Origin of the sequence: Pseudomonas morbosilactucae (genome assembly GCF_023241665.1) — a bacterium.
In the GTDB taxonomy this organism is placed as follows: Bacteria; Pseudomonadota; Gammaproteobacteria; order Pseudomonadales; family Pseudomonadaceae; genus Aquipseudomonas; species Aquipseudomonas morbosilactucae.
Genome location: NZ_JALQCX010000019.1, coordinates 57,672 through 115,001 on the forward strand (window position 1 = coordinate 57,672; position 57,330 = coordinate 115,001).

Below are 57,330 nucleotides of genomic sequence, written 5' to 3' on the forward strand. Positions count from 1 at the left end.
CCGAGGAAATGGCCAGCCAGATACGTGATGCCCTGAGCCATTTTGGCAGTGGCGTGCTGTCTGACCGCGAGCTGGAAATCGCCCGCCTGATCCTGCGGGGCTTTTCATCCAAGGCCATGGCCGAGCGCCTGAAAATCTCGCCGGAAACCATCAAGGTTCACCGCCGGCACCTGTACGCCAAACTGGACATTTCCTCTCAGCCAGAGCTGTTTTCGTTGTTTATCCAGTCCCTGGGGCACGACTTGGACAACCCCTGAGGCGCCGGCGGCAGGCCCTCAAGCGTTCAAGGAGCTGGAGCGGTAATCCCGCGGTGACTGCTCGAAATGCTTCTTGAAGGTGCGGCTGAAATGGGCCGAATCGGTAAACCCCCATTTGAAGGCGATGTCGGTGATCGATTCGTGGCGCAAGCCCGGGTTACTCAAGTCGGCGGCGCTGCGTTTGAGCCGCGAACGCTGGATAAACCGGCAGACGCTGTCGCCCTGCTCTTCAAACAGCCGGTACAACTGACGCACCGAAATATTCAACTGCTGGGCCAGGGCCACCGGGGTCAACCCGGGTTCATTCAGGGACTGGCTGATCAATTGCTGGGCCTGGCTGCGCAGGCAACCGCCATGCAGGCTGTCGTAACCGTCGAGGGTGCTGCTGAGGGTCTGGCGCAAGGTCGGCGCCAGCAGCGCAATCAAGGCTTCCTGCAGGGCCTGGCCTTCCTGCTGCGCCGCGCACCCCTGGAGGTCGCCGCTGCAGATCTGCTCCACCAGCAAGCGCATCAACCGACCGCTGGCGCAGTGCTGGGACAGTTTGCCGAACTTGCGTTGCTGGGCCGGCAGGTGGCGATACACCTCATCGCGGGACAAGTGGAATGACGCATGTTCGATCAGGCCGTGGGGCACGATCTCGCAGGCACCGGCCGAATCCAGCAGAGCCATGTCGCCGGGGGCCAGTTCGATGCTCTCCCCACCCTGCTTGAGTTGCGCGTGGCCGCTGCGCTGGACGATCAGGAAGCAGTGGCGATCGTCTTCCTGATCGACGCTGGTGCTCTGCCGTGAGATCAGCCCGGCATTGGTGCGGATCCGCGCCACTTCCAGGCCGGCGTAATCGAGTAACCCAACCTCGCCGATAAATAACGCCGAATTCAGCGCCGGGCGCGCGTCGAAGCGGCCGCAGACACCCTGCAACGCCCCTATCCAGGAACCAAAACTATGGGAAGCAAGCACTGTGCACCTCCAGAAGCCGGTTGAGACCGCCTTTGTTGTTATGGCGATATCATTAACATGTTATCTATTTGCCAGGCAAGAAACCCTGCCCGCGTGGATAGTCTGTTATGGCCTAAGCACGAGCTGTGCCAGCAGTCCCGGGAATGATTGGCCCAACGCTCCAGGCACCGCGTGGCCCTTCTGGCCGCCGCAGGTTTCTGGCATCCTGCGCCTCCTTTTTTCTGACCGGGTTCCCAGGTTCTGCCGATTGCCGTGCGCCTGAGGCCCCGATTTCCTTCATTTCGCTATCTGTCGAGCAGCGCCTCGACACAGGCTTGCCGGGCTTTTTTCCATGACCGCCGCTGATAAATCCACGCCGCGCTACACCTCCGACCTGATCTACGGCCTCGACGACCGACCCCATTTCAGCGCGGCGATTTTTGCCGCGCTGCAGCACGTGCTGGCGAGTTTCGTCGGGATCATTTCCCCGACCCTGATCTTCGGCGGGGTCCTGGGGCTGCAGGACCAGGTGCCTTACTTGATCAGCATGGCGTTGTTCGTCTCGGGCCTGGGCACCTTTGTCCAGGCTCGGCGCCTGGGGCCCATCGGCTCTGGCCTGCTGTGCGTGCAAGGCACCAGCTTCTCGTTTATCAGCGTGCTGCTCAGCGCCGGGTTTATGGTCAAGGCCCGGGGCGGCGGCACCGATGAGATCCTCTCGACGATTTTCGGCATCTGCTTTTTCGCCGCCTTTATCGAGATGTTCCTCAGCCAGTTCATCGGCAAGCTGCGCAAGCTGATCACCCCGGTGGTCACGGGCACCATCATCACCCTGATGGGCCTATCGCTGATCAAGGTGGCGGTCACTGACATGGCCGGCGGCTACGGCGCCAGCGACCTGGGCGCGGCCAGCAACCTGGGGCTGGCGGCCCTGGTGCTGCTGACCATCGTGATGCTCAACCGCTTCAACCACCCGATGCTGCGGCTGGGCTCGATCGTCATCGGCCTGACCCTGGGCTTTTTCGTCGCCTGGCTGCTGGGCCGGGTGGACATGGGCGCCCTGCCCGACGTGCCGCTGATGAGCGTGCCCGTGCCGTTCAAGTACGGTTTTTCCTTTGACTGGGTGGCCTTTATCCCGGTGGCGGTGATTTTCCTGATCTCGCCCCTGGAAGCCGCCGGCGACCTGACCGCCAACTCGATGATTTCCCAACAGCCGGTCAAGGGCCCGCTGTACATCAAGCGCATCAAGTCCGGCCTGCTGGCCGACGGTTTCAACTCCATGGTGGCGGCGGTGTTCAACAGCCTGCCCATGGTCACCTTCGCCCAGAACAACGGGGTGATTCAGCTCACCGGCGTGGCCAGCCGCTACGTGGCCTACTTCATCGCCGGCCTGCTGGTGCTGCTGGGGCTGTTCCCGATGATTGGCGCCGTGCTGCAACTGATGCCCAAGCCGGTATTGGGCGGCGCCACCCTGATCATGTTCGGCACCGTGGCGGTGGCCGGCATCAAGATCCTCGCCGAGGCCGGGCTGCATCGGCGCAACGTGCTGATCGTGGCGATTTCTCTGGGCATGGGCCTGGGCGTCGCGGCGGTGCCGGAAGTGCTGCGGGACCTGCCCAAGGCGCTGCACAACATCTTCGAATCGCCGATCACCGTGGGCGCGTTCTGCGCGATCTTCCTGAACATCTTCCTGCCGGAAGAGTTCATCGAGCTGGAGGAAGACGAGTTCGACCCGGAGGCGGCCACCCTCAAGGTCATGCAAGACCCGGACATGGGCGGTAAAACGAACTCGTGAGGTTCTCGGGCGTCTATGCTGCGTGGCCGCTGCCGACGCCCTCCCTTCACGACTTGACAGGTGTGCCTGATGCGCAAGATTTTCGGTTTGACCCTGTGCCTGCTCCTGGCCAGCCTCAGCGCCTGTGCCCTGTTCCCCCAGCGCGACCCGCTGAACATCAATGTGGTGGGCATCGAGCCGTTGCCCAGCGAAGACCTGGAAATGCGCTTTGCCGTGACCCTGCGCTTGCAGAACCCCAATGACAGCGCCATCGACTACAACGGCGCGGCCCTGGACCTGGAAGTCAACGGCCGGCCCCTGGCGTCGGGGGTCAGTGACCAGCACGGGCGCATCGGCCGTTTCTCCGAAGGCGTGCTGGTGGTGCCGGTGAGTGTTTCGGCGTTTTCCGTGTTGCGCCAGACCCTCGGCCTGGGCCAGACCCAGGGCTTCGACAACCTGCCCTATGTGTTGCGGGGCAAGCTGGCCGGCGGCCTGTTCGGCACCTTGCGCTTCGTCGAGCGCGGCCACCTAAGCCTGCCCAACGCCGCCAACGGCGACTGGTAAACGCTGTCAGGGCCCGGCCCAAGACGCCTACAGCAGCGGAGCCTGGCGGGCGCTGTACAGCCGATGCAGGGTGATGTTGCGCACCTCCTGCTTGCTGATGTGGATGTGGGCCTGGAGCAGTTGCTGCGCCACCTCGGTCTGCCCCTGGAGGATGGCCTGGAGAATCTGCCCATGCTCGGCGTAGGTCGCAGCAATCCGCGGCGCCTGGGTAAAGTCCAGGCGGCGGATGATGCGGATCTTTTCCGTCACATCCAGGTGCACCCGGGCCATTTCGCTGTTGCCGGTGGCCGCCACCAGGGCACAGTGAAACGCCTCGTCCAAAGCCGACACCTGCGGGCCGTCCTCCAGGCGCTCCGCCGCCTCCACCAGCCACACCGCCTTGAGCCCCTGCAACACCGGGTTGTCCGCCGGGACCTGGGCACACAACCGCGCCACCGCCGCCTGTTCAAGGACGATACGCAGGTCGTACAGCTCTTCGAAATACTGGAAGTCGAAGGGCCGCACTTGCCAGCCACTGCGGAAATACACCTGCACATAAGCCTCGCGCTCCAGGCGGTACAACGCCTGGCGCACCGGGGTGCGGCTGGCCGCCATGCGCTCGGCGATCTCGCTTTCGCTGAAGCGGTCGCCGGGCAGCAGGCGGAACTCGAAGATGTCCTCCTTGAGCTGGCGGTAAATGCGCTCGGCCAGGTTGTCCGGGCGCTCCTGGGCGACGGGAGTGGCCCGCTGCCCCGTCGAGCCTGCCGGGTCGAGGCCGCTCATCCGTTGTGTTTCAGGCTGGCGATGTAGGCACGCCAGCCACCGAAGGCGCTGATGTCCTTGGCGTCGTTCAGGGCCCAGGGCTCGCAGATAAAGCCCTTGACGCTGCGCCCGTCGGCCAGGGTCAGGTTGCCGATCCCCAGGGGCGCAGGGATCTCGGCGACGAACTCGCCAAAACGCCCCACCGGCAGGTCCCAGAGTTCAACGATGATCGAGCGCCCGCCTTCGCCCTGGGCCAGCCCGGGTTTGGGCGGCACGGTGCCGGGCAGCGCATACAGGCGGTAGTTGTCGCTGGTCAGGGTCTGTTCCACCAGCACCGCGTCGCGGCTGGTGAGCTGGAAGTTCAGCGGCATGCCGCTCAGGTGAGCGCCCACCACGGCCAGGCGCACGCTGCCCGGGGCCTGGCTCGGGCTCGCCGGCCTCGGCAGGCTGCGTTCGGTGGCGCCCAGGGGCAGGTTCAGGCTGGCTTGCCAGCGCTTGCCGAAATCCGCCAGGGCCAGGTCATGCCAGGCCGGGGCGATCAGGGTGATGCCCGCTGGCAAGCCGTCATTGCGCAAGCCGGCGGGCAATGCCAGGGCCGACAGGTCGGCCAGGTTGGTGAAGTTGGTGTAGTAACCGAATTGCGAGTTGTAGCGCACCGGCTCCTCGGCCATCTGCGCCAGGGTGCGCAGGGTGGGCGAAGTGGGCACGACCAGGGCATCGAAACCGGCCAGGGTGCGATTGATCCGCCGGCTCAGTTCGGCCCGCAGGTACTCGGCCTTGTAGACGTCGCAGGCGTTGTAGCCGTGGCCGTTTTCGACGATGCCGCGCACCACTGGGTTGATCGCCTCGGGCTGGCTGCGCAGCAGGTCTTCCAGGGCCACCGTGCGCTCCGCCACCCAAGGGCCGAAGTACAACTGGTCGGCCAGTTGCTTGAAATCGCTGAAGTCGATGGGGCAGACCTGCGCGCCCAGGCTAGCCAAATGCGCCACCGCCTGCTCGAACACTGCCTGGTTCTGGCTGTCGCCAAAAAACTCCGGATCCACCGGCACCGCCAACCTGGGCGCCTTGCCCATGGCCACCGGGGCCTGTTGCGGGTTGCGCCGTGAATAGGCGTCGTCGGGGTCATAACCCTCGGCGATCCCGGCCACCTGCTCAGCATCTTCCACGGTCAGGGCGAACACCGAAATGCAGTCCAGGCTGCGGCACGCCGGCACCAGGCCCGTGTTGGACAGGCGGCCTTTGGTCGGCTTGAGGCCGACGATGTTGTTGAACCCGGCCGGCACCCGCCCCGAGCCGGCGGTGTCGGTGCCCAGGGCGAAGGCCACCAGCCCCCGGGCCACCACCGAGGCCGAGCCGGAGCTGGAGCCGCCGCTGACGTAGTCCGGGTTGAAGCTGTTGGGCACCGCGCCGTACGGCGACCGCGTGCCCACCAGGCCGGTGGCGAACTGATCGAGGTTGGTCTTGCCCACCAGAATCGCCCCCGCCGCTCGCAGACGCGCCACCACCGTGGCATCCGCCGAAGCCGGGTAACTGAACGCCGGACAGGCGGCCGTCGTAGCCCAGCCGGCCGCGTCGATATTGTCCTTGATGGCGAACGGCACGCCGTACAGCGGCAAACGGCTGAGGTTGCCCTGGGCCGCTTGCAGGCACTCGTCCAACTGGGCCAGTTGCTCAGCCAGTTGCTCGGGGCTGGCCAGGCTGATCCAGGCCGGGTCATCGGCGGCCAATTGGGCCAGCAGGCTGACCAAGGCATCCGGGCGCAGATCGCCCTGGCGATAGGCCGCCTGCCACTCACCGACAGTCCAGCCAAAAGAGGGACGCTGCTCGCTTTGCATGTGGGACTCCATCTTGTATCCAAGTTTGAATCCCACCCAAGCAAAGCCCGGGCCAAGGCACCGAACCCACGGAATCACAGGCTTCGGCAACCACCCGAGGCCGGCCCAAGACCGCCAAAAGCCTCGGCTCTGCCCCGGTTTGAGGCGCCGCCGCCCTGCCCGCCGCTTTGTGGTTCGCCGCTTAGAACACCGACCAGCCGATGCGTTGGCTCAGCAGCTCCAGGGCCGCCATGCCCACCAGGGAGTTGCCTGCGGCATTGAGTTCCGGCGACCACACACAGACGGTGAACTGCCCCGGCACCACGGCGAGGATGCCGCCACCGACCCCGCTCTTGCCCGGCAAGCCGACCCGATAGGCGAAGTTGCCGGCTTCGTCGTACAGGCCGCTGGTGGCCATGATCGAGTTCACTTGCTGGGTCTGGCGCGCGCTGAGCACTTGTTCGCCGCTGTGCTTGCAGAAACCGTCATTGGCCAGAAAACAGAAGGCCCGGGCCAGGTCCACGCAGTTCATGCGCAAGGCGCAGTGGCTGAAGTAGCTGCGCAGCACCGCCTCGACGTCGTTGTGGAAGTTGCCGAAAGACTGCATCAGGTAGGCCATGGCCGCGTTGCGGGCGCGGTGTTGATACTCCGACTCGGCCACCCGACCATCCACCATGATCTGCATGTTGCCCGACAGGCGCCGCACAAAATCGCGCATCGACAAAGCCGGCGCGGCAAAACGCGACTGGTTGATGTCGCAGATCACCAGGGCTCCGGCGTTGATAAAGGGATTGCGTGGCCGACCGCGCTCGAACTCCAGCTGCACCAGCGAGTTGAACGGCTGGCCGGAAGGCTCGTGGCCCAGGCGTTCCCAGATCGCCTCACCGGAGTGGTTGATGGCCTGCACCAGGCTGAAGACCTTGGAAATACTCTGCACCGAAAACGGCGTTTCAGCGTCGCCGGCGCTGAACACCTGGCCATCGTTGCCATACACGGCGATGCCCAACTGATTGGCGGGCACGTCCCCCAGGGCCGGGATGTAATTGGCCACCTTGCCCTGGCCGATCAGCGGGCGGACTTCATCAAGAATCTGGTTCAGCAGGGCTTGCATGTTCTGGCTCATGGTCGGGGTCCCCGAACGGCTGCGGGGCCATGGCTGCTAGACGCACGCCAGCGCCTGCGGAACACAGTGCCAAGGCCTGCGCCCGCGTATTTTTACTCGCGGCGCAGGCGAGCTGGGGTCGGCAGCCCGGACCGGCGCCCTCAATGACGCTCGCGCAAGGCCAGGCGAACCACCAGCGCGGAGGCCAAGGTAATGCCGATCAGCACGTACAACAGGCTGCTGAAGGCCTCGCCGTAAAGCTTCAGCAACACCCCGCGCCCCAGCGCCGGCAGCAGCTCGGTGCTGGCCGCCAGATTGCCATTGGCCAGTTGCTGGGCCGCCAGGGACAGGTGCTCGGAGCCCGGCAGCGCTGCCCCCAGGGAGTGTTGCAACAGGCCCGCGAGCATCGCCACCACCAGTGCCAGGGCAATCCCTTCACCCGCCACGCGGGTGGTGCTGAAAATGCCACTGGCCATGCCCGCACGCTCCTTGGGCACCACGCTGACCGACAGCGCATCCATCAAGCCCCAAGGTACCCCGGCGCCCAGACCGATCAGCAGCAAGGGCCCGACCGTGGTCGCCGGCGGTTGCCCCGGCGCCACACGGCTGAGCAGGTAAAGGCCCACGGCGGCCACCAGCAGGCCCAGGCTCGACAAGGCACCGGCGCTGAACCAGCGGGTCAGCCAGGCCGCCAACAACGGCACCACCAGCATCGGTGCCGACAACGCGACCATCATCAGCCCGGCCTCCACCTCGCTGTAGCCCTCCACGCCGATAAAGCGGATCGGCAACAGGATCAGCAGCACCACAAAGCAATAGCAGGTGGCGATCGGCAACAGTTGCACGCCGACAAAACGCGGGTAGCGAAACAGCGACAGGTCGAGCATCGGCCGCTTGACCCGAGCCTCGATCAGGATGAACAGCAGCAGGGACAGCAGCGCCGCCAACAGCAGCCCCAGCACCCAGGGGCTGCTCCAGCCACTGTGCGGGGCCTGGATGACGGCCCAGGTAAACAGCGCCAGGGCCAAGGTGAAACTCACGGTGCCGGGCCAGTCGACGCCGGCGGCGTCCGGGTCTCGGGATTCCTCCATGCGCGGCACGCCAAACAACAGGGCCAAGCCGCCGATCAGCGTGGCGGAGAGAAAAATCGAGCGCCAGCCAAAGTGCTCGATCAACACCCCGGCGAGGATCGGCCCGAACGCCAGGCCCAGGCCAAAGGTGGTGCCCAACAGGCTGAAGGCGCGGGTCCGGGCGCGGCCTTCAAAGGTCTGCGCCAGGGCCGCCGAACCACCGGCCAAGGCTCCGGCGCCGGCCAGCCCCTGCACCGCCCGCAAGGCATCCAGCCACAACACCGACGGCGCAAAGGCCAGGGCCAGAGAGGTCAAGGCGAACAGGCCGACACCGAGGCTGAACACACGCTTGCGTCCGTACTCGTCGGCCAGGGTGCCGGCGGCCATCAGGGCGCTGCCGAAACTCAACATAAAGGCATTGGTGATCCAGCTCAGGGCCAGGGGGCTGCCCCCCAGCTCGCGGCCGATGGCCGGGGTGGCCACGGCGACCCCGACAAAGGTCAACGGCAGGATCAGGGCGGCCAGGCACACCGCCGCCAACACCCCGTAGGCGGACGCGTTGTGGGTGGTCGGGGCGGCGCTGGCCGGCAGGTCGATTGGCGAATTCATCGGAACCTCGAAAGCGAGTGAGTCAGCAGACAGGGCTGAGAATTGGATGGTAAATTCGCCGCAATCGCGAAAAAACAGGCCGAGAGTCCGCGCTTTACGGACATTTACGCTGCAATCAGGGAAGCACCATGGACAACCTCAACGGCATGCTGGCGTTTGTGCGGGTGGTGGAAAGTGGCAGCTTCGTCGGTGCCGGCAAACGCCTGGGCCTGTCCGCCTCGGCGGTGGGTAAAAGCCTGGCGCGCCTGGAGGAAAAACTCGGGGTGCGCCTGCTTAACCGCAGCACCCGGCGCATCAGCCTGACCGATGAGGGCACACTGTTTTTCGAACGCTGCCAGCGCATCGTCGCGGAGGTGCAAGAGGCCGAGGCGGAACTGGCGCGCATCAGCGACACGCCCCGGGGCAAGCTGCGGGTCAGCCTGCCGGCCATCGGTTACCGCATGCTGCTGCCGATCCTCCCGGAGTTCAGCGAGCGCTACCCGGAGATCGAGCTGGACCTAGACTTCAACGACCGCCTGATCGACGTGATTGCCGAAGGCGTGGACGCGGTAATCCGCAGCGGCGAACTGGCAGACTCCCAACTCAAGTCGCGAACCCTCGGGCCCTTTGCCTTTGTGCTGATCGGCGCGCCCCACTACTTCGCCCGCCACGGCATTCCGCAGACGCCCCGGGACCTGGAGCAGCACGCCTGTCTGCGCTACAAATTCCCCGGCAGCACCCAACTCCAGGAGTGGACCCTGGCCCTGCCCGCCGACGCCCCGCCGTTGCTGCTGCGCAGCGCCTTGACCAGCAACAATCTGGAGTCGCTGATCTTCGCCGCCGGCCAGGGCCTGGGCATCGCCTTCGTCCCGGACTTCGTGGTGCGCAGCGCCCTGGCCGAGGGCAGCCTGGTGTCGGTGCTGGACGACTACCAGATCGACAGCGGCAAGTTTTCCATCCTCTGGCCCAGCAGCCGGCACCTGCTGCCCAAGCTGCGGGTGTTCGTCGACTTCCTCGGCGAACGCCTGGTGCTGGGACGCCGGCCGCCGTCGGCTTGATCCCGGCCCGGCGCCGATCGCTCTGGGGCGCGGCGCCATACATCAACAATTCAAGATGTCAGCTTCCGAACATGGGTATTTAAGCTGATGTTTAGCCCCCGTAAGCTCGACCCGTCCCTGCCCTTGCAGGGCAGGCAACGTCGGTACGCCTAGAACAAAAGCAACAGGCCACCCCAATAACAATTTGATCTGCCGACTCCAGGAATCCCTATGTCACCTACCCTTCGACGTGCCCCTGACGGGCGCGGAATGACCGTCGACGCCCACGCGCCACGGAGGCTCAGCCATGACTGACTCCGTCACCCCGCACAGCACCGACGAACACCTCCTGCAACGCCAGGGCTACCGCCAGGAACTGCACCGCGGCCTGTCACTCTGGTCCTCGTTCTCCGTGGGTTTCGCCACCGTGTCCCCGGTGGTGGGGATCTATTCGGTCATGGCCCTGGGTGCCATGAGCGTCGGCCCTTCCTGGGTCTGGATCGTGCCCCTGTGCCTGGCCCTGCAATTGCTGGTGGCCCTGGTGTACGCCGAACTCGCCTCCCAGTACCCGTTGGCCGGCGGCTGCTACCAATGGGTCAAGCGCCTGGCGGGTGATCGCTGGGCCTGGTTCACCGGGTTCATGTACCTGGCCTCAGCCCTGGCATCCCTGACCACCGTGGCCTACCTCGGCGGTTTCTGGCTCTGGCTCTTCGTCACCGGCCAGCCACCGAGCCCCAATGCCCAAGTGCTCAGCGGCGGCGTGCTGCTGTTGCTCGGGCTGGGGGTGAACCTGCTGGGCATCAACCCGCTGAAGTACTTCGTCAACGCCGGCATCATCGCCGAAGCCATCGCTTCGATCGGCATCGGCCTGTTGTTGCTGGTGTTTTTCCGCAACCATTCCTGGTCCCTGCTGTTCGAAGGCCTGAGCACCCAGGCCAGCGGCGACGGCAGCTACCTCAGCGGGTTTGTCACGGCGATGGCGGTCGGCGGCTGGGCCTTCCTGGGCTTTGATGCCTGCTCCCAGGTCTCGGAAGAAACCGCCGATGCGCGCACCTCGACGCCCCGGGCCATCCTGCGCTCGATGATCCTGGTGGGCCTGACGGTGATGCTCACCGCCTTTGCCGTCACCCTGTCCTTCAGCGATACCGCGGGCATGGTTTCGGGCCAGGTCATCGACCCGGTGACCCCGGCGGTGGTCGAGGCCTTCGGTGCCTGGGCCGAGCGGCCGTTTGTCGGCGTGGTGCTGGTGGCCTTTATTGCCTGCGTGGTGTCGGTGCAGACCTACATCGGCCGGGCGGTGTTCGGCATGGCCCGGGACTCGATCCTGCCGGCCTCGGCCCTGCTGCGCCGGGTGGACAAACGCAAAGTGCCATTTGCCGCCATGGTCCTGAGCACGCTGCTGGCCAGCTTCGGCCTGGCCCTGGGCCTGAATGCCACCGCCGTGGGCACCCTGATCGCCTTCGGCAGCGGCGGCTTCTTCCTGGTGTTCCTGATCGTCACCGCCTGCGCCCTGATCAACCGCCTGCGTGGGCGCTGGCAGCCTGAGCCCGGGGTGTTCAACCTGGGTCGCTGGGGCTTGCCGATCAATTTCATGGCGTTCTTCTGGCTGGTGTTCGAAAGCATCAACGTCGCCTGGCCGCGGGAATCCCTGGCCCCACCCGGCGCCCCCTGGTTCCAGGTGTGGGCGGTGATCCTGGTGTTTTCCAGCCTGGCCGTGCTGGGGCTGCTGTACCTGTTCCTGGCCAAGCCCGAGCAACGGGGCCGACAGGCGCCGTGATCCACCCGGCGCTGTGGTCCACAGCGCCCTCCTCTGTGTAGCGGCGGCCACCCCGGCCGCCCCTCCCCCTTGTCGTGTTGAAGCCACTGCTTTTGGAGCTGTCGATGTCCCCCTCCGTGCATTACTGGAACTACCCCACCGAGATTTTTTGCGGCACCGGCGCCCTGGAAGGCCTGGCCCACCGCTGCGCCCTGCTGGGCATGGGCAAGCCCCTGCTGGTCACCGACCCGGGCATGCTCGGCCTGGAACCCTTCGCCCTGCTGACCGCGCACCTGAAACAAGCCGGTGTGCAGTTCGCGGTGTTCAGCGAATTGAGTGCCAACCCGAGCCTTGAAGATGTGCAGCGAGGCGCCAGCGTGTTCAGCGCCGGCGGCCACGATTCGCTGATCGCCCTGGGTGGCGGCAGCGCCATGGACGCGGCCAAGGGCATCAGCCTGCTGGCCCGGGACCCTGAAGGCCTGCAACGCTTCGAGTGGGCGCAGATCATCGAGCACTACCCCAGCCTCAGCGACTTCCCGGCCCTCGGCCTGCCCAAGTTGATCGCCCTGCCGACCACCGCCGGCACCGGCTCGGAACTGGGCCGCGAAGCGGTACTGACCGACACCCGACTGCAGGTCAAACGGGTTATCAGCCACCCGGAACTGCTGCCCGCGTGCGTCATCCTCGAACCCCTGCTGACCCGCAGCCTGCCCGCCGCCCTGACCGCCGCCACCGGCATGGACGCTCTGACCCACCACATCGAGGCGTTCTGCTCGCCCCTGTACCACCCGATGTCCAGCGGCATCGCCGTGGAAGGCATTCGCCTGGTGGCCCAGCACCTGCGCCAGGCCTGCCGCGACGGCAAGGACCTGGCCGCCCGCGAAGGCATGCTGGTGGCCTCGGCCATGGCCGCAGTGGCCTTCCAGAAAGGCCTGGGCGGGGTGCATGCCCTGGCCCACCCCCTGGGTGCGCGCTATCACAAGCACCACGGCTTGCTCAACGCGATCCTCCTGCCCTACGTGTTGCAGGCCAACCAGCCGCTGATCAGCGCCGACATCGCCCGCCTGGCGCGCTACCTGGAGCTGCCCCGGGCCGACTTCGAGGGTTTCCTCGACTGGGTCCTCGAGCTGCGCCGCGACCTGGGCATTCCCCACTCCCTGAGCGAGATCGGCCTCGATAGCCAGGACGCAGATTGGGTCGGCGCCCAGGCCCTGGCCGATATCTCGTCCTCCGACACCAATGCCCGGCCGTTGACGGCCGAGGACTACAGCCAGATTTTCCGTCACGCCGTCAGCGGCGTACTGCCAGGAGCCCGCCCATGATCCCTGCCCTGTACATCGACGGTCGCCCGACCCTGGGCGAAGACCCGCAGCCGATGCACGTCTACGACCCTTGCCGGGGAGAAGTGATTGCCCAGGTAGCCGCCGCCAGCCCGGCGCAGGTCGATCAGGCGGTGGCGGCCGCGCGCCGTGCCCTGCCCCAGTGGCGCGCCCTGAGCGGTGCCCAGCGTGCGGCGTTCCTCGACGGTTTTGCCCGCCAACTGCAACTGCGGCGCGACAGCCTGATTGCCCTGCAAATGCGCAATAACGGCAAGCCTCGGCACGAGGCTGAGGTCGACCTCGACGACGCCATCGCCACCTTCGACTATTACGCGGGGCTGGCCCGGCAACTGGATGCTCGCCAGGAACAGAACGTGCCCCTGCGGGCCGAGGGTTTCAGCGCACAATTGCGCTTCGAGGCCCTGGGCGTGGTCGGGCTGATCGTGCCGTGGAACTTCCCCCTGGTCACCAGCGCGTGGAAGCTGGCCCCGGCCCTCGCCGCCGGCTGCACCCTGGTGCTCAAACCCTCGGAAGTCACGCCGCTGATCGAGCAGGTCTACGGCGAGATCGCCAGCACTCTGGGGCTGCCGCCGGGTGTGCTGAACATCGTGGCCGGGAGCAGCCAGACCGGCGCAGCGTTGAGCGCCCACCCGGGCCTGGACAAGCTGTCGTTCACCGGCAGTAACGCCATCGGCCAGCGGGTGATGAACAGCTCCGCCGCGTACTGCCGGCCGCTGACCCTGGAGCTGGGCGGCAAGTCGCCGATCATCGTGTTTGCCGATGCCGACCTGGAGCAGGCGGTGCAATGGATCATCGGTGGCATCTGCTGGAATGCCGGGCAGATGTGCTCCGCCACCTCGCGCCTGCTGGTGGAGGACAGCATCGCCGAGCCCTTGCTGGCGCGGCTGGCCGCAGCCCTGGCCGATCTGCGCGTCGGCAACCCGGCGCAGCAGGAGGTGGACATGGGCCCGCTGACCAGCGCGGCGCAGTGGCACAAGGTCCAGGAGTACTTCGCCGTGGCCCGCGAAGAAGGCCTGCACTGCCTCAGCGGCGGCCAGGCCTTGCCCGGGCCGGGGTGGTTTGTCAGCCCGACCCTGTACGCCGACGTGCCCTCCAGCAGCCGGTTGTGGAACGAGGAAATCTTCGGCCCGGTGCTCTGCGCTCAGCGCTTCAACAGCCGCGAGCAAGCCCTGGCACAGGCCAACGCCAGTGCCTTCGGCCTGGTGGCGACAGTCATCAGCCAAGACCTGCAGCGGGCGCAAGAAGTCGCCGCAGCCCTGGACGTCGGCCACGTCTGGATCAACTCCTTGCAGGCGGTGTTCGTCGAAACCTCATGGGGCGGCACCAAGGCCAGCGGCATCGGCCGTGAGCTGGGGCCCTGGGGGCTGGCGGCCTATCAATCGGTGAAGCACGTGACCCGTTGCCTGGGCTGAGAACTGCGGGCTGAGGGCCGGGCTCAGCCCCGGTGCTCGGTCAGCAGATCGTCGATAAAGGCCCGCAGCGCTTCGCTGTGGGGATGGCCGACGTGGGTGATCATGCTGTGCTGCACCTCGTAGCACAGGGTCTCGGGGTGCAGGGCACGCATCTGTCCGCTGTGCAGCCAGGGCTGGGCGTAATGGCTGGGCAGGTAACCCAGGTGGGTGCCGGCCAGCACCCCATGAACCACGGCTTCCATGTGGTAGGCAGTGGCGGAGGCCCGGGCCGGCGTCACCGGCAACACTTGGTTGGCCGGGAGAAACCCGTGCTGGATCCAGTCGCTGGCCTTGATCTGCTCCAGGTCCGGCTGCGTCACGTTGAACAATGGATGCTCGGCGCCGCAAAACAGCTGGATCGCTTCGCTGTACAGGGGCTGGTAGGCCAGGGTCGGCAAGCTGCGGCTGAAATAGGAGATCGCCAGGTCCAGTTGGCCGTCAATGACTTCGCGCTCAAGCTCGGTGGGTGAGTTGACGAACACATGCAGGTGCAGGTCGTGGTCGCGCCGGTAGAAACGGGCGATGGCCGCGTCGATCCGCGCCGCCGGCAACGTGGCAATGTTGTCGGCCAGGCCCAGGTACAGGTCGCCCACCAAACGCCCGGAGAGGGCCTGGGCCTCGTCACGAAACAGCTCCACGGCACCGAACAGCGAATGGGCCGCCTGGAGAATGCGCTGGCCCTTTTCCGTCAGGCGAAAGCCGCCCTTGCCACGCTCACACAGGCGGTAGCCCAGGCGTTTCTCAAGGCTGGAAATGTGCGTGCTGATGTTCGACTGGCCCATGTTCAGTTCGGCCTGGGCAGCGGTGAAGCCGCCACACTTCACCACCACGGCGAAAATCCGCAGCAGGCGCAGGTCCATGTCGGTGACGTTTCTAAGCACAGGCGTTTCTCAACAGTGGCCAGGGGTGAACCGAGGGCGCTATTCAACGGCAGCGCCCGAGGCGCGTCAAATCTATCGACGGCTTGATTCAAGCCCGGCCCTGCGCAGAAGATGGCCGGGTATTTTTTGTCAGGACGACGCCGGAACATGCCCCCGAAAATCCCCACCCTGCTGACCCCACGCCTGATCCTGCAACCCCTGGAGCTGGCCGACGCTCCGGCGATCCAGCCGCTGTTTGCGCAATGGGAGGTGGTGCGCTACCTCAACGCCCAGGTGCCCTGGCCGTACCCGGACGATGGCGCCCTGAGCTACCTGCGCGACATCGCCTTGCCGGCCATGGCCCGGGGTGAGGAATGGCACTGGACCCTGCGCCTGAACAGCGCACCGCAGCAGGTGATCGGCAGCGTCAGCCTGATGGACCAGACCGACAACCATCGCGGCTTCTGGCTGGCGCCGGCCTGGCAGGGCCAGGGTTACATGGGGGAAGCCAGCGCAGCGGTGACCGAGTACTGGTTCGAGGTGTTGCAGCGGCCACTGCTGCGGGTGCCCAAGGCGGCGCCGAACCTGGCGTCGCGGCGCCTGTCGGAACGCAGCGGGATGCGTTTGATCCGTTCCGAAGCGGGTCAATTCGTCAGCGGCCCCTTCCCCGTGGACATCTGGGAAATCACCCGCGAAGAATGGTTGCGCCTCAGGTAAAACGCACACCGGGCTTGGCCCGCTGATCGACGCTGAGTTCAAACACATCAGGGCGCGCATAGTGCCCGACCACGTCGTAGTCATAACGGGCGCGCACCAGGTCGTCGGTGTCGATGCTCGCGCTGATCAAGCCGGCGCGCCCCACCAGCGGCCCGGCCAGTACATCCCCCATGGGCCCGACAATCACGCTGCCACCGGCGATCAACGGCCGCTCTGCCGGCCAGTTGGCGATCTCCAGGCCCAGGGCCTGGGGCGAGTCCTGCACCTGGCAGGCGCTGACCACAAAGCAGCGGCCTTCGTGGGCGATATGACGCATGCTCACTTGCCACATCTCGCGTTCATCCACCGTGGGCGCGCACCAGACTTCCACGCCCTTGGCGTACATCGCCGTGCGCAGCAGAGGCATCATGTTTTCCCAGCAGATCACCGCACCCAGACGGCCGACCGGAGTGTCCAGCACCGGCAAGGTGGAGCCGTCGCCCTGGCCCCAGATCAGGCGTTCAGTACCGGTGGGCATCAACTTGCGGTGCTTGCCCAGCAGACCCTGCTGCGGGTCGAAATACAGCGCGGTGCAATACAGGGTGCTGCCGCTGCGCTCGATCACCCCCAGCACCAGGTTGGCCCCAGTGCGCGCCGACAAGCCGGCCAGGGCTTGGGTTTCAACACCGGGCACCTCAATGGCATTGGCAAAGTAGCGGGCAAAGGCTTCACGGCCTTCCGCCAGCCGATAGCCCAACTGGGTGCCGAACCCCTCGCCTTTGGGGTAACCGCCCAGCAAGGCTTCGGGCATGACCACCAACTGCGCGCCGCTGTCGATGATGGCCGACTCGTAGGACAGGATCTGCTCCAGGGTTTCGGCCTTGCCTCCCGGCAAGGATCCGATCTGCAGGGCGGCAACAATGGACTTGGGCATCTGAGTACTCCTTGAAAGCTGAGGTGTTGCCCATTGTCCGGCCCTCATGGATCATCAATAAACCCCAGCTCAGTGCTTAATGATATGAACCAGATGAATATCGCCAGCGTCGACCTCAACCTGCTCAAAGCCTTCGAAGCCCTGCATGACGAGTCCAGCGCCAGCCGCGCCGCCCTGCGCCTGGGCGTCACCCAATCGGCCATGAGCGCAGCCCTGCGGCGCTTGCGCGAGCTCTATGGTGACCCGCTGTTCGTGCGCACCGGGCGCGGCCTGGCGCCGACCTTGAAGGCCAACCAACTCAAGCCGGTGATCAGTGACGCGCTGAACAAATGCCGGCAAAGCCTGGCCATGGTCGACCCCAACGCCGGCGACTATCAGGGCCGCTCGGTGGCCGTGGGCTTGTCGGATGATTTCGAGATTGCCTATGGCCGGCGCTTGATCGAGGCGGTGGCGCGGCGTGCGCCGAAGTTGCGGCTGATTTTCCGCCAGACCCACAGCCAGATCGTCGCCGAGGCGCTGTTGCAGCGCAGCATTGACCTGGCGATCACCGCCGGCGGTTTTGCCGAGCGCATGCTCAGCCGCCAGGTGCTGGGGGAAGGTGCTTACCTGTGCCTGGTGGACCCGGCCAGCCTGCAACCGGGCCAACAGCAGATCGACCTCGACGAGTTCATCCGTCGCGAGCATGTGCTGGTGTCGTCACAGGGGTTTATCGGGATCACCGACGAGGGATTGGCGGCCAAGGGCTTGAGTCGCCAGGTGTGCGCCTCGACCACGCACTTTGCCGCCTTGCCCTACTTGCTCAAGGGCAGCCAGGCGGTGGCGACCATTCCGGCCCACGCCGCCGAGGGCATTGCACGCCTGACCGGGCTGGCGCTGCTGCCCTGCCCCCTGGAGCTGCCGCGCTACCCCATCGAACTGGGCTGGCGCACCAGCGCGCAGATCGACCCGGTGGTGCTGAAGGTGCGTGAGGCGATTATCGAAAGCTTTGCGCTTACTTGTTCGCCGCCATCAGGCGATTGACTTCACTGCGCACCATGTTGGCGTATTCCGGCGGCGACATGCCGTCCAGTTCAGAGCGGACCCATTCGGCCCACTTGCCCTTGCGCTTGCCGCGCTCGCCAAACAGGCGCGCGGCCTCGCCTTTGGCCTTGCCCAGGTTGCTCTGCCAGAGGTCGAACAGCCGGGACTTTTCATCTTCGATGGCGGCCCGCTCGGTCAGGGGCTTGTTGGCCAGATTGAAGCTCATGGGAATTTCCTGCTGCGTAAAATAGGCGACATCTTACACTGTAGGCGCTGGGGTTTTCCCCTCGGCCTGACGAGCAAGAAGAAATTAGCTGCAACTTTTTGCCTCGGCCCCCACTCCATTGTTCATCGCACAACTGACCTGCAAGGAGTCACTCAATGGCCCGTAAAACTGCCGCCCAGGCGGCCGAAGAACAAATCAAGGACCAAGCATTCAGCGAGCTTCAGGCGCTGATCGAAGAGTCGGAGAAACTGCTCAAGGGCAGTGCCTCGCTGGTGGGCGAGGAAGGCGAGAACCTGCGCCAGCAAGTCGGCATCAAGCTCAAGCAGGCCCTGGAGTCGGTGACCCATGTGCGTGAGCGCAGCAAGCCGGTGGTAGACGCCACCGAGCAGTACATCGGTGGCCATCCGTGGCAGACCGTGGCCATTTCTGCCGGCTTCGGCCTGGTGGTCGGCCTGTTGCTGGGGCGCCGTTCCTAAGCCCTGTTGGACGCGACTGAATCAGGCGAGCCGCCCGGCGCGCCTGATTTCTTTGATAGATCGTGTTTTTTCCCTGCAAGCTCCCCCCGCAAACCACCTACAGCCCCGCCCACTCCCGCAACTGGCGCAGTTCGGCGGCGTCGATGGCAATGCCGTCACGTTCCGACTTCAACCGCTGGATATGCCGACGATCCCCCGGCAAACGCTTGAGCCCCACACTGTGCATCTGCCGCACCAGTTCCTTGCTGCGCTCGGCGAAGCTCTGCCCGGCGGCCTTGCTCGGGTCGATGACGATCAGCAATTGCCCGGTCCATGGCGTCTTGGCCCCCGGGTGATTGGACCAGTCGAACTCAAAGGAAAAATTACCCCCCGTCAATGCCGCCGCGAGCAGCTCGACCATCATCGACAGCGCCGAGCCCTTGTGCCCGCCAAAGGGCAGCAAGGCCCCGCCTTCGAGGATCGCCTTGGGGTCCTGGGTCGGCTGGCCCAGGCTGTCGACGCCGATGCCCAATGGCAGGCGCTCACCCTTGCGCGCGGCAATCTGCACATCACCATGGGCAATGGCGCTGGTGGCCAGGTCGAAGACAATCGGCTCGCCATCGGCCCGGGGTGCAGCAAAGGCGATCGGGTTGGTGCCGAACAGGGGCCGGTCGGCGCCGTGGGGCACCACGCAGGTCATGCTGTTGACCACGCTCAAGGCCACCAGGCCTTCGTGGGCAAAGGGTTCGACGTCGGGCCAGAGCGCAGCGAAGTGATGGGAGTTGCGAATTGCCAACACCGCAATCCCGGCCGCCCGAGCCTTGTCCACCAACAAGGCTCGGGCCGCTGCCAGGGCCGGCTGGGCAAAGCCGTTGCCGGCGTCCACCCGCACGAAGCCCGATGCCACGTCCTCCACCAAGGGCTGCGCCTGACCGTTGACCCAGCCGCTGGCCAGGGTCGAGAGGTAACCGGGAATACGGAACACACCGTGGCTGTGGGCACCATCGCGTTCGGCGCTGGCGCAGTTCTCGGCCAGGCAACGGGCCACCGTGGCGCTGGTGCCGTGACGTAGGAAAATGCTTTCCAACAGGCTCACCAGTTCCGTCAGGGACAGGTGCTCACAAGATGTTTCAACCAGAGGCGATGCAGACATCTGAAGCTCCAGAGTAATTATTGGAGGGGGCAACAGCGTACGAAGGTCCGACCGCCGATTTAACAACGCTTTGCCCGCGACCTGTCAACCGTCGCGTTTGTCTGCACAGAGGGTGCCAAACCGGGGCCGGCTGGCGAAGGGGTTGTGGCCGCATGGGCGACCACAAGGTAGCGCAAAGGCACCGGCAGAGCGCCGGTGCCGAGGGGTATCAGTCTTTCTGGTCGCGCAGCACATTGCCCGAGGCGCCGTCGATGCGGAACTCATAGACAATGCCGTCGGCCTTGCGGCCTTCACCTTCCCAGTAGCCGTCGTTGTCCGCTTCGACCTTGTAGACTTCTACATAACCGGCTTTGCTCTTGGCCGTCTCGATGGCTTTTTCGATAGTGATCCAGCCCGCGCCCGGACGGTCAGCGAGGGCGGCCCCAGCACCCAACAGGGTGCAGGAGGCGAGTACGGCGGTGAGGGTTTTTTTGATCATTTTTTCACTCCATTTGTGGATACTGGTGTACACAAGTCCTGTTTTTAGGGCCGCAACAGAAAAAATAAGTTCCACTTTGATGGGCAATAGCCATGACGGCTGTTCTACAAGGCTCCGCGCCAAGGGTAGAATGCGCGAAATCAGGAGCGTCAATGAGCGAAAACACCCTCTCAGAAGCCGAATACGATGCCATCACCGAAGCTGCGGCCGAGTGGTGCATGCGTCTGCACGCGCCGGATTGCACCGCCGCCGAGCGCTTGGCCTTTCAGCACTGGCATGATGCCAACCCCTTGCACGCCTTCGAATACGAGGCGATGCGCGAAATCTGGGAGGTCGCCGACCACCTGCCCCAAGCGGCTGCGCCGGTGCAAATCCCCCGCGCCATGACCCCGCCAGCGTGGCGCCGCTACGCCAGCGCCGCCGCCCTGGCCGCCGTCGCCCTGCCCCTGTTGGCATACGGCGGCTGGCACCTGGGCTGGGTGCCCTCCTCCTACCAACACTACGAAACCGGCAACGGCGTGCGCCAGTTGACCCTGGCCGATGGCAGCCAGGTGGAGTTGAACCTCAACAGCGAACTGACCTACAGCAACTACAAGGATCAGCGCCGGGTCACCCTGAACAAGGGCGAAGCCTTCTTCAAAGTCAGCCACGACCGCAGCCACCCCTTTGTGGTCAAGGCAGCCGATGGCCAGATCACCGTGACCGGCACCCAGTTCAATGTGTGGATGTATGAAGACCAGGTTCGCGTGACCCTGCTGGAAGGTTCGGTGCTGGTGAACAGCAACCGTGCACAGCCCAGTGAAGGCTGGCGCCTGGACCCAGGCATGCAGGCCCGCTACAAGGCCGGCGACGAGACGCCCCAGGTCAGCGATGTCTACAGCAATGACAGCTCCCTGGCCTGGCGCAACGGCAAGCTGATCCTCGACAACCTGCCCCTGAGCGAGGCTCTGCCGCTGATCAACCGTTACCTGCAAGCGCCGGTCATGTTGGCGGACAACGCCACCGGCAGCATCAAGGTAGGCGGGATCTACAACACCCAGGATGTCAGCAGCCTGATTGCCTCGCTGCCCAAGGTGTTGCCGGTGTACCTGACCCGCAACAAGGACGGCAACCCGGTGATCAACTCCATCCCGCAGAAACCGGCCAAAGGCTGACGCCCCCTCGGTAGACGCCGGCTTGCCGGCGATGCGCTTCAGGCCAATACCCTTCCCGATAAAGCACCCTCACCGACAAGCCGGCACCCCAGGGTGCCGGCTTGGTTGCGCTTACGGCTGCTTGACCAGCACCGACGACGCGGCGTCGATCACCTTCACCTGATACTGCGGATCGGCCTTGATCTGCGCTTCGGTAAAGGGCAACAGGCTCCAGCGCTTCTGCGAAAAGGCTTCGGTCTGGTCGCGGGAGTACGCGGACTGCGGATCGCTGGACAGGGAGAACGCCAGCAACCCTTGGGCACGTGGCCCGTGCTCGTCGAAGCTGACCACTTGCAGATAGCTGGTGCCACTGACCACCTCACGCTTGCCATCGGCCGCCGGCACGCTCTGGATGGCGTTGTACACCCCCAGGCTTTCCGGGCCGCCATGAATCGGCGTTTGCTGGCCACCGCTGCTGACCACCTGGATATCGCCCCACACCGGTTCAGCGCCGAGCCCGGCCTTGGCCACGCCGGCCACCGACGCCAGCATCGCCTGGTGCAACGCCTCGCGTACTTCGGCGCGGTCCAGCGCCAAACCGCGTGGGGTGTGCTGAGGGTCCTTGGGATCAAAGGCCACGCGCCAGACCGCCGGGTTCTGTTGCAGTTGGGCCATGACATTCTGGAAGTGCACGAAGCCGATCCCGGCGTTCAAGTTGGCGCTACGGTCCCAGGTCTTGAGGCTGGCGCACAACGGTGCCAGTTGCGCTCCGTCGGCGCCCAGGTCACCGGCACAGAATTGCAGCAGGTCAGGCATCACCTGGCCGGCCATGTACACCTGGTCATCCATCACCATGTGCTGCAAATCCGCCACGCCCAGCGCGGCGTCGTTGCGGTTCAGGCGCTCCAGGGCAAATCGCGCCCGGGCCTTGAGCGGCACGTCCTGCTGGCTGATGACCGGCGAGAAACCCTCCAGAGGCGCCGCCGGGTTGACCATCCAGGCCGAGTCGTTGGAGTTCTGCAGGTAATCGGTGCGCGACAGTTGCGGCAGCTTGTCTGCCGCGACAATGCCTTTCTGCGCCGCCGAAGGGTCGATGTCCCAGGCACAAGCGCTGCGCGAGCCGTCCAGCAAGATCAGCTGGGTACCGGCCCGTGGATCGCTGCACAAAGCCAGCTTGGCGGCACTGACGTTGGGCACCACCGACTGGTTCATGTACAGGGTCCGGCCCTGGTCGTCCGCCGCCAGGGTGTTGACCCAGGGAATGCCCTGGATGCGATGCACCGAAGCCTGCAAAGCGTCGAGGCTGGTGGCCTGGTTCATCGAGTACCACTGTTGCAGCACGCGATCGTTGTCCAGGTTGGCATCACGCAGGCTGTAGGCGAACTGCTGGTTCCAGTCGAGCTTGCCGGGCCATTGCACGATCGGGCCGAACACCGAGCTGTACTGGGTGCGGGTCTGGGTCTGCAATTGGCCGTCGGCGCCTTTGACTTGCACGCTCAGGGTCTGTTTTTCCAGCGGTCGCGACTGGCCGTCGAGCAAGTAGCGCGTCGGGTCCTTGGGGTCCAGTTGCAGGCGATACAGGGTGAAGTGCTTGGAGGTGTCGACGGTGTGGGTCCAGGCCAGGTGCTGGTTGAAACCGATATTGATCAGCGGCAGGCCGGGCAAGGCGGCGCCCATCACGTCCAGGCGCCCAGGGATGGTCAGGTGCATCTGGTAGAAGCGCATGCCGCCGACCCAAGGGAAGTGCGGGTTGGCCAGCAACAGACCACGGCCATTAAAGGAACGGTCGCGGCCGATGGCCACGGCATTGCTGCCCCGGTCCAGGGCAAAGCGCTGTTGGCGTGCCTCGGCCAGTTGCAGGGCCTGGGAATTGACCGACGCTTGCGCGCCGAGGGTCGGTGGCGTCGCGCCCACCAGGGCCTCGACGAATTGGCCGGAGCCGCCTTCCACCAGCAATCGCCGGGTGACCTTGACCAGGTCCTCGGCGCTGATCGGCCGCACCCAGGCCGCGTCGCACTGGGCCGGCAGGCCACTGGCCTGGCGCTCCGCCAGTTGGCGGTTGTAACCGGCAACGTAGCCCGTGATCAGCGCTTGCACTTCGGGGCTTTGCGCCTGCCAGAAGCCTGCGACCGCCTGGGGCGTGTTGAGCCAAGTGAAAAACAGGTCGCTGTCCAGGTTCGAGCGCCGTTCCAGGGTCTGTTCGGTCGCCCCCAGGTACTTGGAGCGCTCGCCGTTGACGGTCAGCACCTCGTTGGCCATCAGGCACAGGTTGTCCTGGGCGTAGGCGTAACCGATGCCGTAGCCCAGGCCGCGCTCATCCGTGGCCCGGATATGGGGCACACCAAAGGTGGTGCGACGGATCTCGGCCCGGGGCTGCTCGGCCGACTCGCGGGCCTGGGCACCCAGGCTCAGGCCCAGCCACAGCGCTGCGCAGCAAAAATACGGTAATGGTCTGGAAATAATCACGCCGACTCCTGATGAAAAAAATCGAACCAGGACTGGCGAAGACCAAGGGGGGCGCTACCGCCAGTCTGGAGAAGCGGTCGCACCTGGCTTCATCCAGGGCGTGCCTGCACAAAGAGACGAACTGAACGAAAAAAAATTAGCGCCCATGGGCCCTGAAAAACTTGGCCCTGACCTGCCAATGACATCAAACCGACAAAATTTCTACATCGGCGGCTTCATGATTTGGCGTGCTCGTTCGTCTAATAACTAGAGCACCCATCATCATTTTCCTGATCAGGCTCTGAAAAGGAGTTTTTGCATGTACAACCAGCAACTGCCATCGGATGGCCAAGGCGTGCAATCCACGCCCTCCTTGAACAACGGTTCCAGCGTCTTCGGCAAGACTGCCGAGCGCGCCAGCAACGAACGGATCAAGCATTTGCTCAAGAGCTTCGGCCTGCGCACCAGCCTGATCCGCCTGAAAGTCATCGACGCCCTGCTCACGGCCGAACAAGGCGAACGCTCCCTGGGAGTACGCGGCATCCACAGCCAATTGCTGGAACTGGATATCCCGCTGTCGTTCCTGAGCGTGCGCGAAGTCTTGAAGCGCCTGTGCAGCGAGGGCGTGATCACCCTCAACTCCGACAAGAGCTACAGCCTGCATCAACAGGCCGCAGCCGTACTCGACGGCCGCGCCTGAGGCCGCCGAGGGTCAGCTCAGGGCTTGACCTTGCGGCGCATCACGCCATTGATCACCACCACGACCACCGCCACGCCGATGGCGATGTACTGGAAGAGCTGTTCGCTGATGACGCCGTGGTTCTGCAAGTAAGAAAGGCCAAGCATGATCCCCAGCACCAGCAGGGAGATCAGAATCGAGTATTTCAAGCGTTGTGACTGGGTCATTACGGGGTTCCTGGACCTGAAATTGTATCCGCTTTGTATCAAGAACGATGCCAAGCACTTACCGAGATTCGGGGATGAGCCGGGGCAAACGGGGTCACATGGTACAGGCGCGAACGACTTTTCGCTGCATCGCGACCTGCAGTAACCCCCGAGTCTTTGAGGATTGAGAAATGTTCCGTCGAATCACACTGCTGATTCCCGTATTGGTCATGCTGTCCCTGTCCGGCTGCATTATTTTTCCCCACGGTGGCGGGCACGGCGGCCATCGTTACTATGACGGCGGCGGCCCGGGCTATTACAACGGCGGTGGCCCAGGTTATTACAACGGTGGCGGCCGGGGTGACTACCGGCGCTGAGTGAGCGCCCGCCTGGGGCCCTCTCCTTCCTTCATGACCAGGCTAATCGGCACCACGCTTACCACGCCCGCACCTTGCGGGCGTTTTGCTGTGGGCGATAAACATATCCTCGGGCCTTAGCCCAATGGTCGCTGCATCGGCGTGTCCGCCCGGGCAAACAGTTCCACCAGCCAATCGATGAACACCCGCACCCGGGTCGACAGGTGCCGGTGCGGCGGATACAAGGCGCTCAGCGCCAGAGGCGGTGCCTGCACCCGCTCCAGCACCTCGCACAGCAGGCCGTCACGCAGCGCCCGGGCGACGTGGTAATAAGGCGCCTGCACCAGCCCATAACCCGCCTCGCTGGCGGCCAGGTAGGCATCCGCGCTGTTGACCGCCAAGCCCTTGGGCAGCGGCATCTCGCACACCTCGCCGTCCACCATGAATTCCAGCCCGTAGCGCTTGCCGGTGACGCTGGAGAAGAACTCCACGATCTGATGCCCGGCCAACTCGTCCAGGTGCTGCGGCGTGCCGTGGCGCGCCAGGTAGGCCGGGCTGGCACAGGTCACCTGCTGCATCAGCGCCAGGGGCCGGGCGACCAATGAATCATCCAGGGGCGGGCCGGCCCGCAGCACACAATCCACCCCTTCGCGAATCAGCTCCACAGGCCGATCGTTCAAACCGATTTCCAGCTCGATCAGCGGGTAGCGGGCAGAAAACGCCGGCAGTGCCGGAATCACCAGCAACCGGCCGATGCCCGCCGGCATGTCCACGCGCAAGGTGCCACGGGGGTTGTGCCGGGCCACGGAAAACGCCGCTTCGGTTTCTTCCAGGTCCGCCAGCAGGCGCACGCAGCGCTGGTAATAAGCGTCGCCGTCCAGAGTCAGGCTCACTTGGCGGGTGGTGCGCAGCAAGAGTTGCACCCCCAGGTGCGCCTCCAGTTGCTTGATCAGGATGCTCACCGAAGCACGGGGCATTTGCAGGCTGTCGGCGGCCCGGGCAAAGCCGCCCAGCTCGACGATCCGGGTGAACACGCGCATGGCGTTGAAGCGGTCCATAACGGCTGGCCTTGGGATTATTTAGAAATGACGAACAGTGATACTGCTTTTAGCCGGTTTATCTTGTTTTTGTCGAGTAGAACAATGGGCTCACCTTAACCCCCCGGAGTTCACACAATGCACACCCGCACACTCGGCAAGAACGGCCCCCGCGTTTCCGCCATCGGCCTTGGCTGCATGGGCATGAGCGATTTCTACACCACCGGCGGCGACACCCGGGAAGCCACCGCGACCCTGCACCGGGCCCTGGAACTGGGCATCAACCTGCTGGACACCGCCGACATGTACGGCCCCCACAGCAACGAAGAACTGATCGGCCAGGCGATTCGCGGCAAGCGCGACCAAGTGTTCCTGGCCAGCAAGTTCGGCATTGTCCGCGACACCACTGATGTCGCGGCCCGGGGCGTCAACGGCCGCCCGGAATACGTGCGCGCCTCCATCGATGGCACCCTGCTCCGCCTGGGCGTAGAAACCCTGGACCTCTACTACCAGCACCGCATCGACCCGGAGGTGGCCATCGAGGAGACCGTCGGCGCCATGGCCGAACTGGTGCAGGCCGGCAAGGTGCGCTACCTGGGCCTCAGCGAAGCCTCGGCGGCCACCCTGGAACGGGCCCACCGGGTGCACCCCATCAGCGCCTTGCAAAGTGAATATTCGCTGTGGAGCCGCGATCAGGAAGACAACGGCTGCCTGGCCACCTGCCGCCGTCTGGGCATCGCCTTTGTGCCCTACAGCCCACTGGGGCGCGGCTTCCTGACCGGCGCCCTGCAACGCCCGGAGGACTTTGCCGACGATGATTACCGGCGTTTCAGCCCGCGCTTCCAGGGCGAAAACTTCCACAAGAACCTGTTGCTGGTGCAGCAGGTGCAAAAGCTGGCGGCCGACAAAGGCATCACCGCCGGGCAACTGGCCCTGGCCTGGGTGCTGGCCCAGGGTGAGCACCTGATTCCGATCCCCGGCACCAAGCAACGCAAATACCTGGAAGAAAACGTCGCCGCCCTGGACGTCAGCCTCAGCCCTGATGAGCTGCGCAGCCTGGAGCAGATTTTTACCCCGCAGACCACCGCCGGCCAGCGTTACCCCAAGGAAGTGATGGCCCTGCTGGACATCTGAGCCAACCCTTGCGGGCGCCGATACGCTGCGCCCGCAAGGACTAAGCCCTTGAGCACTTTCTTGCACGATCGTACTAAAGTCGCCTGCCGCCACGCCGACAACCTGTTGCAGCCCTGACAAGGCTCCGCGCCTCGAACAATAAAAACGCTCGGTAAGGACAGGTCCCATGCCCGCATTTCGCTCCATTCAAGCCCGCTACACCCTCTTTCTGGTCCTGTTCGTGCTCTTGATGCTGGTGCTGACGGTGGTCGGCATCAGCCAATTGGTCGCCCCCAAGCTGCGTCACACCGAAGAACAGGTGGCCCTCAACCGCATCGCCGAAGTGGCGCAACGGATCCAGGGCGAGCTGAACAAGGTCCAGGCCCAGCAGCGCAGCATCACCCAGACCATTGCGCTGCTCGACAGCGACAGCATCGACCGGGTGCTGCCCGGCCTGGTGGACCAGTACGGCGAGCTGAAAGTCTTCGGTGGCGGCATCTGGCCCCTGCCCGACCAACGCACCCCGGGGCGCAACAAGCACAGCACCTTCTGGCACCGCGACGCCGCCGGCAAGCTGGTGGTCAACACCTTCTGGAACAGCGACGCGGCGCCCAACTATTACGACCAGTCCTGGTACAAGGGCGGCCTGCAAAGCCCTCGCGGCCAATGCGCTTGGGCTGCCGCCTATAAAGACGACGCCAGCGCCGAGCCACGCACCAACTGCGCCATGGCCATCAGCCGCGACGGCGCGCCCTACGGCGTGGCCACCATCGACGTGACCCTGGGCTTCTTCAACGAACTGGTGGCCCGCCAGGAAAAAGACCTGCAAGCCGAGATGCTGATCGTCGAGGCGGACGGCAAGATCATCAGCAACAGCTCGCGGATCAACGGCCCGGTGGTGTTGAAAAACATCAGCGAACTGGCCGCCGGCTCGCCCTTTGTCGCCCAGATCAAGGCCGCCCTGGAGCGCCGTGACAGCGGCCACCAGCGCGTCGAGTTCGATAACGCCGGAGTGGCCAGCACCTTCTTCATGCGGCCCATCGAGGGCTCGCCCTGGTTCCTCGCCACCGCCCTGCCGACCCAGTTGATCACCGCCCAGCGCGACGATGTGCTGAGCACCCTGAGCCTGTTGCAGATCCCGATGATCGTGCTGCTGGTGCTGCTGCAGGTCTATGCGATCCGCCAACTGGTACAGCGCATGAAGGCGCTGAAAGGCAACATCGATGCCCTGGCCACCGGCGACGCCGACCTGACCCGGCGCATCACCATCCGCGCCGAGGACGAACTGGGGGCCATCGGCCACTCGGTCAACCACTTCATCGTCTACCTGCAAAACATGATCGGTGAAGTGACCCAGGCCACCGAGGCCATGGCCGGCAGCCTGGAGCAGTTGCAACAGACCTCGCAGCAGAGCCAGCAGATCCTGGTGCGCCACGCCTCGGAAACCGATCAGACCGTCACCGCCATCACCCAGATGAGCGCCACCGCCGACAGCGTGGCGGCCAATGCGGCGCAGACCGCGGCCTTTACCCAACGCGCCAACGAACACGCCGAGCGTTCGCGGGTGGTGGTGGGCGAGGCGTCCGGCAGCGTGGTGGCCCTGATCGATGAAGTGGCCAGCGCCACCCACAAGGTCGAGGCCATGCAGCAAGACGCCCAGCGCATCACGGAAATCCTCGGGGTGATCGGCGCCATCGCCGGGCAGACCAACCTGCTGGCCCTCAACGCCGCCATTGAAGCCGCGCGGGCCGGGGAACAAGGCCGCGGGTTTGCCGTGGTAGCGGACGAAGTCAGGGCCCTGGCCGCCCGCACCCAGGCCAGCACCTCGGAAATCAACGAGATGCTCAACCGCCTGACCCTGGGCGTCAGTTCTTCAGTCAGCGCCATGGAAAACACCCAGGCCAGCTGCCAGTCGGCGGCGGATGCCACAGCACGGGTCAACAGCGGCCTTGATGAAATGGCCGGTTCGGTGAGCCAGATCAACAGCCTGAGCACCCAAATCGCCACGGCCGCCGAGCAACAGAGCGCGGTGACCGAGGAAATCAACCGCAGCATGGTCAACATCCGGCAGATGGTCGACGCCCTGGTGCAGACCGGCCAGGCCAGCCAGGACAACACCCAGAGCCTGCTCCAGGCCAACAACCGGGTCAGTACGCTAATGCGTCGCTTCAAGGTCCGCTGAACGGTCAGCTCCACGCCCGCCGCCCTGCGGGAGTGGAGCTATATTGCATGCTCCGGTCACAAGGAGGTGCATCATGGGCCAACGCCAACCGCATCTGATGGACGAGCGCATCGTCAATGAGCTGTACATCGGCGCCAGCATCGATACGGTCTACTACTACGTGACCCAGCCGGATCGCTGGCACGAATGGCACCCCTCCTCGTTGCGCGCCGACACCGGCCACGGCGGCTCCCTGCCCGCCGGCCACCGCTTCAGCGAGGTCATCGACCTGCTGGGCCTGCAGATCGACCTGAGCTACCGCGTGCTGGTGGCGGTGTTTCCCAAAGAGTTCAAGACCCTGTTCAGCTCCGCACCGGTGGACGGCTCGATCCACTACCAATTGCGCCGTGAAGGCGACGGCACCTTGTTCCGCCGCACCCTGCACTATTACACCGACCTCAACCTGGGCGGCCTGCGCCCGCGCATGGTGCTGCTGTCCGAACGCGCCCTGAGCAACCTCAAGCAACGCCTGGAACACCCCGATAGCTGACAAAACTGTCATCCGGCCCTCAGCCAACTGACAGCCAGGGCAAATTAACCTTGGGCAGGCAGCAGCATCACTTTGCAATACACAGGGCCTGACGCGGCGGAAAAAACAGGCAAAATACCCCGCGCCCGGCCCCAGCGCTGGCCCCAGGTCGACTGGTCTGCGCCATTGTTGTGCATCATCGAACCCCCACCACGAGAGCCACCCTGATGAAACCCGCACTGCGTCTGGCAGCCTTGTCTGCCCTGTTCCTCAGCTCCCTGGTCCAGGCCGCCGAGTTGATCCCCATCGACGTCCACCGTGACGCCAACTGCGGCTGCTGCAAGCAGTGGGTCAAACACCTGGAGGCCAACGGTTTCCAGGTCAACGACCACGTCGAAAGCAACATGAGTGCGGTCAAGCAGCGCCTGGGCGTGGCACCGCGCCTGGCCTCGTGCCACACCGCCGTGATCAACGGCAAATTCGTCGAGGGCCATGTGCCCGCCGACCAGGTGCTGGCCCTGAGCAAGCGCGATGACCTGCTGGGCGTGGCCGCACCGGGCATGCCCATGGGCTCGCCGGGCATGGAGATGGACGGCATGGGCGCCGACGCCTACCAAGTCATCGGCCTGACCCGCGACGGCCAGGACGTGGTGGTCGCGGACTACCCGGCCCGTTGATCTTCGGCGCTTACTTCGGCCTGTTCCTGGCGGCCTTCGGCGCCGCCACCCTGCTGCCGCTGCAATCGGAAGCGGTGCTGGTGGGCCTGCTGCTCAATGGCAGCTACCTGCCGTGGCTCCTGCTGCTGGTGGCGACCCTGGGCAATGTGCTGGGCTCGCTGGTCAACTGGTGGCTGGGCCAGCGCCTGGAACACTTCAAGGACCGGCGCTGGTTCCCGGTCAGCCCCCGGCACCTAGACACCGCCCGCCGGCATTACCAGCGCTACGGCCACTGGTCGTTGCTGCTCAGCTGGCTGCCAATCATTGGCGACCCCCTGACCCTGGTGGCGGGTGTGATGGGCGAACCGCTGAAACGCTTCCTGCTGATCGTCACCCTGGCCAAGGGTGCCCGCTACGCCGTGCTGGCCTGGATGACCCTGGGCTGGTTGGGCTGAACCGCCACTCGCCCTTGCGGCGCCTGGGCGCCCTGTCGCAGTATTCGCCGGCAACCCGCAGCGGCGCTGCGCAGCGCCCTGCCGCCCCAGACAACGCCCGCCAAACCAGGAGCCTCCATGAGTGTGCAGATTGCAGTAATCGATGATTGGCAGCAGGTGGCCGAGGACGTGGTGGACTGGTCAGCGCTGCAGAGCATTGGCCAGGTCAGCTTCCTGCATGACTACCCCGCCGACACCGCGACCCTGATCCAGCGCCTGCAGGCCTTTGAAGTCATCTGCCTGATGCGCGAACGCACCCCCTTCGACGCCGCCCTGCTGCGCGGCCTGCCGCGCCTCAAGCTGCTGCTCACCGGCGGCATGCGCAACGCCGCCATCGACCTGGCAACCGCCGCCGAGCTGGGGATCCAGGTGCGCGGCACCGACAGCTACAAGCACGCCGCACCGGAGCTGACCTGGGCGCTGCTGATGGCCCTGACCCGCAACCTGCTGCACGAGGCCAACGCCCTGCGCAACGGCGGCTGGCAGCAAGGCCTGGGCGGCGACCTGCATGGCAAGACCCTGGGCATCCTCGGCCTGGGCAACATCGGCAAGCGTGTGGCGCAGTTTGGCCAGGTGTTCGGCATGCCGGTCATCGCCTGGAGTGAACACCTCACGCCCGAGCGCGCCGCCGAGGCCGGGGTGACTTATGTCAGCAAGCAGCAGCTGTTCCAGCAGGCCGACGTGCTCTCGGTGCACCTGGTGCTCAGTGAGCGCAGCCGCGGCCTGGTGGACGCCCAGGCCCTGGGCTGGATGAAGCCCGAGGCGCTGCTGGTGAACACCGCCCGTGGGCCGATCGTCGATGAGGCGGCGCTGATCGATGCCCTGCAAAATGGTCGCCTGGGCGGCGCGGCCCTCGACGTGTTCGCCGAGGAACCGCTGCCCGCCGACCACCCCTTCCGGCGCCTGCCCAATGTGCTGGCCACACCCCATGTCGGCTATGTCAGCCGGCAGAACTATCAGCAGTTCTACGGCCAGATGATCGAAGACCTGCAAGCCTGGGCCGCCGGGCAAGCGTTGCGCCTGCTCAACTGACCCCTGACGTTCGCCGCCCGTAACGCCAGTGTTGATGATAGGGCGGCGGCGAAAAAAGCCTGCACCATGTTTGAGCGCAGGCTTTTTCCCTCTGCACCCAGACCTTGCGTGCCCTCACCGTTTTCGCGCTACCGACTGCACAGCCTCGCCCCTGAGCGGTGCAGGCTTGACCTTTCGTCGGATGGATTTCCACCGTCACCGGTCTCCCTCAAATGAATTGCCCCATCTCGCCTGCCCCGCTCTAACTTCTGTCCTAGACTGATTTTCGCGAAGTGACCCACCAGTCACTTTTTCACAAAAAAAAGTCGAAACTTTCGGCGCACGCGTCAGGTCAGGTTAAAGGGAGGGTCGCCACGACTGGTGCAATCCTTGCAACACCCCTTTCAGCCTTTCTGCCTCGCCGCATCGGGCGCGCTTGCCCCCGTTGCGTTGCGCGTTTGCGCCGGCCGAAGGAATTGGCCATGACACCGCTGGTGCGATGCCAGGAACAGATCAATAAGACGGGAGAGACCTATGATCAGTGCCGTATTGGAAACTCAGGGAGAGCATTCGCAGCCGCAGACCGGTGAATCGGCCCTCAAGTCGACCCCCGTGCCCGGTGGCAAAATGGCACTACCGGTCGCTCGGCAGAACCCCAATCGCAAGCGGGTACTGTTCGTGACCTCGGAAATCGCTGACCTGGTGAAAACCGGCGGCCTGGGCGACGTCTCCGCGGCCCTGCCTCGCGCCATGGCGCAACTGCACGATGTCAGGGTGCTGATCCCCGGCTACCGTCAGGTGCTCAACAGCGAGAACCCAATCCACATCATCGGCGAGCTGGGCGGCCACGCCGCCTTGCCCGCCTGCAAGATCGGGCGCATGGACATGCCCGACGGCCTGGTCATTTATGTGCTGATCTGCCCCGAACTCTATGAGCGCGATGGCTCGCCCTACGGCGCCAACAACGGTCGCGACTGGCCCGACAACCACATCCGTTTTGCCCGCCTGGGGCTCGCCGCCGCCGACATCGCGGCGAACCTGGCCCAGATCCACTGGTGCCCGGATCTGGTGCACGCCCATGACTGGCCCGCCGGCCTGGCCCCGGCTTATATGCACTGGCGTGGGCAGCGCACACCGACCCTGTTCACCATCCACAACCTGGCCTATCAGGGCGTGGTCAGCCTGGCCTCCTGCCCCGAGCTGGGGATTCCCGAGCATGCCCTGCAACAGGAAGGCATGGAGTTCTACGGCAAGTTGTCATTCCTCAAGGCCGGCATGGCCTACGCCAGCCACATCACCACCGTGAGCGCCACCTACGCTCAGGAAATCACCACCCCGGCGTTTGGCTGCGGGCTGGACGGCTTCCTCGCCAGCAAAACCCAGCAGGGCCTGCTCAGCGGCATCCCCAATGGCATCGATGAAAGCTGGGACGCGGCCACCGACCCGCACCTGTCCACGCCCTTCGCCATCGGCGACTGGGAAGGCAAGGCCGCCAACGCCCGCCACGTCCGGGAAATGTTCGGCCTCGACCCATCCACCGGCCCGCTGTTCGCCGTGGTCTCGCGCCTGGTCTACCAGAAGGGCCTGGACCTCACCGAAGCCGTGTCTGAATTCATCGTCAACGCCGGCGGCCAGATCGCCATTATCGGCCGCGGCGAGCCGGAAGAAGAACAGTCCATGCGCATCCTCGCCCAGCGCTTCCCGGGGCGCATCGGGGTGAACATCGGTTTCAATGAAACCGACGCCCGGCAGATGTTCGCCGGCAGCGACTTTTTACTCATGCCCTCGCGCTACGAGCCTTGCGGCCTGAGCCAGATGTACGCCCAACGCTTCGGCTCGCTGCCGGTGGCCCGCAACACGGGCGGCCTGGCCGACACCATCGAGGACGGCGTCACCGGCTTCCTCTTCGACGAGTCCACCGTGGCCAGCTACGAAGCGGCCCTGAGCCGAGCCTTCAAAGTGTTCGCCTACCCGGCCCTGCTCAACGCCATGCGCTGCCGGGCCATGGCCGCGCCGTTCAACTGGTGCAAGGCGGTGGAACCCTACGCAGAGCTCTACGAACAATTGGTGGCGAAGTCCCTGGGGAAATCGGCAAAACAGTAAGGGGCTATTTAAGGGGCAATAGATGCCGACAAGGACTCCATCAGGTTTTTCCCATGGCGCGGTCTTGCTCGACGCGCAGCACACCCGCTTCACCCTGTGGGCGCCCAGTGCCCGGCACGTCAGCCTGGAACTGGGCGAAGGGCAGTCACTGCCCATGCACCCCCAGGGTCAGGGCTGGTTCATGATCCAGGCACCCTGCGGCGCCGGCACGGCCTACCGTTTCAAGATCGACGGCGACCTCGAAGTCCCCGACCCCGCGTCCCGGGCCCAAGCCAGCGACGTGCACTCACCCAGCGTGGTGGTGGACCCCGGCGCCTATGCCTGGCAACACCCAGGCTGGGCCGGCCGCCCCTGGCACAGCGCGGTGATCTACGAGCTGCACGTGGGCGTGCTGGGGGGGTATGCCGCCGTGGCCAAGGAGCTGCCGCGCCTGGTGGAACTGGGGGTCACGGCCATCGAACTGATGCCCCTGGCGGAATTCCCCGGCAGCCGCAATTGGGGCTACGACGGTGTGCTGCCCTATGCTCCGGAAGCCTCCTACGGCTCCCCCGACGACCTCAAGCAACTGATCGACACCGCCCACGGCCTGGGCCTGTGTGTGGTGCTGGACGTGGTCTACAACCACTTCGGCCCCGACGGCAACTACCTGCACGCTTACGCGCCGAGCTTCTTTCGCGAGGACCTGCACACGCCCTGGGGCGCCGCCATCGACTTTCGCCAGCGTGCGGTGCGCGACTTCTTTATCGACAACGCCCTGATGTGGCTCCAGGACTACCGCTTCGACGGCCTGCGCCTGGATGCTGTGCACGCCATCGACGACCCGGACTTCCTCGAAGAGCTGGCCCAGCGGGTCCGCCAGCAGATCCCAGCGCAGCGCCACGTGTGGCTCAACCTGGAAAACGAGCTGAACCAGGCCAGCCTGTTGCAGCGCGGCTTCGACGCGCAGTGGAACGATGACGGGCACAACGCCCTGCACGTGCTGCTCACCGGCGAGAGCGAAGCCTATTACGCCGACTTTTCCGAAGACACCAGCGATAAGCTGGCCCGCTGCCTGAGCCAGGGCTTCGTCTACCAGGGCCACCCCAACCGCCACGGCGTCGCCCGGGGTGAACCCAGCGGCCACCTGCCGCCCACGGCGTTCGTGCTGTTCCTGCAAAACCATGACCAGATCGGCAACCGCGCCTTTGGCGAGCGCCTCAACCAGCTGGCGCCGCCCCAGGCCCTGCGTGCGGCAACCGCACTGCTGTTGTTGTCGCCGATGATCCCCTTGCTGTTCATGGGCGACGAAGACGGCGCGGTGGAACCCTTTCTGTTTTTCACCAGCCACCACGGCGAGTTGGCCGAAGCCGTGCGTGAAGGTCGACGCAACGAGTTCGCCGCCTTCGATGCCTTTGCCGACCCGGAGCAACGCGGGCGCATTCCCGACCCCAACGCCCTGGCCACCTTCCAAGCCTCGCGCCCCCGGGCCAGCGAAGACCCCACTGGCGCCACCCGCGCCCTGTACCGCAACCTGCTGGCGATACGTCGGCAGGTCCTGGTGCCGCGCCTGCCCGGTGCCCGTTCCCTGGGCGCCGAGGTCCTGGCCGAAGGCGCGGTCAGCGCCCGCTGGTGCCTGGGGGACGGCAGCCTGCTGCGCATTGACCTCAACCTCAGCGCCCACAAGGTGGCGCTGGACGCACCCGACGATGGCGAACTTTTATTTGAAACCCCGGCGCAAGCCGCGGCTCTGATGCAACAGGGCAGTCTCCCCGCCTACAGCGCAGTGGTCCGCCTCAGCGCGGCCACCCCCACCCCTGAAGGAGAGCGCCCATGAGCGATGCACAACTGGAAATCCTCGCCAGCCGCGCCGGCCTGGCCGTGGACTGGATCGACGCCAACGGCCGCCCGCAAAAGGTCGAGCCACGGGTCCTGCGGGCCGTGCTGGCCGGCCTCGGCCACCCTGCCGAAAGCGCCCAGGACATCGAGACCAGCCTGCTGCAATTGCAACTGGTGCAACAGACCAAGGAGCTGCCGCCCCTGCTCACCGTGGACGTCGGCCAGGGCCTGGACCTGGCGCGCTACTTCGAGCCGCTGTCGCCCTGCGAAATCCACCTGGAAGACGGCGCCATCCTCAACCTCAAGCTGGACGCCGAAGGCGTACTGCCCGGGTTGATCCCCGTGGGTTACCAGGCCGTGAGCATCGCCGACCAACACTTCACCCTGGCCGTGGCCCCGGAGCGCTGCTTCAGCGTCGCCGACGCCGTGGACCAGTGCACCGCCCGGGCCTGGGGCCTGAGCGTGCAACTCTATGCCCTGCGCCGCGCCGGCGACGGCGGCTTCGGCGACACCCTGGCCTTGGAAGAACTGGCGCGGCGGGCCGGCGAACGAGGTGCCGATGCCCTGGCCATCAGCCCCTTGCACGCCATGTTCAGCAGCGACACCCAGCGCTACAGCCCCTACTCGCCCTCCAGCCGGCTGTTTCTCAACAGCCTGTACGCCGCCCCCGGGGCCATTCTCGGTGAGCGCGCCTGGCGCAGTGCAATCGATGCCGCAGGCCTCGGTGCCCGGCTCAATGAGCTGGAGCAGCAACCCCTGATCGACTGGCCCGAAGCGGCCCAGGCCAAGCAGCAGGTGCTGCGGGCGCTCTATGAAGGGTTCTGCCACGGCGCCCATCCGCTGCACGAGGACTTCGCCAGCTTTCGCCATGCCGGCGGCGAGGCCCTGGAAAACCACTGCCGCTTCGAAGCCATCCAGGCCGAACGCGCGGCCCGCGGCGAATCCCTCGACTGGCGCCACTGGCCCGAGGCCTGGCGCACCCCACGCAGCCCGGCCCTGGCCCGTTTTGCCGAAGAGCATGCCGGCGAGATCGGTTACTACGCCTTCTGCCAATGGCTGATCGACCGCAGCCTGCAACGGGCGCAAAACGCCGCCCGCAGCAGCGGCATGGGCATCGGTCTGATCGCCGACCTGGCGGTGGGCGCCGACGGCGGCGGCAGCCAGGCCTGGAGTCGCCAGGACGAACTGTTGGCAGAGCTGACCGTGGGCGCGCCGCCCGACATTCTCAATCGCCAGGGCCAGGGCTGGGGCATCTCCGCGTTCTCCCCCGAGGGCCTGATACGCAACGGTTTCCATGCCTTTATCGAAATGCTCCGGGCCAACTTCGCCCACGCCGGCGGCTTGCGCATCGACCATGTGATGGGCCTGCAACGGCTGTGGGTGATTCCCCTGGACGCGCCGCCCTGTGACGGCGCCTACCTGTATTACCCGGTGGACGACCTGTTGCGCCTGCTGACGCTGGAGTCCCATCGGCACCAGGCCATTGTCCTCGGCGAAGACCTGGGCACGGTGCCCGACGGCCTGCGGGAAAAGCTCAGCGCCCGAGCCATGCTCGGCATGCGTGTGCTGCTGTTCGAACAGGACCACGGCACCCGCTTCCGGCCCATCCTCGACTGGCCGGACAACGCCCTGGCCACCACCAGCACCCACGACCTGCCGACCCTCAATGGTTGGTGGCACGGCCGTGACATCGAGTGGAACCAGCGCCTGGGCCTGGTGGACGAACCCGGCGCCGCCCAGTGGCGCGAACACCGCCAGCGCGAACGCGACGGCCTGCGCCAGGCGCTGGACCAGGACCCGCAGAACTTCAGCACCCAGGCCACTGAAACCGACCAGGTGCTGGACGCCAGCGTGCGTTTCCTCGGCCACACCCGGGCGCCCTTGGTGCTGCTGCCCCTGGAAGACGCCCTTGGCGTGGATGAACAGCCCAACCTGCCCGGCACCATCGACAGCCACCCCAATTGGCGGCGGCGCCTGGCCCGGCCCAGCAGCGAGTTGCTGGACGACGAAGACGCGGCACGACGCCTGGAATTGCTGGCCTGTGCCCGGCAACAGGCCTTTGAGCGTGACCGATGAACGCGCCGATCGAGACGGCCTTGCGCGCCACCCTGCGCCTGCAATTCCACAAGGGCTTCAGCCTGGATGATGCGGTGCCGCTGGTGGGTTATTTCGCCCGCCTGGGCATCAGCCATGTGTACGCCTCGCCCCTGCTTTGCGCCCGGGCCGGTTCCATGCACGGCTACGACGTGGTGGACCCGACCCGGGTCAATCCGGAGCTGGGCGGTGAAGCTGCGCTCAAGCGTCTGGTGGCGGCCCTGCGTGCCCACGGCATGGGCCTGATACTGGACATCGTGTCCAACCACATGGCCGTGGGCGGTGCCGACAACCCCTGGTGGCTGGACCTGCTGCGCTGGGGCCGGCTAAGCCCCTACGGCGAATTCTTCGATATCCAGTGGCACTCCCCCGACCCGTTGATGGAAGGCCAACTGTTGCTGCCGTTCCTCGGCAGCGACTACGGCGTGGCCCTGCAAGACGGCACCCTGACGCTGCACCTGGACGCCGAACACGGCGCCTTCCACGTCGAGCATTACGAGCATCACTTCCCCATCTGCCCCGGTGACTACGGCGAGTTGCTCCGGCCCGACGATGCCCTCGACGGCCCGGCAGCCACGGAGCTCAAGGCCCTGGCCGACGCCTTCAGCGCCCTGCGCTACCAGAACGACGCCCATGCCCAGGCCGTGCCCCTGGCCGAGGCCTTGGCGCGCCTGGTGGCTGAACCGGGAATCCGCGCGGCCATCGAGCGCAACCTGGCGTTCTACGACTCGCGCCAGGAGGCTGGTTTTGCCCGCCTGCACGCCTTGCTGGAACAACAGAGCTACCGCCTGGCCAGTTGGCGCACCGCCGCCGATGACATCAACTGGCGGCGCTTCTTCGACGTCAACGAACTGGGCGGGCTGCGGGTCGAGCGCCCGGCGGTGTTCGAAGCCACCCACGGCAAGATCTTCGAACTGATCGACGCCGGGCTGGTGGACGGCCTGCGCATCGACCACATCGACGGCCTGGCCGACCCTCGGGGCTACTGCCGCAAACTGCGACGCCGGGTGGACGCCCTGGCACCCGGGCGGCACCTGCCGATCTTCGTCGAGAAAATCCTCGGCCAGGGCGAAACCCTGCACCGCGACTGGTGCGTGGACGGCAGCACCGGCTACGAATTCATGAACCAGCTGTCTTTGCTGCAACACGACCCCGAGGGCCTGGCGCCCTTGGCCGAGCTCTGGCATGAACACAGTGGGCGCCCCGCCGAGTTCGCTGAAGAGGCTCGGCTGGCCCGCCAGCAGATCCTCAACGGTTCCCTGGCCGGCGACTTCGAAAGCGTGGCCCAGGCCCTGTTGCAAGTGGCACGCCTGGACGTGATGAGCCGCGACCTGACCCTGGGTGCCATCCGCCGCGCCTTGCAGGAGCTGATCGTGCACTTCCCGGTGTATCGCACCTACCTCAGTGCCTGCGGACGCCCGGCCAGCGATGAGGTGTTTTTCCAACAGGCCCTGGACGGCGCCCGGGGTACCCTGGGCGAGGCCGACTGGCCGGTGCTAGATTACCTGGCGCGCTGGCTTGGCGGCCAAGGCTGGCGCCAACGCCCTCGCGGCCGGGAACGCAAACTGCTCAAACATGCCTGCGTGCGCTTCCAGCAACTGACCTCGCCCGCCGCCGCCAAGGCCGTGGAAGACACCGCGTTCTACCGTTCGGCAGTGCTGCTGTCGCGCAATGACGTGGGCTTTTCCACCGAGCAGTTCAGCGCCCCGCCCGCGGACTTTCATGCCGTGTGCCTGCGGCGCCAGGAAGCCTTCCCCGACAACTTGCTGACCACGGCCACCCACGACCACAAGCGTGGCGAAGACAGCCGCGCGCGCCTGGCGGTGCTCAGCGAACGCGCCGCCTGGTACGCCGAACAGGTCGCCCACTGGCGCCAGTTGGCCCAGCCCCTGCGCCACGACCCCGAAGCCCCCAGCGCTGCCGACGAGTTGATTCTGTACCAGGCGCTGCTCGGCAGTTGGCCCCTGGAGCTGGACGCCGACGACGCCGACGGCTTGGCCGAGTACGCCCGCCGCCTCTGGCAATGGCAGGAAAAGGCCCTGCGCGAAGCCAAGCTGCAAAGCAGTTGGGCCGCCCCCAATGACAGCGTCGAACGGGGCGTAAAGGCGTTCATCGAGGCCCTGTTGCTGACGCCCGAAGGTTTGCCTCTGCGCAGCGCCCTGTGCGCCGCCGTCAATGCCATCGCCCCGGCCGGCGCCCTGAACAGCCTGGCGCAATCCTTGCTGCGCATGAGCGTGCCGGGGGTGCCGGACCTGTACCAGGGCAATGAGTTCTGGGACTTCAGCCTGGTGGACCCGGACAACCGTCGAGCGGTGGATTTCCAGGCCCGGCAACAGGCCTTGGGCACCGCCGAAAACCCGCAGGAGTGGCTAGAGCATTGGCGCGACGGGCGAGTCAAACAGCAACTGATCGCTCAGGTGCTGGCCCGTCGGGCCGAGTACCCGGCGCTGTTTGGCCGGGGTGTTTATCAGCCGGTGCAGGTCATCGGCAAGCAAGCGCATCGGGTGCTCGCCTTTGTGCGCGAACACCAGGGCCAGCGGGCCTTGGTGATCGTTCCCAGGCTGGCGACGCCCCTGCTGAAAGAGCGTGCAATACCCTGGGTTTGCGCGCCGGATTGGGGCGATACGCGGGTGGTTTTACCGTTCACCGCCTCGCAACAAAACCTGAAGGGACTTTTTTCCACCCAGGCAGTCACAGACACCAAGGAGCTGCTGATCAGTGCTGCGCTGGAGGACTTTCCGGTCAACCTCTTCATCCTCACTTGAGTTCAGTTCAGGAGCATTGCGATGAGTACCGACGACAAACGTATCCGCGAGTTCGCCTATCAGATCTGGGAATCAGAAGGTAAGCCTGAAGGCCATGAAGCTCGACATTGGGAAATGGCCCGCAAGCTGGCCGAGGCCGAAGCCCTGGCGCCGAGCAAGCCGGCCAAGGCGGCGAAAACCAAGCCGCCCGCCAAGCCCAAGGCCAAGCCGTCCGCGGCCGCTGCGCTGGTGGTGCCACCGGGCGAGAAAGCCGCCCCCGTGAAAAAACCGCGAGCGCCGCGTAAGCCGCCGGCCAACTGACGACCCGCGGCCTCCCCCTTCGATTGACACTGTGGCGTGCCTGAACGCCACAAGGAGCCTGTGCGCCCGAGATTTTTTTTGCCGCCCTAATCGACCATTGCAGGAGCACCTATGACCACGCCAAAAAAAGCCACCGCTGAGTTCGAGGCGTCACGCATTCGTGAGGGCCTGCCGTTCCCCCTCGGCGCCACCTGGGACGGCCTGGGGGTCAACTTCGCGTTGTTCTCGGCCAATGCCACAAAAGTCGAACTGTGCCTGTTCGATGCCAGCGGCGAGGTCGAGCTGGAGCGCATCGAGCTGCCGGAATACACCGACGAGATCTACCACGGCTACCTGCCCGATGCGCACCCGGGGCTGATCTATGGCTACCGCGTGTACGGGCCCTACGACCCGGCCAACGGCCATCGTTTCAACCACCACAAGTTGCTGATCGACCCCTACGCCAAACAGTTGGTGGGCGAACTGAAATGGTCCGAGGCACTGTTCGGCTACACCATCGGTCACCCCGATGCCGACCTGAGTTTCGATGAGCGCGACAGCGCGCCGTTCGTGCCCAAGAGCAAGGTCATCGACCCCGCCCACACCTGGGGTAACGACCAACGCGTCAGCGTGCCCTGGGACAAGACCATCATCTACGAAACCCACCTGCGCGGCTTCACCATGGCCCACCCGAGCGTGCCGGAGGCGGTGCGCGGCACCTGCGCCGGGCTGATGGTGGACGACGTGCTGGAGCACATACGCAAGCTCGGCGTGTCTTCGGTGGAGCTGCTGCCGATCCATGCGTTCGTCAACGACCAGCACCTGCTGCAAAAAGGCATGACCAACTACTGGGGCTACAACAGCATCGCCTTCTTCGCCCCGGACCCGCGCTACCTGGCCAGCGGCAAGATCGCCGAGTTCAAGGAGATGGTCGCCCACCTGCACGAGGCCAACCTGGAGGTGATCCTCGACGTGGTCTACAACCACACCGCCGAGGGCAACGAGCAAGGGCCGACACTGTCCATGCGCGGCATCGACAACGCCTCCTACTACCGGCTGATGCCCGACGACAAGCGCTTCTACATCAACGATTCCGGCACCGGCAACACCCTCGACCTGAGCCACCCCTGCGTGCTGCAAATGGTCACCGACTCCCTGCGCTACTGGGCCACGGAAATGCACGTGGATGGCTTCCGTTTCGACCTGGCGACCATCCTCGGGCGCTACCACGACGGTTTCGACGAGCGCCACAGCTTCCTCGTGGCCTGCCGCCAGGACCCGGTGCTGCGCCAGGTGAAACTGATCGCCGAGCCCTGGGACTGTGGCCCCGGCGGCTACCAGGTGGGGCGTTTCCCGCCGGGCTGGGTGGAGTGGAACGACAAGTTCCGCGACACCGCGCGGGCCTTCTGGAAAGGCGATGACGGGCAACTGGCCGACTTTGCCGGGCGCATGACCGCCTCGGGCGAAATGTTCAACGAGCGCGGGCGCCGCCCTTACGCCTCGGTGAACTTCATCACCGCCCACGACGGTTTTACCCTGCACGACCTGGTGTCCTACAACGACAAGCACAACGAAGCCAACGACGAGAACAACCAGGACGGCAGCAACAACAACCTGTCCTGGAACCATGGCGTCGAAGGCCCCACCGACGACCCGGAAATCCGCGCCCTGCGCCTGCGCCAGATGCGCAATTTCTTCGCCACCCTGCTGCTGGCCCAGGGCACGCCGATGCTGGTGGCCGGCGACGAGTTCGCCCGCACCCAGCACGGCAACAACAACGCCTATTGCCAGGACAGCGACATCGGCTGGGTCAACTGGAACCTGGACGCCGACGGCAAGGCCCTGCTCAAGTTCGTCAAGCGCCTGATCAAATTGCGCCAGGCCTACCCGATCCTGCGGCGCGGGCGCTTCCTGGTGGGCAATTACAACGAAGACATCGGGGTCAAGGACGTCACCTGGCTGGCGCCGGATGGCGTGGAGATGACCACCGACCACTGGCAGGACGCCCACGGCCGCTGCCTGGGCATGCTGTTGGACGGCCGTGCCCAGGAAACCGGCATCCGTCGCCCGGGGGCCGACGCCACGGTGCTGCTGGTGGTCAATGCCCACCACGACATCGTCAACTTCCGCCTGCCGGAAGTACCCGAGGGTGAGTTCTGGACCTGCATGATCGACACCAACCAACCGGCGGTGCGAGGCCAGGAGCGCTTCGAGTTCGGCCATGAATACTCGGTCACCGGTCGCTCGCTGCTGTTCTTTGAATTGCAGCGCGAAGAGGAAGACTGACCCGCTCAGGCAGCGATGAAGGCCGGTTTGCCGACGCGGGAGCCCGCGCGGCACACCGGCTTTGATCGATGCAGGCAGGATGATGGCGCCTATGGGTTTTGCCAACTACCCTCAAGATCCATTATCAACACCGGAAAAAAAGCCACGGCCGGCCTGTCTGGCCCGTCGCGGCTGTGTATGATTGGCCCCCGGTAAATCGGCAATCCAAGGTATGGAGCGCCTTCCACGCAGGCTGCCTCACGGGCGTGCGGGTAAACCCAGGATGCAGCACGGCCCCCGAGACTTGAGGCCATCGCCGCAGACCGACTGGCAACAGGGATGTGACACTCGATGAAACCCATACGCGTTGTAGATAGCCCCTGGCCCAGCCAGATCTGGAACAGTGCTCGTGCCTTGCCCGGCCTGGCCACGGTGAACATCGCCACCCTGGTGCCCGCGGGCTCCCGGGCCGTGATGATTGCCGCCCACCCCGGCGACGAAGTCGTGGCCAGCGGCGGCCTGCTGCAAGTCCTGGCCCACCACGGCTACCCCCTGCAATTGATCTCCATTACCGACGGCAGCGCCAGCCACCCCGGCTCGGCCTTGTGGTCGCAACGCCGGCTGAGTGTCTTCCGCCCCCAGGAAAGCGCCGAAGCCCTGCGCCGCCTGGGCCTGCCCCTGCACAGCCTGAAGTGGATTCGCGGCGGGTTCAGTGACCGCTTCCTGGCCGAGCGCGAACAACAGATCAGCCACTTCATCAGCCGCTACCTGCGCCCCGACGATGTGGTGTTCAGCACCTGGAGCAAGGACGACAACGCCGACCACCAGGCCGTGGGCCGCGCCAGTGCCCACGCCGCCGCCCAGGTCGGGGCGCAGTTCCATGAACTGCCGGTGTGGGCCTGGCACTGGCCGCAGCGCGATGAGCAACACATTCCCTGGCACCGCGCGCGCAAACTGCGCCTGGACACCTGGACCGTGGCTCGCAAGCGCCACGCCACCCATGCCTACGCCAGCCAGTTGCAAGGCGACCCGCAGATTGGCCTGCAGGCGCCGCTGTCGCCGGTGCTGCTGGAACGCCTGCGCAGCCCCTACGAAATCATCCTGATGTAAAAAACCGGAACCGACGGCCCCGGCGGCAGGTCGCATCTGGTAACCGGTTTGATCCCGGCCCCAGACAGGCCCGGCCACAGAGGAGCGAACGTGAGCAGCGATTCCCCCACCGCGACGACGCAAGAGGTGGGCAACATCCACCGACTGCGGATTCTGACGGTCAACACCCACAAGGGCTTCACCGCCCTGAACCGACGTTTCATCCTGCCCGAACTGCGCGAAGCGGTACGCAGCACGGCGGCCGACTTGGTGTTTCTCCAGGAAGTGCTGGGCGAGCATGACCGCCATGCCTCGCGCTTCGACAATTGGCCGCAGCAATCCCAGTACGAATTCCTCGCCGACAGCATGTGGAGCGACTTCGCCTACGGCCGCAACGCGGTGTACCCCGACGGCCATCACGGCAACGCCCTGCTGTCCAAATACCCGATCCGCCAGTACCGCAACCTCGACGTTTCCATCACCGGCCCCGAACGCCGTGGGCTGCTGCATTGCGTGCTGGAAGTGCCCGGGCACGCCGAAGTGCACGCCATCTGTGTGCACCTGAGCCTGCTGGAAAGCCATCGCCAATTGCAGTTGGAGTTGCTGTGCCAGTTGCTCGAATCCTTGCCTGAGGACGCGCCGGTGATCATCGCCGGGGACTTCAACGACTGGCAGTTGCACGGCAATGCCACCCTCGCCCGCCGCGACTACCTGCACGAAGCCTTCGAGCGGCACACCGGGCGCCCGGCAAAAACCTACCCGGCGCGCTGGCCGCTGCTGCGCCTGGACCGGGTCTACCTGCGCAACGCCAGCAGCCATGAACCACGGATCCTTGGCAACAAGCCTTGGACGCACCTGTCGGACCACCTGCCACTGGCCGTGGAAGTGCATTTGTAGGGCGGTTTTCGGCGCGCTGGAAAGGTTGCGTAGCAGGCTATATAAAAACCTTTCCAGCCCCTCTGGCGGTCGATGTTGCGCACAAACAATCACTTAGATAAACCCGTGATTTCAGCGACTTGAACGCCCTGAAATAAGCCTGCCTTTGGTCGGTACTTTTCTTGACGCTGCCCCTTCGCTCTCCTTAGCTACAGATTACTACCCCCGGTATTACGACCTGGGGCGAGGCCGCAAACCCCTGCTTTAAAGCGGGTCGAGCGGCCTCGCCTCATTAAATTCGGCTGCCTCTCAATCGGCGGTAGGAGTGGCGCAGACGAGATAAAGCATGCGATTGCAAGGTAGACCCCCATGAATACCTCCCTCACCTCACACGAGATTCAACTGACCCTCTGCAGCCTGTCCGCATCGGTACTGCTGTGTTCTTCCCTTGAGGTCCTGGCGGCCCCCGCCACGGACGCCGACAACGCCTGGTATCGCCAGGAGCCGAGCCTGAGCAGCCTGCAGTTTGCCCAGACGCCCCTCGACACCGTACTGCCCGACCCCACCCGCGAGCCCAGCCCTTCCGCCCTGCAAGCCTCACGCCTGGCTGACCCAGTGCTGGAAGTCGGCTACCTGGGATCACGCCTTCCCGGCAGCAGCAACGAGTTGCGCCAGGGCCCCGTGCTTTACAGCATCCAGCACAGCGGCGGCGCCACCCAGCGCATCGGCCTGATCGGCGGACGCAACGTGGTCCAGGCCCAGGGCGCCGCCGTACCGGGCGGCTTCAACGACCCTCGCACACTCAGCGTCGACAATCTGCAGGGCAACGGCCTCGGCGCCTTCTGGAGCCTGAGCGGCGCCCAGGGCTGGCACCTGGACCTGTCGGCCAGCGGTGCCCGGGTCAGCGGCTTGAGTCGTGATCAGCAGGGGCAGCGGCAAATCAGCGAAGGCAGCGCCGTGACCTTGTCGGTGCAAGGCGGGATCGCCATTGGCCTGGGGGACAACTGGGTGATCGAACCCCAGGCACAATTGATCAACCAGCGCATCAGCCTCGACACCGCCCATGTCGGCGCCGACTCCGGCAGCGACCTGAGCAGTTGGAGCGGCCGGGTCGGCGCACGCTTGCAAGGCCGCTACGACATCAGCGGCCTGCCGGTGGAACCCTATGTGCGCACCAACCTCTGGCACACCGTCTACAGCGGCGACACCATCAGCCTGGATCAGGTGGACAAGATCAGCAGCAGCCGCAACGCCTCCACCGTGGAAGTGGGCCTGGGCCTGGTGGCACGGGTAACCCCGGCGGTGAGCCTGTACGTCAGCGCCGACTACAGCAGCGACGTGGACGACAACGACCTCAACGGCCTGATCGGCAGCCTGGGCATCCGCATGCGTTGGTAAGCGCCGCGCCGCGACGGTCGGTGAAGCCGTCGCTGGTGGGCGTTGGTGGTGCGACGAGTCCGGCGCAGGGCCTTGGGGGGCCCCGCACCGGCACACCGTCAACCTTCGGGACGCAGGATCAACACCGCCAACGGCGGCAGGTTGAGCATCAAGGACAGGGCCTGGCCGTGGCTGGGCTGCTCTTCAGTGAAGGCTTCGCCGCCGTTGCCATAGTTGGAACCGGCGTAGAGTTGCGAGTCGCTGTTGAGCAGCTCGCTCCAGCGCCCCGCCACCGGCACGCCGACCCGGTAACCCTGGCGCGGCACCGGGGTGAAATTGGCCACCACCAGCAAGGGCTTGCCGTCCTTGCTCCAACGCAGCCAGGCGTAGACGCTGTTGATCGCGTCGTCGCCAATCAGCCACTGGAAGCCCTGGGGCGCGTCGTCCTGCTCATGCAGCGCCGGCTCTTCGCGGTACAGGCGGTTAAGGTCGCTCACCAGCTTCTGCACGCCCCGGTGCTCGGGGTATTGCAGCAGGTACCAGTCCAGTTGCTGGTCGTGGTTCCACTCGCGCCACTGGCCGAACTCACAGCCCATGAACAGCAGCTTCTTACCCGGGTGGGCCCACATAAAGCTCAGGTAGGAACGCAGGTTGGCGAATTTCTGCCAGCGATCGCCGGGCATCTTGTCGATCAGCGAGTGCTTGCCGTGCACCACTTCGTCGTGGGAGATCGGCAGGATGAAACGCTCGGACCAGGCATACACCAGGCCGAAACTCAGTTCGTTGTGATGGTGAGCGCGGTACACCGGGTCCTGCTGGATGTAGTGCAGGGAGTCGTGCATCCAGCCCATGTTCCATTTGTAGGCAAAGCCCAGGCCGCCCTGCTGGGTGCTCTGGCTGACCCCCGGCCAGGCGGTGGACTCCTCGGCGATCACCAGGGCCCCGGGGGCTTCCAGGGCCACCACGTCGTTGAGGTGGCGCAGGAAGTCGATGGCCTCCAGGTTCTCGCGCCCGCCGTGGCGGTTGGGCACCCACTCTCCGGCCTTGCGCGAATAGTCGCGGTAGAGCATCGAGGCCACCGCATCCACCCGCAGGCCATCGATGTGGAAGTGCTTGAGCCAGTGCAGGGCCGACGCCAGCATGAACCCGTGGACCTCGGTGCGCCCCAGGTTGTAGATCAGGGTGTCCCAATCCTGGTGAAAACCTTCCAGGGGGTTGCCGTATTCATACAGCGCGGTGCCGTCGAACTGGGCCAGGCCGTGGGTATCGGTGGGGAAATGCGCCGGCACCCAGTCGAGGATCACACCGATCCCGGCCTGGTGGCAGGCGTCAACAAAGGCGGCGAAATCCGCCGGCGAACCGTAGCGTGCACTGGGCGCGAACTGTGACAGCGGCTGGTAGCCCCAGGAGCCGCCAAACGGGTGCTCCATGATCGGCATCAGCTCGATGTGGGTGAAGCCCAGGTCTTTGACGTAGGGGATCAGGCGCTCGGCCAGTTCGTGCCAGTTGTAGAAGCGCTCCACCTCGCCCAGGTCGTTTTCCTCGCACTGCCAGGAGCCGGCGTGCAGCTCGTAGATTGACAGCGGCGCGCTGGGCCGATGGGCCTCGCCCCGGTCCTGCATCCAGGCCTGGTCCTGCCAGTCGATGCGCAACGGCTCGGCGACTTTCGACGCGGTGTCCGGCGGCAACTGGGTGGCCAGGGCCATGGGGTCGGCCTTGAGCGGCAGGATGCCGTCGGCGCCGAGAATCTCGTACTTGTAGGCCTCACCGGCCTTGAGGCGTGGAATGAACAACTCCCAGACCCCGGACGGATGACGCAGGCGCATAGGGTGACGACGACCGTCCCAGACGTTGAAATCTCCCACCACCGAGACCCGTCGGGCGTTCGGCGCCCAGACCGCAAAGCGCACACCGTCGATGCCCTCGACGCTGGTCAACTGGGCCCCAAGGCACGCGCTGAGGTCGCGGTGATTGCCTTCGGCAAACAGGTAGAGGTCCATCTCTCCGAGCAACGGGCCAAAACTGTAAGGGTCTTCGCTGATCTGCTCGCCACCGGCCCACTGGATGCGTAACAGGTACGGCCGGGTGTCGTTGAAATGGCCGACAAACAAGCCCGGCACCGAGCTGGCTTCCAGGCTGCCCAGCACCTGCTCATCACCCCGCGCCAACACCTGGGCACTCAGGGCACCCGGCAGGAACGCACGGATAAACTGGCCGCCGGCCAGGTCGCCGTGGGGCCCGAGAATGGCAAACGGATCTTGATGCTCGGCCCGTACCAACGCCTCGATGTCCTGGGCGGCGGGGAGCAATGTCGGTTGGTTTTTTCCCTGTTCCTTGTTCGAGAAACTCATGACTGCGCTCCACCACTCTCAATATCGGAAAAGGGTTTCAGTTCGTTCAACAGCCCCACCAGGCCACGTAATGGCACGGGCAGCCAGGCAGGACGGTTTTCTGCTTCATAGGCCACTTCATAAGCGGCCTTCTCCAGGCTGAACAGCGCCAGGGCGGCATCCTGCGCGCCCGGTTGCTGCCAGCCATGGGCAAGACTAGCCGTCGCCAGCCGATATGCCTGGATAAAGGCTTCACTGGCCTCCTCCAAGTACCGCGTGGCCACCCGCTGCCGGGCCGCCTGAGCCTCGGCCGAGCCATCCACACCTTGCATATTCAGCGCCATCGCTGCGGCGTAGTCGAAGGAACGCAGCACGCCGCTGACGTCCTTGTACGGGCTGTGCTTGCCGCGCCGTTCGTGCAGCGGCCGGGCCGGCTCGCCTTCGAAGTCGATCAAATAGGCATCACCCTTGATCACCAGCACCTGGCCCAGGTGCAGGTCGCCATGCACGCGGATGCGCAAGCCGCCCTGGAGCTGACCGGCCAGGGCGCGGACGTGTTCGAGGATGGCTTTTTTGTGTTGCAGCAAGTGTGCGACCCGACGCTGATCGGACGCCGACAGCTGCCCTTGATGGGCCTTGAGCAATTGCAGGCTGTGCTCCAGTTGCGCGCCAATCTGCTTGCCCCAGGCTTGAGTGTCCTTGGCCGTGCTCGGTTCCGGGCAGAAATCCGTATCGGCGTCGGCGGCTGCCAGAATCTGGTGCATTTCCCCGAGGCGCTGGCCAAGCATGCCGGCAAAGTCCCGCAGCTCGCCCAGGGCGTTGTAGTGCTGTTCCTGCTCGGACATGGCCTCGGCCATTTCGTCGCGCAGCGCGCGTTCCAGGTTGTTCTGGGTCCACTCCCAGGCATCCCCCTGATTGCTCAGGTAACCCTGGGCGATCATCAGCAGGTTGTCCTCGCCCTGGGCATCACGGCGGATCACCGAGCCGAGCAACGGCGAAATGTGGGCGAAGCCGGCGCGGGTCAGGTAGGCGCCCATTTCCAGCTCGGGGTGAACCCCCGAAGCCACTTTGCGAATCAGCTTGAGCACCAGGCTGCCGCCCACCACCACCGAGCTATTGGACTGCTCGGCCGACAGGTAGCGCACCTCGGCGTCGGCACCCAGGCCCAGCTTGGCCAGCTCTGGAGTGGCCTCGAAGCGGATCTCGCCGTCGCTGCTGGCAAGCACCGTCCCGGCCTGGATCGCCTGCAGCACCGTGGTGACAAAACTCTCCAGGGCAAAGGCATCGGTGATCAAGCCCACTTGGCGTCCACGGCGTACTCGGGCCAGGGCCAGTTGCTGGGGCAAGGCGGCACCGATCTGCTCTTCACCCAGCAGGCCGAACGGCAATTGGTAACGGCTGGTCTGGCCGCCGCTGGTGACTTCCAGTTCGCTGAGCAGCACCGGGTGCTGCGGGTCACCGATGCGCACACCGTAGGCAATGCGCACCTGGTCGATGGCCGCGCCCTTGCCGGCGAACCAGCGCCGGTTGGCCAGCCAAGTAGGCAGTGCGCCCTGCTCCAGGCTGGTGCGCGCCGGCTCTTCGAGCAGCTCTTCAAGGCGTTTTTTCAGCACCAGGGTGGTGAAGTCCGGCAGGCTTTGCGCCGGCTCCACGTGCCAGCTGGGCATCTGGTTTTCCGCCGCCAGGACAAACCAGTAGAAGCCGTAGGGCGCCAGGGTCAGGAGGAAATTCAACTGGCCAATGGGCGGAAAGGCGTTCCCACCGAGCATCTCCACCGGCACCATGCCGGCGAACGCCGACAGGTCCAGTTCCGCGGCCTGGGCACTGCGCGACACGTTGGCCACGCAGAGAATGATCTCGTGCTTGCCATCGGGCCCGGTGTATTCCCGGGTGTAGGCCAGAATCCGGCGGTTGCTCGGCGACAGCATCTTCAGCGTGCCGCGCCCGAAGGCCTTGGACTGCTGGCGGGTGGCGAGCATGCGCCGGGTCCAGTTAAGCAGCGAATGGGGGTCGCCGGCCTGGGTCTCGACGTTGACCGAGGGGTAGCCGTAGAGCGGGTCCATGATCGGCGGCAGCACCAGGCTTGCCGGGTCGGCCCGGGAGAAACCGCCGTTGCGGTCGATGGACCACTGCATCGGCGTGCGCACGCCGTCGCGGTCGCCGAGGTAGATGTTGTCGCCCATGCCGATTTCGTCGCCGTAATACAGGGTCGGGGTGCCGGGCATGGACAGCAGCAGGCTGTTGAGCAATTCGATGCGGCGGCGGTCACGCTCCATCAGGGGCGCCAGGCGCCGACGAATCCCCAGGTTGATCCGCGCCCGACGGTCGGCGGCGTAGTAGTTCCACAGGTAGTCGCGCTCCTTGTCGGTGACCATCTCCAGGGTCAGCTCATCGTGGTTGCGCAGGAAGATCGCCCATTGGCAGTTGGCGGGGATTTCCGGGGTCTGGCGCAGGATGTCGGTGATCGGGAAGCGGTCTTCCTGGGCCAGGGCCATGTACATGCGTGGCATCAGCGGGAAGTGAAAGGCCATGTGGCACTCGTCGCCGTTGTCGCCCTTCTTGTCGCCGAAGTACAGCTGGGTGTCTTCCGGCCACTGGTTGCCTCGGCCAGGAGCATGCGGTCCGGGTAGTTGGCGTCGATCTCGGCCCGGATCTGCTTGAGCACATCGTGGGTTTCCGGGAGGTTCTCGTTGTTGGTGCCGTCGCGCTCGATCAGGTAGGGAATGGCGTCCAGGCGCAGGCCATCGATGCCCATGTCCAGCCAGTAACGCATCACCGACAGCACCGCCTTCATCACCTGGGGGTTGTCGAAGTTGAGGTCCGGCTGGTGGGAATAAAAGCGGTGCCAGAAGTACTGGCCAGCGACCGGGTCCCAGGTCCAGTTGGACTTCTCGGTGTCGAGAAAGATGATCCGTGTGCCGTCGTATTTCTGATCGTCATCGGACCACACGTAGAAGTCCCGCGCCGCCGAGCCGGGCTTGGCCTTGCGCGCCCGCTGGAACCAGGGGTGCTGGTCGGAGGTGTGGTTGATCACCAGTTCGGTGATGACCCGCAAGCCGCGTTTGTGGGCCTCGGCAATAAAGCGCTTGGCATCGGCCATGGTCCCGTAGTCGCTGTGCACGCCGCGGTATTCGGCAATGTCGTAACCGTCGTCGCGGCGTGGCGAGGGGTAGAACGGCAACAGCCAGATGGTGTTGACCCCCAGGTCCTTGATGTAGTCGAGCTTGGCGATCAGCCCGGGAAAGTCACCGATGCCGTCGTTGTTGGAGTCGAAATAAGACTTCACATGCACTTGGTAAATCACCGCGTCCTTGTACCAGAGCGGGTCTTGGATAAAGGTGGCTGAGCGGGCTTTCTTGGCCATGTTTGACTCCTGAAAAAAATGAATTCGCGCGAGGCCCAATCCCCATCGCCATCGCCGGCAAGCCGGCGCCTACGAGGTAGTGATGCGCCAGATGCCGAAGGGCTGAGCCGGGTCCAGGCGCATGAATTGAGTCTTGCCGTACCAGGTCCAGCGGTGGCCGCTCATCAGGTCTTCGCCCTGGGTCTGGGCATCGTCCGGCAGGCCCAACTCCCACAGCGGCAACTCGAAATGCGCCTCCTGGGCGTTGAACGGGTCGAGGTTGACCGCCACCAGCACAAAGTTGTCTCCGTCGGCGCTGCGCTTGCCGAAGTACAGGATCTGGTCGTTCCAGGCGTTGTACAGCTTGAGCCCCAGGTGGCTGTGCAGCGCCGGGTTCTGCCGGCGGATGCGGTTGAGCTGGGCGATTTCGGCAATGATGTTGCCCGGCGCGCCAAAGTCCCGTGGGCGGATTTCGTACTTCTCCGAATCCAGGTACTCCTCCTTGCCTGGCACCGGCGCCGCCTCGCACAGTTCGAAGCCCGAATACATGCCCCACAGCCCGGAGCCCATGGTCGCCAGCACCGCCCGGATCAGAAACCCCGGGCGCCCCGACTCATGCAGGAAGGCCGGGTTGATGTCCGGGGTGTTGACGAAGAAATTCGGCCGGTAACAGTCGCGCCACGGCGCCTGGTTCAGCTCGCTGAAGTAGGTCGCCAGCTCGCTCTTGGTGTTGCGCCAGGTGAAGTAGGTGTAGCTCTGGGAGTAACCGACCTTGCCCAGGCGCGCCATCATTGCCGGGGTGGTGAAAGCCTCCGCCAGGAAAATCACCTCCGGGTGACGCTCGCGCACATCGCCGATCAGCCATTGCCAGAACGGCAGCGGCTTGGTGTGGGGGTTGTCGACGCGGAAGGTCTTGACCCCCTCCTCGACCCAACCCAGCACCACATCCCGCAGTTCCAGCCAGAGGCTGGGGATGGCGTCGGCGGCATAGAAATCGACGTTGACGATGTCCTGGTATTTCTTCGGCGGGTTCTCGGCGTATTTGATGGTGCCGTCCGGGCGCCAGTTGAACCAGCCCGGGTGCTGCTTGAGCCAGGGGTGATCCTGGGAGCACTGGATGGCGAAATCCAGGGCGATTTCCAGGCCATGATCGGCCGCGGCCGCCACCAGGCGCCGGAAGTCGTCGCGGCTGCCGAGCTGCGGGTGGATGGCCTCGTGGCCGCCGTCTTCACTGCCGATGGCGTAGGGGCTGCCCGGGTCATCGGGGCCGGCGGTCAGGGCATTGTTGCGGCCCTTGCGATGGCTGCGGCCGATGGGGTGGATCGGCGGGAAATACAGCACGTCAAAGCCCATGTCATGGATCATGCCCAGGCGAGAATGCACGTCGTTAAAGGTGCCGTGACGGGCCGGATCATCGGTGATCGAGCGCGGAAACAGCTCGTACCAGCTGGCAAAGCCGGCGCGTTCGCGTTCCACGTCCAAGGGGTATTCAGGGCTCAGGCTGAGGTAGGGCCGGTGGTCGGCCAGGGCCATCAACCGGGCACTCTCGTCACTGAGAAACAGCGCCACCTGCTCCGCCTCCAGCAAGCCCGAGAGTCGCTGATGCAGGTCCAGCAACTGCTGCTTGAGTTCGCCGTCGCTGCGCTCGGCAGCCTGCTGCACCTGGGTCCGGCCTTCCTGCAGTTCCAGGCTGACAGGCACTGCGGCCCGGTGTTTTTTCCCCAGTTCGTAGCAGAAACTGGCGAACTGATCGATCCAGGCCTCGATGCAATACAGGTAGCGCCCCGGGGTGGTCACCGTGAAGTGCCCTTCCCAGCCGTTGTTGCCTACGTCCTGCATGACCTCGCTGTGCCAGTCCAGGTCGGCACCGCCACGCCAGCGGATGCGCACCGCCAACACGTCATGGCCGTCGGCGAACACCTTGCTGGCGACCTCGACGGTCTGGCCTTCCAGGGCCTTGACCGCAAACTGGCCGCCGTCGAGCACCGGGCGGGTGTTCTCGATGGCGATGCGCGGTAGCAGCAACGCTTGGGACAGTGGCAAGTGCGGGTTGTAGTGCAGGTCAGTCGGTTTATCAGCAGTCATCGAGCATCACCCCTTTACGCCCCGTGGACGCTCTTGTTCCAAGACACTCATGTTCCGAGACACTCATGTTCCGAGCCCATGCCGTCCGAGAAAGTTCAGACAAATTGGCCGTCGAGCAACCCATGGGAATCAAATCGGCCTGACGCAGGTCCACCTCAAGAGCCTGGGCAAAGCCCAAGCACAAAGGAGGCCACCTAGCATGAGTATTCCGATTCCAGCAGAGACACCCGATCCCAATATCGATCAACCGACCCTGCCCCCCAGCGAACCGCAGCCGGTCCCGGAACAGGACCCTCCCGGCAGCACCCCGCCGCCCAAGGGCGACCCGCCCAGCACCCAGCCCCCGGTGGTGGTCAGCAGCCTGCGCTGAACCCCGCCGAGACACCCAAGCCCTGAAGCATAGACAAGGCCCTTCCCATGGAAGGGCCTGTGTGTTGATGGGTGGTGCGGTGCATGGGCTCAGTCTTTTTCCAGCAGGCGCACGATGCGCGGCATCAGGCTGAACACGCCCAGCGCCAGCAAGGTACTGAGCACGGCCGTGGCCTCGCGCCCCATGCCGGCCGCCACGCCGATGGCGGCGGTCATCCACAGCCCGGCAGCGGTGGTCAGGCCTTTGACGTGTTGCTCGGTCTCTTCTTCTCGGCCTTTGAGAATGGTCCCAGCGCCCAAGAAACCGATGCCGGCGATCACCCCTTGCAGCACCCGGCTCATGGCATCGGCCTGAGCCCCGGACATTTGCGGCACCAGCACAAACAGGGCCGCCCCCATGGCCACCAGCATATGGGTGCGCACTCCGGCGGCCTTGCCCTTGTGCTCGCGCTCAAACCCCAGGATGCCCCCCAGCATCGCGGCAATCAGCAAGCGCACGGTGATCTGCGTGACCTGCTTGGCGTCGCCGATGTCGGCAAACTCCGTTTGTAGCGTGACCCAGACTTCATGCCACCAGGCGTTCATGCTCGGCTCCTGTGCCAACCCGCGGGTGGGTTCCTGTTGAGGGGGCAGGCGTCGGCCAACGGACGCTGCCAAAGGGTGGACAGCGCGCCAGGCACAAAGGTGCAGCCCATCGCCATGACCATTAATCGGTTGCCGCGAACCCTGGCCGCCAGCAGCGCCCTAACCTGTATCGCCCCGCCAAAAAAAGGAGCTCGCCATGAGCCTGCGCATCGAACAACAACTGTGCTATTTCGAGACCGACGAGCTGAGCGAACGCCTGCCCGCCAGCGCTCTGACCGTGATCACCGACAGCGAAAAAGCCATGTCGGCGGTGGAACTGCGAGGCCAGCGCATCTACATCACCGAGGCCGAAGCCGACGCCCTGACCGTGGCCGGTGCCACAGACGGGCGTAAGCACCTCAAGGCCAGCGACAGTGATTCGGTGATTTGACTGATGCATATCAAGGCCGCGGCACGAGGCCTGTGCCAGAGGGCTGCAGAGGCCGGCCCCGGGGCCCGGGGCGGCTGAGGCAAGTTGTCGCACGGGTTGATCCAGGGCCTATCTGATCCGCTTTTTAATCCAATACCTGAGTCTGTTATGCAAACAGATCGACGCTCATAGTGCCCCGGCCTGATGGAGGCTGATGAGCGAACGACCATGAGCGAACATATCCCCGTCCGATTAGTAGAAAACTTCGAGCCTTCACCGCCCCGGATGAAGGCCAAATCCAGCGACAACCTGATCCACACCCGCAGCTTCAGCGGCCTGTTCCGCACCTTGCGCATGAGCGGTGCGGGGTTTCTGTTCCTGCTGTTCTTCGGCACCGTGTGGTTGAACTGGGGCGGCCGCCAGGCCGTGCTCTGGGACCTGGCGGAAAGCAAATTCCACATCTTCGGCGCGACCTTCTGGCCCCAGGATTTCATCCTGCTCTCGGCGCTGTTGATCATCTGCGCCTTCGGCCTGTTCGCCATCACCGTGTTCGCCGGCCGGGTCTGGTGCGGCTACACCTGCCCCCAGAGCTCCTGGACCTGGCTGTTTATGTGGTGCGAAAAACTCACCGAGGGCGAGCGCAACCAGCGGATCAAGCTGCAAGCCGCGCCCTGGGGCCTGAACAAACTGCTGCGGCGCTCGGCCAAACACAGCCTGTGGCTGGCCATCAGCCTGCTTACCGGCCTGACCTTCGTCGGCTATTTCACCCCGATCCGGCCGCTGGCCGAAGAACTGCTGACCCTGCAGATCGGCGGCGTCAGCCTGTTCTGGGTGCTGTTTTTCACCGGCGCCACCTACCTCAACGCCGGCTGGCTGCGCGAAGCCGTGTGCATGCACATGTGCCCCTATGCACGCTTCCAGAGCGTGATGTTCGACAAAGACACCCTGACCATTTCGTACGACGCCGCCCGGGGCGAAAGTCGCGGCGCCCGTAAACGGGAGGTGAAGCCTGCCGATGTTGGCCTCGGTGACTGCATCGACTGCCAGTTGTGCGTCCAGGTCTGCCCTACCGGCATCGATATCCGCGATGGCCTGCAAATGGAATGCATCGGCTGCGCGGCGTGCATCGACGCCTGCGACTCGATCATGGACAAGATGGGCTACGCCCGCGGCCTGGTGAGCTACACCTCGGAGCACCAGTTGCAAGGGGGCAAGACCCACCTGCTGCGCCCGCGCCTGCTGGGCTACAGCGCCGTGCTGCTGGTGATGATCGGCGCCCTGGTGGTGGCCCTGGTCGAACGGCCGATGGTGTCCCTGGACGTGAGCAAGGACCGTGGCCTGTTCCGCGAAAACAGCCAGGGGCAGATCGAGAACATCTACAGCCTGAAGATCATCAACAAGACCCAGGAGCGCCAGGATTACCAACTGAGCCTGGTGGACGGCGACGGCTTCCAGCTCCAGGGCAAGACCGAGCTGA

47 protein-coding genes and 1 pseudogene (2 of these 48 running past the window's edge) are annotated in these 57,330 nt (G+C 65.2%); 31 read left to right on the forward strand and 17 right to left on the reverse strand.

Features of this window, described 5'->3' with window-relative positions:
- Positions 1-257: the end of a helix-turn-helix transcriptional regulator gene (locus M1B35_RS12210; RefSeq protein WP_268262019.1), read on the forward strand. Its footprint begins 568 nt before the window's first position; only the last 257 of its 825 coding nucleotides appear in the window; its start codon lies beyond the left edge, outside the window; the stop codon is at positions 255-257.
- Between the two features lie 18 nt (positions 258-275).
- Here M1B35_RS12210 and feaR read toward each other — a convergent pair whose 3' ends face one another.
- On the reverse strand, positions 276-1,214 hold the full coding sequence (gene feaR / locus M1B35_RS12215; RefSeq protein ID WP_123332675.1) for a transcriptional regulator FeaR: 939 nt from the start codon (positions 1,212-1,214) through the stop codon (positions 276-278).
- Between the two features lie 331 nt (positions 1,215-1,545).
- Between feaR and M1B35_RS12220 the strand changes: the two genes are divergently transcribed.
- Together M1B35_RS12220 and M1B35_RS12225 are read left to right on the forward strand one after the other, a co-directional pair.
- Positions 1,546-2,985, forward strand: a complete 1,440-nt coding sequence (locus tag M1B35_RS12220; protein ID WP_123332673.1) for a nucleobase:cation symporter-2 family protein — start codon at positions 1,546-1,548, stop codon at positions 2,983-2,985.
- A gap of 69 nt (positions 2,986-3,054) precedes the next feature.
- Entirely contained in the window at positions 3,055-3,528 is a 474-nt protein-coding gene (locus M1B35_RS12225; protein WP_123332671.1) for an LEA/WHy family protein, read from the forward strand.
- A gap of 27 nt (positions 3,529-3,555) precedes the next feature.
- Here M1B35_RS12225 and M1B35_RS12230 read toward each other — a convergent pair whose 3' ends face one another.
- The 4 genes from M1B35_RS12230 to M1B35_RS12245 form a co-directional block, all read right to left on the reverse strand.
- Complete coding sequence (locus tag M1B35_RS12230) at positions 3,556-4,290, reverse strand: GntR family transcriptional regulator (protein WP_268262020.1); 735 nt, start codon at positions 4,288-4,290, stop codon at positions 3,556-3,558.
- Positions 4,287-6,104: an allophanate hydrolase gene (gene atzF, locus M1B35_RS12235; protein WP_268262021.1), complete on the reverse strand. Its 1,818-nt coding sequence runs from the start codon at positions 6,102-6,104 to the stop codon at positions 4,287-4,289. The genes M1B35_RS12230 and atzF overlap by 4 nt, the downstream gene beginning before the upstream one ends.
- A 181-nt stretch (positions 6,105-6,285) precedes the next feature.
- The gene (glsB, locus tag M1B35_RS12240; RefSeq protein ID WP_123332665.1) at positions 6,286-7,194 is read right to left on the reverse strand and encodes a glutaminase B; all 909 of its coding nucleotides are present in this window, start codon (positions 7,192-7,194) and stop codon (positions 6,286-6,288) included.
- A gap of 152 nt (positions 7,195-7,346) precedes the next feature.
- Positions 7,347-8,864, reverse strand: a complete 1,518-nt coding sequence (locus M1B35_RS12245) for an MFS transporter (protein WP_268262022.1) — start codon at positions 8,862-8,864, stop codon at positions 7,347-7,349.
- Positions 8,865-8,992: 128 nt separating this feature from the next.
- Between M1B35_RS12245 and M1B35_RS12250 the strand changes: the two genes are divergently transcribed.
- From M1B35_RS12250 to M1B35_RS12265, 4 genes are all read left to right on the forward strand, one after another.
- Entirely contained in the window at positions 8,993-9,901 is a 909-nt protein-coding gene (locus M1B35_RS12250) for a LysR family transcriptional regulator (RefSeq protein ID WP_123332661.1), read from the forward strand.
- Between the two features lie 286 nt (positions 9,902-10,187).
- On the forward strand, positions 10,188-11,657 hold the full coding sequence (locus M1B35_RS12255) for an APC family permease (RefSeq protein WP_268262023.1): 1,470 nt from the start codon (positions 10,188-10,190) through the stop codon (positions 11,655-11,657).
- Between the two features lie 104 nt (positions 11,658-11,761).
- On the forward strand, positions 11,762-12,958 hold the full coding sequence (locus tag M1B35_RS12260) for an iron-containing alcohol dehydrogenase (RefSeq protein WP_268262024.1): 1,197 nt from the start codon (positions 11,762-11,764) through the stop codon (positions 12,956-12,958).
- A complete protein-coding gene (locus tag M1B35_RS12265; protein WP_268262025.1) occupies positions 12,955-14,388 on the forward strand; it encodes an aldehyde dehydrogenase family protein in 1,434 nt (477 codons plus the stop codon). Before M1B35_RS12260 ends, M1B35_RS12265 begins: the two co-directional genes overlap by 4 nt.
- A gap of 23 nt (positions 14,389-14,411) precedes the next feature.
- On the opposite strand, the gene M1B35_RS12270 is transcribed toward M1B35_RS12265, so the two are convergent.
- Positions 14,412-15,308 carry a LysR family transcriptional regulator gene (locus tag M1B35_RS12270; protein WP_123332653.1) on the reverse strand — a complete coding sequence of 299 codons (897 nt, stop codon included), beginning with the start codon at positions 15,306-15,308 and terminating at the stop codon, positions 14,412-14,414.
- Between the two features lie 147 nt (positions 15,309-15,455).
- Here M1B35_RS12270 and M1B35_RS12275 point away from each other — a divergent pair, with 147 nt between their 5' ends.
- Positions 15,456-16,004: a GNAT family N-acetyltransferase gene (locus M1B35_RS12275; RefSeq protein WP_268262026.1), complete on the forward strand. Its 549-nt coding sequence runs from the start codon at positions 15,456-15,458 to the stop codon at positions 16,002-16,004.
- On the opposite strand, the gene M1B35_RS12280 is transcribed toward M1B35_RS12275, so the two are convergent.
- Positions 15,997-16,917: a carbon-nitrogen hydrolase family protein gene (locus tag M1B35_RS12280; RefSeq protein WP_268262027.1), complete on the reverse strand. Its 921-nt coding sequence runs from the start codon at positions 16,915-16,917 to the stop codon at positions 15,997-15,999. The two genes, M1B35_RS12275 and M1B35_RS12280, sit on opposite strands and share 8 nt — an antisense overlap.
- A gap of 84 nt (positions 16,918-17,001) precedes the next feature.
- Here M1B35_RS12280 and M1B35_RS12285 point away from each other — a divergent pair, with 84 nt between their 5' ends.
- The gene (locus M1B35_RS12285) at positions 17,002-17,937 is read left to right on the forward strand and encodes a LysR family transcriptional regulator (RefSeq protein ID WP_268262028.1); all 936 of its coding nucleotides are present in this window, start codon (positions 17,002-17,004) and stop codon (positions 17,935-17,937) included.
- On the opposite strand, the gene M1B35_RS12290 is transcribed toward M1B35_RS12285, so the two are convergent.
- Positions 17,909-18,163: a hypothetical protein gene (locus tag M1B35_RS12290; protein WP_123332645.1), complete on the reverse strand. Its 255-nt coding sequence runs from the start codon at positions 18,161-18,163 to the stop codon at positions 17,909-17,911. The genes M1B35_RS12285 and M1B35_RS12290 overlap by 29 nt on opposite strands.
- 155 nt (positions 18,164-18,318) lie before the next feature.
- Here M1B35_RS12290 and M1B35_RS12295 point away from each other — a divergent pair, with 155 nt between their 5' ends.
- The gene (locus tag M1B35_RS12295; protein WP_123332643.1) at positions 18,319-18,639 is read left to right on the forward strand and encodes an ElaB/YgaM/YqjD family protein; all 321 of its coding nucleotides are present in this window, start codon (positions 18,319-18,321) and stop codon (positions 18,637-18,639) included.
- A gap of 97 nt (positions 18,640-18,736) precedes the next feature.
- On the opposite strand, the gene M1B35_RS12300 is transcribed toward M1B35_RS12295, so the two are convergent.
- Positions 18,737-19,771, reverse strand: coding sequence for an Ldh family oxidoreductase (locus tag M1B35_RS12300; RefSeq protein WP_123332641.1), 1,035 nt, complete (start codon positions 19,769-19,771; stop codon positions 18,737-18,739).
- Between the two features lie 208 nt (positions 19,772-19,979).
- Positions 19,980-20,249: a PepSY domain-containing protein gene (locus tag M1B35_RS12305; protein ID WP_123332639.1), complete on the reverse strand. Its 270-nt coding sequence runs from the start codon at positions 20,247-20,249 to the stop codon at positions 19,980-19,982.
- A gap of 152 nt (positions 20,250-20,401) precedes the next feature.
- Between M1B35_RS12305 and M1B35_RS12310 the strand changes: the two genes are divergently transcribed.
- On the forward strand, positions 20,402-21,403 hold the full coding sequence (locus M1B35_RS12310; protein WP_268262029.1) for a FecR family protein: 1,002 nt from the start codon (positions 20,402-20,404) through the stop codon (positions 21,401-21,403).
- 111 nt (positions 21,404-21,514) lie between these two features.
- Here the strand turns inward: M1B35_RS12310 and pvdQ are convergent, their stop codons facing one another.
- Positions 21,515-23,848, reverse strand: coding sequence for a bifunctional acylase PvdQ (gene pvdQ / locus M1B35_RS12315; RefSeq protein WP_268262030.1), 2,334 nt, complete (start codon positions 23,846-23,848; stop codon positions 21,515-21,517).
- A 298-nt stretch (positions 23,849-24,146) separates the two neighbouring features.
- On the opposite strand from pvdQ, the gene M1B35_RS12320 reads away from it, so the two are divergent.
- A complete protein-coding gene (locus tag M1B35_RS12320) occupies positions 24,147-24,527 on the forward strand; it encodes a fe2+ zn2+ uptake regulation protein (protein ID WP_123332633.1) in 381 nt (126 codons plus the stop codon).
- A 17-nt stretch (positions 24,528-24,544) separates the two neighbouring features.
- Here M1B35_RS12320 and M1B35_RS12325 read toward each other — a convergent pair whose 3' ends face one another.
- Positions 24,545-24,733, reverse strand: coding sequence for a hypothetical protein (locus tag M1B35_RS12325; protein ID WP_123332631.1), 189 nt, complete (start codon positions 24,731-24,733; stop codon positions 24,545-24,547).
- Between the two features lie 170 nt (positions 24,734-24,903).
- Here M1B35_RS12325 and M1B35_RS12330 point away from each other — a divergent pair, with 170 nt between their 5' ends.
- Positions 24,904-25,089, forward strand: coding sequence for a hypothetical protein (locus tag M1B35_RS12330; protein WP_123332629.1), 186 nt, complete (start codon positions 24,904-24,906; stop codon positions 25,087-25,089).
- 116 nt (positions 25,090-25,205) lie between these two features.
- On the opposite strand, the gene M1B35_RS12335 is transcribed toward M1B35_RS12330, so the two are convergent.
- Positions 25,206-26,126: a LysR family transcriptional regulator gene (locus tag M1B35_RS12335; protein WP_268262031.1), complete on the reverse strand. Its 921-nt coding sequence runs from the start codon at positions 26,124-26,126 to the stop codon at positions 25,206-25,208.
- A gap of 117 nt (positions 26,127-26,243) precedes the next feature.
- Here M1B35_RS12335 and M1B35_RS12340 point away from each other — a divergent pair, with 117 nt between their 5' ends.
- From M1B35_RS12340 to M1B35_RS12410, 15 genes are all read left to right on the forward strand, one after another.
- Positions 26,244-27,239 (forward strand): aldo/keto reductase, encoded by a 996-nt coding sequence (locus M1B35_RS12340; protein ID WP_268262032.1) that lies wholly within the window; start codon positions 26,244-26,246, stop codon positions 27,237-27,239.
- 166 nt (positions 27,240-27,405) lie between these two features.
- Positions 27,406-29,400: a methyl-accepting chemotaxis protein gene (locus M1B35_RS12345; protein WP_268262033.1), complete on the forward strand. Its 1,995-nt coding sequence runs from the start codon at positions 27,406-27,408 to the stop codon at positions 29,398-29,400.
- 73 nt (positions 29,401-29,473) lie between these two features.
- Positions 29,474-29,929 carry an SRPBCC family protein gene (locus tag M1B35_RS12350; protein WP_268262034.1) on the forward strand — a complete coding sequence of 152 codons (456 nt, stop codon included), beginning with the start codon at positions 29,474-29,476 and terminating at the stop codon, positions 29,927-29,929.
- A gap of 206 nt (positions 29,930-30,135) precedes the next feature.
- Positions 30,136-30,585, forward strand: coding sequence for a DUF411 domain-containing protein (locus tag M1B35_RS12355; RefSeq protein ID WP_123332618.1), 450 nt, complete (start codon positions 30,136-30,138; stop codon positions 30,583-30,585).
- Positions 30,582-31,019: a YqaA family protein gene (locus M1B35_RS12360; RefSeq protein WP_123332617.1), complete on the forward strand. Its 438-nt coding sequence runs from the start codon at positions 30,582-30,584 to the stop codon at positions 31,017-31,019. Before M1B35_RS12355 ends, M1B35_RS12360 begins: the two co-directional genes overlap by 4 nt.
- Positions 31,020-31,136: 117 nt before the next feature.
- Positions 31,137-32,090, forward strand: a complete 954-nt coding sequence (locus M1B35_RS12365) for a D-2-hydroxyacid dehydrogenase family protein (RefSeq protein WP_123332615.1) — start codon at positions 31,137-31,139, stop codon at positions 32,088-32,090.
- Positions 32,091-32,603: 513 nt separating this feature from the next.
- On the forward strand, positions 32,604-34,172 hold the full coding sequence (gene glgA / locus M1B35_RS12370; protein WP_123332613.1) for a glycogen synthase GlgA: 1,569 nt from the start codon (positions 32,604-32,606) through the stop codon (positions 34,170-34,172).
- Between the two features lie 22 nt (positions 34,173-34,194).
- A complete protein-coding gene (gene treZ, locus M1B35_RS12375; RefSeq protein ID WP_123332611.1) occupies positions 34,195-35,985 on the forward strand; it encodes a malto-oligosyltrehalose trehalohydrolase in 1,791 nt (596 codons plus the stop codon).
- Complete coding sequence (gene malQ, locus M1B35_RS12380) at positions 35,982-38,063, forward strand: 4-alpha-glucanotransferase (RefSeq protein ID WP_268262035.1); 2,082 nt, start codon at positions 35,982-35,984, stop codon at positions 38,061-38,063. Before treZ ends, malQ begins: the two co-directional genes overlap by 4 nt.
- Complete coding sequence (locus tag M1B35_RS12385) at positions 38,060-40,846, forward strand: malto-oligosyltrehalose synthase (RefSeq protein WP_268262036.1); 2,787 nt, start codon at positions 38,060-38,062, stop codon at positions 40,844-40,846. Before malQ ends, M1B35_RS12385 begins: the two co-directional genes overlap by 4 nt.
- A gap of 21 nt (positions 40,847-40,867) precedes the next feature.
- Positions 40,868-41,146, forward strand: a complete 279-nt coding sequence (locus tag M1B35_RS12390) for a DUF2934 domain-containing protein (RefSeq protein WP_123332605.1) — start codon at positions 40,868-40,870, stop codon at positions 41,144-41,146.
- Between the two features lie 111 nt (positions 41,147-41,257).
- Positions 41,258-43,411, forward strand: coding sequence for a glycogen debranching protein GlgX (gene glgX / locus M1B35_RS12395; protein ID WP_268262037.1), 2,154 nt, complete (start codon positions 41,258-41,260; stop codon positions 43,409-43,411).
- 330 nt (positions 43,412-43,741) lie between these two features.
- Entirely contained in the window at positions 43,742-44,500 is a 759-nt protein-coding gene (locus M1B35_RS12400; protein WP_123332601.1) for a PIG-L deacetylase family protein, read from the forward strand.
- 90 nt (positions 44,501-44,590) lie between these two features.
- Positions 44,591-45,376, forward strand: a complete 786-nt coding sequence (locus M1B35_RS12405) for an endonuclease/exonuclease/phosphatase family protein (RefSeq protein ID WP_123332599.1) — start codon at positions 44,591-44,593, stop codon at positions 45,374-45,376.
- Positions 45,377-45,724: 348 nt separating this feature from the next.
- Positions 45,725-46,753 (forward strand): autotransporter domain-containing protein, encoded by a 1,029-nt coding sequence (locus tag M1B35_RS12410; protein WP_268262038.1) that lies wholly within the window; start codon positions 45,725-45,727, stop codon positions 46,751-46,753.
- A gap of 98 nt (positions 46,754-46,851) precedes the next feature.
- On the opposite strand, the gene glgB is transcribed toward M1B35_RS12410, so the two are convergent.
- From glgB to M1B35_RS12425, 3 genes and pseudogenes are all read right to left on the reverse strand, one after another.
- A complete protein-coding gene (gene glgB, locus M1B35_RS12415; protein WP_268262039.1) occupies positions 46,852-49,083 on the reverse strand; it encodes a 1,4-alpha-glucan branching protein GlgB in 2,232 nt (743 codons plus the stop codon).
- Positions 49,080-52,426 (reverse strand): annotated as a pseudogene (treS, locus tag M1B35_RS12420) (maltose alpha-D-glucosyltransferase). Before treS ends, glgB begins: the two are co-directional and overlap by 4 nt.
- Positions 52,427-52,495: 69 nt before the next feature.
- On the reverse strand, positions 52,496-54,490 hold the full coding sequence (locus M1B35_RS12425; protein ID WP_268262040.1) for an alpha-1,4-glucan--maltose-1-phosphate maltosyltransferase: 1,995 nt from the start codon (positions 54,488-54,490) through the stop codon (positions 52,496-52,498).
- Positions 54,491-54,689: 199 nt separating this feature from the next.
- Between M1B35_RS12425 and M1B35_RS12430 the strand changes: the two genes are divergently transcribed.
- A complete protein-coding gene (locus M1B35_RS12430; RefSeq protein WP_185039229.1) occupies positions 54,690-54,860 on the forward strand; it encodes a hypothetical protein in 171 nt (56 codons plus the stop codon).
- An 89-nt stretch (positions 54,861-54,949) separates the two neighbouring features.
- Here the strand turns inward: M1B35_RS12430 and M1B35_RS12435 are convergent, their stop codons facing one another.
- Entirely contained in the window at positions 54,950-55,444 is a 495-nt protein-coding gene (locus M1B35_RS12435) for an MgtC/SapB family protein (protein ID WP_123332589.1), read from the reverse strand.
- 196 nt (positions 55,445-55,640) lie between these two features.
- On the opposite strand from M1B35_RS12435, the gene M1B35_RS12440 reads away from it, so the two are divergent.
- Together M1B35_RS12440 and ccoG are read left to right on the forward strand one after the other, a co-directional pair.
- Positions 55,641-55,874: a DUF3203 family protein gene (locus tag M1B35_RS12440; RefSeq protein ID WP_123332587.1), complete on the forward strand. Its 234-nt coding sequence runs from the start codon at positions 55,641-55,643 to the stop codon at positions 55,872-55,874.
- 207 nt (positions 55,875-56,081) lie between these two features.
- On the forward strand, positions 56,082-57,330 hold the 5' portion of the coding sequence (ccoG, locus tag M1B35_RS12445) for a cytochrome c oxidase accessory protein CcoG (protein ID WP_268262041.1). 164 nt of this gene lie beyond the right edge of the window; 1,249 of the gene's 1,413 nt are visible here — the first part of the coding sequence; the start codon lies at positions 56,082-56,084; the stop codon falls past the right edge of the window.

What these genes read in the sequence shown, in the direction of transcription:
- treZ (WP_123332611.1), top strand. Translation starts at nt 34,195, where the DNA reads ATGCCGACAAGGACTCCATCAGGTTTTTCCCATGGCGCGGTCTTGCTC.
- M1B35_RS12280 (WP_268262027.1), bottom strand. Translation starts at nt 16,917, where the DNA reads ATGCCCAAGTCCATTGTTGCCGCCCTGCAGATCGGATCCTTGCCGGGA.
- M1B35_RS12295 (WP_123332643.1), top strand. Translation starts at nt 18,319, where the DNA reads ATGGCCCGTAAAACTGCCGCCCAGGCGGCCGAAGAACAAATCAAGGAC.
- M1B35_RS12365 (WP_123332615.1), top strand. Translation starts at nt 31,137, where the DNA reads ATGAGTGTGCAGATTGCAGTAATCGATGATTGGCAGCAGGTGGCCGAG.
- M1B35_RS12230 (WP_268262020.1), bottom strand. Translation starts at nt 4,290, where the DNA reads ATGAGCGGCCTCGACCCGGCAGGCTCGACGGGGCAGCGGGCCACTCCC.
- M1B35_RS12225 (WP_123332671.1), top strand. Translation starts at nt 3,055, where the DNA reads ATGCGCAAGATTTTCGGTTTGACCCTGTGCCTGCTCCTGGCCAGCCTC.
- M1B35_RS12300 (WP_123332641.1), bottom strand. Translation starts at nt 19,771, where the DNA reads ATGTCTGCATCGCCTCTGGTTGAAACATCTTGTGAGCACCTGTCCCTG.
- M1B35_RS12355 (WP_123332618.1), top strand. Translation starts at nt 30,136, where the DNA reads ATGAAACCCGCACTGCGTCTGGCAGCCTTGTCTGCCCTGTTCCTCAGC.
- glgB (WP_268262039.1), bottom strand. Translation starts at nt 49,083, where the DNA reads ATGAGTTTCTCGAACAAGGAACAGGGAAAAAACCAACCGACATTGCTC.
- M1B35_RS12430 (WP_185039229.1), top strand. Translation starts at nt 54,690, where the DNA reads ATGAGTATTCCGATTCCAGCAGAGACACCCGATCCCAATATCGATCAA.
- M1B35_RS12325 (WP_123332631.1), bottom strand. Translation starts at nt 24,733, where the DNA reads ATGACCCAGTCACAACGCTTGAAATACTCGATTCTGATCTCCCTGCTG.
- glsB (WP_123332665.1), bottom strand. Translation starts at nt 7,194, where the DNA reads ATGCAAGCCCTGCTGAACCAGATTCTTGATGAAGTCCGCCCGCTGATC.
- M1B35_RS12440 (WP_123332587.1), top strand. Translation starts at nt 55,641, where the DNA reads ATGAGCCTGCGCATCGAACAACAACTGTGCTATTTCGAGACCGACGAG.
- M1B35_RS12410 (WP_268262038.1), top strand. Translation starts at nt 45,725, where the DNA reads ATGAATACCTCCCTCACCTCACACGAGATTCAACTGACCCTCTGCAGC.
- M1B35_RS12310 (WP_268262029.1), top strand. Translation starts at nt 20,402, where the DNA reads ATGAGCGAAAACACCCTCTCAGAAGCCGAATACGATGCCATCACCGAA.
- atzF (WP_268262021.1), bottom strand. Translation starts at nt 6,104, where the DNA reads ATGCAAAGCGAGCAGCGTCCCTCTTTTGGCTGGACTGTCGGTGAGTGG.
- M1B35_RS12390 (WP_123332605.1), top strand. Translation starts at nt 40,868, where the DNA reads ATGAGTACCGACGACAAACGTATCCGCGAGTTCGCCTATCAGATCTGG.
- M1B35_RS12220 (WP_123332673.1), top strand. Translation starts at nt 1,546, where the DNA reads ATGACCGCCGCTGATAAATCCACGCCGCGCTACACCTCCGACCTGATC.
- M1B35_RS12260 (WP_268262024.1), top strand. Translation starts at nt 11,762, where the DNA reads ATGTCCCCCTCCGTGCATTACTGGAACTACCCCACCGAGATTTTTTGC.
- M1B35_RS12250 (WP_123332661.1), top strand. Translation starts at nt 8,993, where the DNA reads ATGGACAACCTCAACGGCATGCTGGCGTTTGTGCGGGTGGTGGAAAGT.
- M1B35_RS12285 (WP_268262028.1), top strand. Translation starts at nt 17,002, where the DNA reads ATGAACCAGATGAATATCGCCAGCGTCGACCTCAACCTGCTCAAAGCC.
- M1B35_RS12290 (WP_123332645.1), bottom strand. Translation starts at nt 18,163, where the DNA reads ATGAGCTTCAATCTGGCCAACAAGCCCCTGACCGAGCGGGCCGCCATC.
- M1B35_RS12350 (WP_268262034.1), top strand. Translation starts at nt 29,474, where the DNA reads ATGGGCCAACGCCAACCGCATCTGATGGACGAGCGCATCGTCAATGAG.
- glgA (WP_123332613.1), top strand. Translation starts at nt 32,604, where the DNA reads ATGATCAGTGCCGTATTGGAAACTCAGGGAGAGCATTCGCAGCCGCAG.
- M1B35_RS12320 (WP_123332633.1), top strand. Translation starts at nt 24,147, where the DNA reads ATGTACAACCAGCAACTGCCATCGGATGGCCAAGGCGTGCAATCCACG.
- glgX (WP_268262037.1), top strand. Translation starts at nt 41,258, where the DNA reads ATGACCACGCCAAAAAAAGCCACCGCTGAGTTCGAGGCGTCACGCATT.
- M1B35_RS12335 (WP_268262031.1), bottom strand. Translation starts at nt 26,126, where the DNA reads ATGGACCGCTTCAACGCCATGCGCGTGTTCACCCGGATCGTCGAGCTG.
- malQ (WP_268262035.1), top strand. Translation starts at nt 35,982, where the DNA reads ATGAGCGATGCACAACTGGAAATCCTCGCCAGCCGCGCCGGCCTGGCC.
- M1B35_RS12275 (WP_268262026.1), top strand. Translation starts at nt 15,456, where the DNA reads ATGCCCCCGAAAATCCCCACCCTGCTGACCCCACGCCTGATCCTGCAA.
- M1B35_RS12435 (WP_123332589.1), bottom strand. Translation starts at nt 55,444, where the DNA reads ATGAACGCCTGGTGGCATGAAGTCTGGGTCACGCTACAAACGGAGTTT.
- M1B35_RS12425 (WP_268262040.1), bottom strand. Translation starts at nt 54,490, where the DNA reads ATGACTGCTGATAAACCGACTGACCTGCACTACAACCCGCACTTGCCA.
- M1B35_RS12385 (WP_268262036.1), top strand. Translation starts at nt 38,060, where the DNA reads ATGAACGCGCCGATCGAGACGGCCTTGCGCGCCACCCTGCGCCTGCAA.
- M1B35_RS12345 (WP_268262033.1), top strand. Translation starts at nt 27,406, where the DNA reads ATGCCCGCATTTCGCTCCATTCAAGCCCGCTACACCCTCTTTCTGGTC.
- M1B35_RS12245 (WP_268262022.1), bottom strand. Translation starts at nt 8,864, where the DNA reads ATGAATTCGCCAATCGACCTGCCGGCCAGCGCCGCCCCGACCACCCAC.
- M1B35_RS12400 (WP_123332601.1), top strand. Translation starts at nt 43,742, where the DNA reads ATGAAACCCATACGCGTTGTAGATAGCCCCTGGCCCAGCCAGATCTGG.
- M1B35_RS12305 (WP_123332639.1), bottom strand. Translation starts at nt 20,249, where the DNA reads ATGATCAAAAAAACCCTCACCGCCGTACTCGCCTCCTGCACCCTGTTG.
- M1B35_RS12340 (WP_268262032.1), top strand. Translation starts at nt 26,244, where the DNA reads ATGCACACCCGCACACTCGGCAAGAACGGCCCCCGCGTTTCCGCCATC.
- M1B35_RS12255 (WP_268262023.1), top strand. Translation starts at nt 10,188, where the DNA reads ATGACTGACTCCGTCACCCCGCACAGCACCGACGAACACCTCCTGCAA.
- M1B35_RS12330 (WP_123332629.1), top strand. Translation starts at nt 24,904, where the DNA reads ATGTTCCGTCGAATCACACTGCTGATTCCCGTATTGGTCATGCTGTCC.
- M1B35_RS12265 (WP_268262025.1), top strand. Translation starts at nt 12,955, where the DNA reads ATGATCCCTGCCCTGTACATCGACGGTCGCCCGACCCTGGGCGAAGAC.